Annotated in this window: 35 protein-coding genes (1 of these 35 running past the window's edge); 31 read left to right on the forward strand and 4 right to left on the reverse strand. The window is 32.5% G+C overall.

What is annotated here, in order from left to right; translation table 11 throughout:
* Positions 1 to 1,465, forward strand: partial view of an Ig-like domain-containing protein gene (locus VIM70_RS07450; protein WP_331945115.1) — the 3' portion only. Its footprint begins 284 nt before the window's first position; 1,465 of the gene's 1,749 nt are visible here — the last part of the coding sequence; its start codon lies beyond the left edge, outside the window; it ends in the stop codon at positions 1,463 to 1,465.
* 136 nt (positions 1,466 to 1,601) lie between these two features.
* On the forward strand, positions 1,602 to 1,802 hold the full coding sequence (locus VIM70_RS07455) for a zinc ribbon domain-containing protein (protein ID WP_331945116.1): 201 nt from the start codon (positions 1,602 to 1,604) through the stop codon (positions 1,800 to 1,802).
* Between the two features lie 112 nt (positions 1,803 to 1,914).
* Here the strand turns inward: VIM70_RS07455 and VIM70_RS07460 are convergent, their stop codons facing one another.
* Positions 1,915 to 2,196, reverse strand: coding sequence for a TcaA NTF2-like domain-containing protein (locus VIM70_RS07460; protein ID WP_414648682.1), 282 nt, complete (start codon positions 2,194 to 2,196; stop codon positions 1,915 to 1,917).
* A gap of 150 nt (positions 2,197 to 2,346) precedes the next feature.
* Here VIM70_RS07460 and VIM70_RS07465 point away from each other — a divergent pair, with 150 nt between their 5' ends.
* The 3 genes from VIM70_RS07465 to VIM70_RS07475 are packed head-to-tail and all read left to right on the forward strand — an operon-like array spanning position 2,347 to position 4,242.
* A complete protein-coding gene (locus tag VIM70_RS07465; RefSeq protein WP_331945118.1) occupies positions 2,347 to 3,195 on the forward strand; it encodes a DegV family protein in 849 nt (282 codons plus the stop codon).
* A gap of 15 nt (positions 3,196 to 3,210) precedes the next feature.
* Positions 3,211 to 3,657: a PadR family transcriptional regulator gene (locus VIM70_RS07470; protein ID WP_331945150.1), complete on the forward strand. Its 447-nt coding sequence runs from the start codon at positions 3,211 to 3,213 to the stop codon at positions 3,655 to 3,657.
* 15 nt (positions 3,658 to 3,672) lie between these two features.
* Positions 3,673 to 4,242, forward strand: coding sequence for a Uma2 family endonuclease (locus tag VIM70_RS07475; protein WP_331945119.1), 570 nt, complete (start codon positions 3,673 to 3,675; stop codon positions 4,240 to 4,242).
* Between the two features lie 493 nt (positions 4,243 to 4,735).
* Here VIM70_RS07475 and VIM70_RS07480 read toward each other — a convergent pair whose 3' ends face one another.
* Together VIM70_RS07480 and VIM70_RS07485 are read right to left on the reverse strand one after the other, a co-directional pair.
* Entirely contained in the window at positions 4,736 to 4,891 is a 156-nt protein-coding gene (locus tag VIM70_RS07480; RefSeq protein ID WP_331945120.1) for a hypothetical protein, read from the reverse strand.
* Between the two features lie 44 nt (positions 4,892 to 4,935).
* A complete protein-coding gene (locus VIM70_RS07485) occupies positions 4,936 to 5,079 on the reverse strand; it encodes an aspartyl-phosphate phosphatase Spo0E family protein (RefSeq protein WP_331945121.1) in 144 nt (47 codons plus the stop codon).
* A gap of 313 nt (positions 5,080 to 5,392) precedes the next feature.
* On the opposite strand from VIM70_RS07485, the gene VIM70_RS07490 reads away from it, so the two are divergent.
* Positions 5,393 to 9,688 (forward strand): 5'-nucleotidase C-terminal domain-containing protein, encoded by a 4,296-nt coding sequence (locus tag VIM70_RS07490; RefSeq protein WP_331945122.1) that lies wholly within the window; start codon positions 5,393 to 5,395, stop codon positions 9,686 to 9,688.
* A 150-nt stretch (positions 9,689 to 9,838) separates the two neighbouring features.
* Here VIM70_RS07490 and VIM70_RS07495 read toward each other — a convergent pair whose 3' ends face one another.
* The gene (locus VIM70_RS07495; protein ID WP_331945123.1) at positions 9,839 to 10,543 is read right to left on the reverse strand and encodes a DUF4397 domain-containing protein; all 705 of its coding nucleotides are present in this window, start codon (positions 10,541 to 10,543) and stop codon (positions 9,839 to 9,841) included.
* Between the two features lie 1,165 nt (positions 10,544 to 11,708).
* On the opposite strand from VIM70_RS07495, the gene VIM70_RS07500 reads away from it, so the two are divergent.
* The 25 genes from VIM70_RS07500 to VIM70_RS07620 form a co-directional block, all read left to right on the forward strand.
* The gene (locus tag VIM70_RS07500; RefSeq protein ID WP_331945124.1) at positions 11,709 to 13,511 is read left to right on the forward strand and encodes an Ig-like domain-containing protein; all 1,803 of its coding nucleotides are present in this window, start codon (positions 11,709 to 11,711) and stop codon (positions 13,509 to 13,511) included.
* A 114-nt stretch (positions 13,512 to 13,625) separates the two neighbouring features.
* Positions 13,626 to 17,648 (forward strand): beta strand repeat-containing protein, encoded by a 4,023-nt coding sequence (locus tag VIM70_RS07505; RefSeq protein ID WP_331945125.1) that lies wholly within the window; start codon positions 13,626 to 13,628, stop codon positions 17,646 to 17,648.
* A gap of 227 nt (positions 17,649 to 17,875) precedes the next feature.
* Positions 17,876 to 18,250: a hypothetical protein gene (locus VIM70_RS07510; RefSeq protein ID WP_331945126.1), complete on the forward strand. Its 375-nt coding sequence runs from the start codon at positions 17,876 to 17,878 to the stop codon at positions 18,248 to 18,250.
* A gap of 295 nt (positions 18,251 to 18,545) precedes the next feature.
* The gene (locus VIM70_RS07515; RefSeq protein ID WP_331945127.1) at positions 18,546 to 19,274 is read left to right on the forward strand and encodes a hypothetical protein; all 729 of its coding nucleotides are present in this window, start codon (positions 18,546 to 18,548) and stop codon (positions 19,272 to 19,274) included.
* A gap of 123 nt (positions 19,275 to 19,397) precedes the next feature.
* Complete coding sequence (locus VIM70_RS07520) at positions 19,398 to 20,093, forward strand: YveK family protein (protein WP_331945128.1); 696 nt, start codon at positions 19,398 to 19,400, stop codon at positions 20,091 to 20,093.
* A gap of 12 nt (positions 20,094 to 20,105) precedes the next feature.
* Positions 20,106 to 20,873, forward strand: coding sequence for a tyrosine-protein phosphatase (locus tag VIM70_RS07525; RefSeq protein ID WP_331945129.1), 768 nt, complete (start codon positions 20,106 to 20,108; stop codon positions 20,871 to 20,873).
* Between the two features lie 122 nt (positions 20,874 to 20,995).
* Positions 20,996 to 21,712 (forward strand): CpsD/CapB family tyrosine-protein kinase, encoded by a 717-nt coding sequence (locus tag VIM70_RS07530; RefSeq protein ID WP_331945130.1) that lies wholly within the window; start codon positions 20,996 to 20,998, stop codon positions 21,710 to 21,712.
* Between the two features lie 476 nt (positions 21,713 to 22,188).
* Positions 22,189 to 24,054, forward strand: coding sequence for a nucleoside-diphosphate sugar epimerase/dehydratase (locus VIM70_RS07535; RefSeq protein WP_331945131.1), 1,866 nt, complete (start codon positions 22,189 to 22,191; stop codon positions 24,052 to 24,054).
* A gap of 81 nt (positions 24,055 to 24,135) precedes the next feature.
* Positions 24,136 to 24,804 carry a sugar transferase gene (locus VIM70_RS07540; RefSeq protein WP_331945132.1) on the forward strand — a complete coding sequence of 223 codons (669 nt, stop codon included), beginning with the start codon at positions 24,136 to 24,138 and terminating at the stop codon, positions 24,802 to 24,804.
* A gap of 39 nt (positions 24,805 to 24,843) precedes the next feature.
* On the forward strand, positions 24,844 to 25,893 hold the full coding sequence (locus tag VIM70_RS07545; protein ID WP_331945133.1) for a mannose-1-phosphate guanylyltransferase: 1,050 nt from the start codon (positions 24,844 to 24,846) through the stop codon (positions 25,891 to 25,893).
* A gap of 20 nt (positions 25,894 to 25,913) precedes the next feature.
* Positions 25,914 to 26,996: a GDP-mannose 4,6-dehydratase gene (gmd, locus tag VIM70_RS07550; protein ID WP_331945134.1), complete on the forward strand. Its 1,083-nt coding sequence runs from the start codon at positions 25,914 to 25,916 to the stop codon at positions 26,994 to 26,996.
* Between the two features lie 35 nt (positions 26,997 to 27,031).
* The gene (locus VIM70_RS07555) at positions 27,032 to 27,961 is read left to right on the forward strand and encodes a GDP-L-fucose synthase (RefSeq protein ID WP_331945135.1); all 930 of its coding nucleotides are present in this window, start codon (positions 27,032 to 27,034) and stop codon (positions 27,959 to 27,961) included.
* Between the two features lie 37 nt (positions 27,962 to 27,998).
* Positions 27,999 to 29,345, forward strand: coding sequence for a UDP-glucose/GDP-mannose dehydrogenase family protein (locus VIM70_RS07560; RefSeq protein WP_331945136.1), 1,347 nt, complete (start codon positions 27,999 to 28,001; stop codon positions 29,343 to 29,345).
* A 52-nt stretch (positions 29,346 to 29,397) separates the two neighbouring features.
* Positions 29,398 to 30,645, forward strand: coding sequence for a glycosyltransferase family 4 protein (locus VIM70_RS07565; RefSeq protein WP_331945137.1), 1,248 nt, complete (start codon positions 29,398 to 29,400; stop codon positions 30,643 to 30,645).
* A 51-nt stretch (positions 30,646 to 30,696) separates the two neighbouring features.
* On the forward strand, positions 30,697 to 31,251 hold the full coding sequence (locus VIM70_RS07570) for an acyltransferase (RefSeq protein WP_331945138.1): 555 nt from the start codon (positions 30,697 to 30,699) through the stop codon (positions 31,249 to 31,251).
* A 161-nt stretch (positions 31,252 to 31,412) separates the two neighbouring features.
* The gene (locus tag VIM70_RS07575) at positions 31,413 to 33,452 is read left to right on the forward strand and encodes a hypothetical protein (RefSeq protein ID WP_331945139.1); all 2,040 of its coding nucleotides are present in this window, start codon (positions 31,413 to 31,415) and stop codon (positions 33,450 to 33,452) included.
* A complete protein-coding gene (locus tag VIM70_RS07580; protein ID WP_331945140.1) occupies positions 33,452 to 34,642 on the forward strand; it encodes a glycosyltransferase family 4 protein in 1,191 nt (396 codons plus the stop codon). Before VIM70_RS07575 ends, VIM70_RS07580 begins: the two co-directional genes overlap by 1 nt.
* The gene (locus tag VIM70_RS07585) at positions 34,614 to 35,402 is read left to right on the forward strand and encodes a glycosyltransferase family 2 protein (protein WP_331945151.1); all 789 of its coding nucleotides are present in this window, start codon (positions 34,614 to 34,616) and stop codon (positions 35,400 to 35,402) included. The genes VIM70_RS07580 and VIM70_RS07585 overlap by 29 nt, the downstream gene beginning before the upstream one ends.
* A 9-nt stretch (positions 35,403 to 35,411) precedes the next feature.
* Positions 35,412 to 36,701, forward strand: a complete 1,290-nt coding sequence (locus VIM70_RS07590) for an O-antigen polymerase (RefSeq protein WP_331945141.1) — start codon at positions 35,412 to 35,414, stop codon at positions 36,699 to 36,701.
* 40 nt (positions 36,702 to 36,741) lie between these two features.
* Positions 36,742 to 37,269, forward strand: coding sequence for an acyltransferase (locus tag VIM70_RS07595; protein WP_331945142.1), 528 nt, complete (start codon positions 36,742 to 36,744; stop codon positions 37,267 to 37,269).
* A 77-nt stretch (positions 37,270 to 37,346) separates the two neighbouring features.
* Positions 37,347 to 37,946: a CatB-related O-acetyltransferase gene (locus VIM70_RS07600; protein ID WP_331945143.1), complete on the forward strand. Its 600-nt coding sequence runs from the start codon at positions 37,347 to 37,349 to the stop codon at positions 37,944 to 37,946.
* Positions 37,936 to 38,760: a glycosyltransferase family 2 protein gene (locus tag VIM70_RS07605; RefSeq protein WP_331945144.1), complete on the forward strand. Its 825-nt coding sequence runs from the start codon at positions 37,936 to 37,938 to the stop codon at positions 38,758 to 38,760. Before VIM70_RS07600 ends, VIM70_RS07605 begins: the two co-directional genes overlap by 11 nt.
* A gap of 38 nt (positions 38,761 to 38,798) precedes the next feature.
* Positions 38,799 to 40,163 (forward strand): lipopolysaccharide biosynthesis protein, encoded by a 1,365-nt coding sequence (locus VIM70_RS07610; RefSeq protein ID WP_331945145.1) that lies wholly within the window; start codon positions 38,799 to 38,801, stop codon positions 40,161 to 40,163.
* Positions 40,164 to 40,186: 23 nt separating this feature from the next.
* Positions 40,187 to 41,131, forward strand: a complete 945-nt coding sequence (locus tag VIM70_RS07615) for a hypothetical protein (protein WP_331945146.1) — start codon at positions 40,187 to 40,189, stop codon at positions 41,129 to 41,131.
* A 994-nt stretch (positions 41,132 to 42,125) separates the two neighbouring features.
* On the forward strand, positions 42,126 to 42,367 hold a 242-nt coding region (locus VIM70_RS07620), incomplete at its 3' end, for a PD-(D/E)XK nuclease family transposase (protein ID WP_331945147.1).

Below are 42,367 nucleotides of genomic sequence, written 5' to 3' on the forward strand. Positions count from 1 at the left end.
TGAAACAACTAACTTTGCTGCACAAGATAAAGATGTTGTTAGTGAAGCTTTAAAAGTAACATCAGTAAGTGATATTAATATTTCAAAGAATACAGGTGATATTTATACATTACCAAAAACTGTGACAGTAACTTTAGCTGATCAATCAACTAAAGAACTAGCTGTAACATGGGACAAGGTAGCAGATACAAAAGTAGCTGGAACATTTACATACATTGGTACATTAACAATGGTGGATGGAGTAGTAAATACAGGTAACGTAACAGTAACAGCTAAATTAATTGTTGTAGATAACATAATAAAAGTGGCATCTGTAAGTTTAAATAAAACTATAGATACATTAACAGTGGGAGATGTTGATACTCTAATTACAACAATAGCTCCAATTAATGCAGCAAACAAGGATGTAACATGGACAACCTCAAATTCAAAAGTGGCAACTGTAGCTAATGGAGTTGTAACGGCATTAGCTGCGGGAACAACAAACATTACAGCAACAACTGTAGAGGGAAGTAAAATAGCAAATTGCAGCGTTACCGTAAATAATAAATTAGGATATGTGAATAATAATTTGCTTGGCTACGATCTAAGTGTAAGATCAACGGCTGATATAAATCCCAATAATGTGTTAGGGTATATGTTTAAATATGAAAAGATTGAAATTTTAGATACAGTAACTGGTACAGACAATAAGTTGTGGGATAAAATTATTTATAATGGTAGCATTGGCTATGTATCTGATCCATACATACAACTTTACACTTCTCCAGGAGATAATGTAGTTAATATTGCAAAAAATATTACTAAGCAATTTGAAGGAACTTCACAAATTGCGGGGAATTTTGATGGACAAGGATTATCACTAGGATACCTTCAATGGGCTATAGGACCAGACACAAAAACATTGCAGCCCCTACTAAATAGAATGGATAGAGAATATAATACTGAAACGAGAGACATTTTTGGAACAAACTATAATACAATTCATAACATTATTAATACACCAGAGGAGCAGTTTAACTGGGCTAAAGGTATTAATGATTTCTCGAATAATATTATAGAGCCTTGGCATACTCAATTTGTTAATTTAATAAATACTCAGGACTTTATAAAGATTGAAAAAGATGCAGAGGTATTTTCAATTAATCAAGCAATGAATATATGTAATAAGTACAATCTAAAAACTATAAGAGGTTTTGCTCTTGCTTTTGATATTACAGTTCAAAATGGAAGCATAAGCCCAGCAGCTACAAAAATTATTGATGATGTATTTGTGGGAACCCCTAACATCAGCGAAGAAAATCTTCTAGGTGTTATCGCAAACGCAGTAGCAAATAGCTCAGTTACTAATTCAGCAGATGTTCTCTCAAGAAAAATGGCCATAGTCAATGGACAAGGAACTGTTCACGAAATTACACTTGATTTAGATAAAAATTTTGGACTAAGTGATACTAACTGGAGATAATATATCTAAAGAAATATAAAAAATAGCTGTAGCAAAAGTTAATTTTGCTACAGCTATTTCTTTAACGACATTTCAGAAGGAAAGTCTCCCACGGTTATAAGGTGGTGTTACAAACTATAACAAAGAGAAAATTTTAGTGGGAGTACAAATCTCCTTCTGGAGTTATAGGTTCTTTGCTTCTTCAAAATTGTGTAACTATTGTGGTAGTAAGAATATTATGTTGACCTTAAGTGATAGGGAATGGACCTGCAGCGGATGTAACAAAAAACATGACAGAGATATAAATGCCTCACTAAATATACGAGGCGAAGGAATGAGACTCCTAGGTTTAGTGTAATATATACGTGAGGCACCACTTGGGACAGTGGTAAGAGCCTGTCCTCTAATTACTAGAGAAGCAAAAGTATTACTTTTGTAGGAGAACATGTTAGACCATTAACTCGCACGAGTTAAGGCTGTGTCCGATGAAACAGGAATCCTGTGACTTTAGTCATGGGTAGTTCAAAACTAGAAGTTGAATCATTAAATTGAAATTCATACACAAAAGTAAAAGCTTTATTAGATGAAGAACCATCTTTAGCTATGATCTTATAAACTTCTGAAGTAGTAATAGTTCTAGGGTTACTATCCTCACTCAGGACGTAGTCGGTAATATTAGATGAAATAATGTATTCTTGTACTCCAGCTCCATAGGTTTTTTTAACATAGTAACCGCCCCAAACATCTCCCACCTTGTCCAATAGCCATTAGCCTATTAGTTGTTAACCGTCCCACCTCTATTCCATCTATTCCCCAGCAATAAATGATTTTATGTATCACTATTGATACACATATATCATTATGCTATAATAATGATATTACTAAATGTAGGAGGAGTTAATTTGGATAAAATAGCGCTGATAACGGACACTACAAGTGATTTAAGAAGTGAAGCCATAGGTAAATATAATATAAATGTATTGCCTTTTAGGATTATCTATTCTGATAGAGAATATCAGGATAACATAGATATTACGCCGCAAGAGGTTTATGATAATATGAAAAAAGAAGTACCTACATCCTCATTGCCATCAATGAAGGATATGGAGGAATTGTTTTTAAGATTAGAAGAAGAAGGATACACTCATGCTATAGCAGTAACGCTGTCTACTGGGTTATCGGGTATATTTAATGCAATGAAACTCACAAGTGAAAATCATCCAGGTATTATTACCCACGTATGTGATTCACAGTCCATTGCTCTTGGTGAAGGATTAATAGTAACAGAATGTGGAAAGTTAATACAAGAAGGAAAAAGTTTTGATGAGGTTGTTGCAGCTATTCCTTCTATTAAAAAGAGAATACATCTTTATTTTGTAGTAGGTACTTTAGAGTACTTGAAAAAAGGTGGAAGGATAGGGAAAGTTGCTGGCACAATAGCAGAGCTTTTAAACATAAAACCTATAATCTCAATAGATACAGACGGCAAGTATATCACAGCTGAAAAGGTAAGAGGTAGAAAACAATCTCTTAATAAACTTATTGAACTTACAAATAACATTTTAGATAAAAAAAAGTGTAAGGTTTATATAATGCATGGTGACGCATTAGAAGAATCTAAGAAAGTAATGGAAAAAATAGGGGAACATCCAAACGTTATCTCCATAGAATTTGGAGGATATATAAGTCCTGTATCAGGAGTTCATAGTGGACCCGGTTTAGTAGGAATGATTTGTATAGAGGAACCTTAGATAAAAGTGGCTGATATATTAAATAAAGAAAGTGAGATAGACATTAGGGCGCAGGAAAAAATACTGTACGTTGAATACAAGAAAAAACTTTTGGAACTTAGAAAAGTTAAAAAGGAAAAAGAGGCAGTGGGGCAAGTATTCACAAAAGGGTTACTACCTTTGTACGTGTTATTTATTTTAAGTTTAGGTGAAACTAATGGGAATGATATATCTCATAAAATTGGTGATCGAACAAATGGTCTTTGGATTCCTAGTACAGGCGGGATATATCCTCTTTTGAAAAGATTAGAAAAGGAAAAATTGGTTATTGGAGAATGGAATGATTCTAAGAAAGCACAAAAAATTTATAAAATAACTGATGAAGGTAGAGAGCAGCTAGAAAATAAAAAATACTTACTACAAGATAAGATTGAAGAAGCTTTAGAAGTATTTAAAATAATTTATAATGACTTATATAATTGAAAGAGGTGAAGGCATATGCCATTACCACAAGAAAATAAGAACTACACTTATGAAGATTATTTAAATTGGACAGAAGATGAAAGATGCGAATTAATTGAAGGAATAAAACATAGGCAAGAAGCACCAGTATGGCAGCACCAAGCAATTACTTTTGAGTTAGGCAGGCAATTCGGAAATTATTTGATAGGGAAATCTTGCAGAGCATTTACCGCCCCCTTTGATTTAATAATATCTGATGATGTAATTGAAGAAGCTAAGTCAAAAAATGTAGTTCAGCCAGATCTTTTAGTTATTTGTAATAAAAGTGGATTAAAAGGTACTGGATATTTTGGTGTGCCAGATTTAATTATTGAAGTATGCTCACCATCTACAATGAGAAATGACAAAGTTTTAAAGTTTGATAAATATGAAAAGATCGGGGTAAAAGAATATTGGATAATTGAGCCAGAAGGTAAATTTATAAGTATATTTACCTTACAGGAAAATAAAAGATATGGAAGACCTGAAATATATACAGAAGTTGATAACGTAAAGGTAGGTATTTTCGAAAATTTTATAGTTGATTTGAAATTGGGTTTTGGTTAATATCAAGTAGAGAATAGATAATGATTTATATAATTAAAGACTAAACATAAAAAGCTACTGGTGAATTCACCTGTAGCTTTTTATGTTATTTGTTATTGGAAACACATACTTCCTATATTAAAATGCTGATAAACGGATTATTATTTAGTTTTTTTATAATATCTTCAGGCATTTCCATTTTTTTAACTTGCATAAGAGGCAGAAGCGGATATAATCCATATAATTTCTTATTAATGATTAGGTCCTTCTTGAGCTCCCATACTTTAATATAGTAAGCCATTTCTAAACATGCAGGCTACCGCCTTAAACATATTTGGAAGTAAGTATAATCTAAATTAAAAGGAATGAAATTTTGGATTATGAGAAAACAAAAGGCTCATATAATACGTTCACGTATATATAGAAGTCTCTTACCGAGTCTAAAGAAATTAATTCGAATAAATTCTAAAACTTTTTTAAATCCTGACAAGTTCATCTTAAGAACTGCCCCCTGTCAAATTTGACAGGGGGCAGTTTTAATTACCATAGTTAAAGTATCTAGTGGACCCATAAATATTCTATTGATTGCATAGGGATTATCTATTCTTGAAGTAAATCCTGGATCTGTAGTTATTCCTAAATTATATCCTGCTGCATGTGTTGCTGACATTGTAGCAGAATTGTATGAACCCCTTAAATATGTTTACCTTTATATTATTCCAACTTACACAAATAATATTGAAAAATAAGCCTATCTAATTCTTGACTTAGAGAAACGACATCATTATCAACAAGACTTTCGGTAACTGCTACTAATTTTTCCAATTTATTTCTAAGCAATTCTATTTGTATACTCATAATTTCACCCTTTTCTTTTATTACATAAATATGATTTTAATACATAATAAACCAACATGCAATATATAATATAAAATAAATTGAATTCTAAATGAACAAATGGTTATGCTATATTTATTAACAAAAATTAACATAAAATTTGAATATAAATCAGAATATTTAAAATAATGTGATATAATTTACATAGTAATATAATAATATAATATTGGTCATAAGCTTGAGGAGGTTTTGTGACACTCAAAGTATTATTAAAAAATTAAAAGGATTAAGAAAAAAGTTTAAAAGAAAAAATATTAAATGGGGGGATAATTAAATGGTTAAAGTAAAAGGTGAAAAAATTCTTAGTTGGATAATGACATTAACTTTAATATTATTTAATTTTAGTGGTGTTATTGGAGTTAAAAGTGTAAAGGCAGCTGAAAGTGTTACCGCTACCGGAGTGTCCTTAGACAAGGCTACGCTTGGATTAGGTATTGGACAAGCTTCTACATTAATAGCGACAATATCTCCAGCTAATACTACTAATAAAGCTGTTACTTGGTCATCAAGTAATAATGCAGTAGCAACAGTATCTAATGGAGTAGTTACAGCAGTATCTTTAGGAACTGCAAGCATATCAGCTACAACAAATGATGGAAATATAAAATCATCATTATGTGTTGTTACAGTTACTGCAAACGCACCACCCGCAAATAAAACTTTTGACATAATAGGAATTACAGATTTTCATGGTCAACTTTTGGACTCAACAAATACAAAACCTATCGGAGCAGCGCTCTCGAAAGTAGTTAAAGATTTAAAAGCTACAAATCCAGATAGAACTCTCATCATTGGTGGAGGAGATTTATATCAAGGAACACCAGTATCTAATGTATTACGTGGAGTTCCAGTTCAACAAGTATTATCAAATATGGGTATGGAAGTTACAGCCCTAGGAAATCATGAATTTGATTGGGGTCTTGATGTAATTAATAATACTACCATGACTGGTGCAAACTATAGTATTGTTTGTGCTAACATGTACAAAAAAGGTACAAACGAAAGACCATATCAACCTTACAAAATAATTACAAAAGATGGCGTAAGGATAGCAGTTGTTGGAGCTATACTTAAAGATGCGCCAACTATAATTATGCCAGCTTTAGTATCTCCTTTTGATTTTAGAGATCCAGCTACAGAAATTAATGCATCTGTAAAAGAAATCAGAGATGGAAATCTAGCTGATATAGTAATAGCTGATGTTCACGATGGTGGAGACTCACTTAATGCAATAGTAGGAAAATTACATGGAGTAGATGCTGTGTTTGGTGGACATACACATACTATTGCAGATCTTGTAAATAAGGATGCAGATGGTAAGGATGTTCCCACAGTAATAGCAAATTCAACAGGTAAGGGTTATGTAGATTTAAAAATCACAGTTGATGCTGCTACTAAGGCACTTACTTTCTCAGCTAAAGGTCAAAATTATAAAGCACTTACAACCACAGTAACTTCAGCAACAGATCCTGAAGCTAAGAAAATTGTTGATGATGCTGGTGCAGATTTACTTCCAATATTTAATGAGGTAATTGGAAATGATGCGGTTGCTTATACAAGTGTACAAGTAGATGCACCTTATGGCGAATCTCAACTTGGAAATTGGATGGCAGACGTTGTAAAAAATTATCCAGGATCACCTGCAGAAGTAGGAATGGTTAATAACGGAGGTATTAGATTAAGTCCAATTCCAGCTGGAAATGTAACTGTTGGAACAATATTTAACATTATGCCTTTTGATAATATCATTAATACTACAACCATGACAGGCGCACAGCTAAAAATGATTTTTGAACAAGCTGTTCAAACAGATGGTAAAGGAATTCAAATTTCAGGAGTTAAATTCACATATGATTCTACAAAAATATCATATAAAGCAGCCGTAGTAGCAACAGATGGAACAATTACAACCCCAGAAGTACAAGGTAAAAGAGTAATTAGCATAATAAGAGAAAGCAATGGTACAGTTGTAAAAGATACAGATGTACTAAAAGTAAATGCACCAGATTTTGTTGCTACTGGTGGTGACGGCTTTACAGGATTTACGGCCGCATCCATAAAAAGTAGTTTATTAGATACACATTACACTGTACGAGATGCTTTAAATGACGATGTTAGAGCTAATAAGAAAATAACAGTTCAAATGAATAACAGAGTAGATAATCAAATGGTAGTTGTAGATCCTGTAGTTATGAGTATAGCAGAAGCTAGAACTACAACTAAAATAGCAGTTACACTTACAGGAACTGTTACATCTGTTAGTGGTAAAAATGTTTGGATGCAAGATAAAGGTATTAACCCAACAGCAGGAATCTGTGTATATAATTCTGCTGGATTTACTGCTAAAAAAGGTGATGTAATAACAGCAACAGGAAATTTATCAGTATATAGTGGATTATTAGAAATAACACCAACATCTGCAACTGCTGTAGTAACAGTAAGTAGTAATAATGTGGTTACGCCTAAGGAAGTTTTAGTAGGCTCTATTAATGACACTTTGCAAGGACAATTAATCAAAATTAAAAATGTAACTTTCACAAGCATAGACAATGCAGGTGCTTCTATGGCACAAGATTCAACAGGAAGCGTAAATGTATATGCAATGCCTGTCATAGCTGGACTCACTGTAGGAGATATTGCTGATGTAACTGCGGTTGTATCTAGATATAGTACTACACTAGAATTAGCAGTTGCTAGTGCAGCGGATGTAGTTAAAGTGGGAACACCACCACAACCAGCCGCTAAGATATCGATAATAGGAACATCAGACATACATGGAGCAATATTCCCACTAGATTACAACACTGGACTTGCAGCAAATGTAGGACTTGCAAAAGTCTCCACATATGTAAATAGTGTAAGAGCAACAAATCCAAATACAATGTTAATAGATAATGGAGATACAATTCAAGGAACGCCTCTATCATATTACTTTGACATGATAGATAAAACATCAGAATATCCAATGATGAAGGTAATGGGAGCCATGAAATATGACACATGGACACTTGGTAACCATGAATTTAATTATGGATTAGATACATTAAACAGAATTATAGGTGATGCTACTAAAGAAAATATCTCAGTATTATCAGCTAATACTTATAAATCTGATAATTCAAATCTTGTTAAGCCATATATAATGAAGTCATTCACTGTAAATGGTAAAACAACCAAAGTTGGAATACTTGGACTTACAACTAAAACTATACCAAGTTGGGAAGATCCAGCACATTATGCAGATTTACATTTTAATGATTTAGTACTTGAGGCACAAAAATGGGTTCCAATAATGAAAGCAGCTGGAGCAGATGTTATAGTAGCATCAATTCATAGTGGAATAGCGACTGCTAGCGATACAATTCCAGAAAACCAAGCTGATGCAGTAGCAAAACAAGTGTCAGGAATTGACGCAATTCTTTGTGGGCATGCACATACTGGTAAAACTTATTCATATACAAATCCAGCAGGAAAAGTTGTACCAGTAGTAGAACCAAAAAATGGTGATGGAATATTCTCTCAGATAGATCTTAATATCGATGCTGACGGAAATTATGTGGGAGTAACAGCATATAATGTTACATTACCTGCTACTACAGTTGCAGATCCTGCTATACTTGCTATTGCAAAACCATATCAGGATGCAACTCTTGCTTATACAAATACAGTAATAGGAAAATCAACAGCCATTTTTGAAGGAGCAAAGCAATTAGTACAGCCTTCAAGTATAATGGAACTTGTGAATAAAGTGCAAGCGAATGCTGCAGGAACAACGCTTTCAATAGCAGCTCCACTTAGCCCTACAGCAAAAGTACCACAAGGTGATGTTAAGAGACAAGATATTATGGGAGTTTATGTATATGAAAACTTCTTATATGGATTAAAAATGACTGGCAGTCAACTTAAAAATTGGCTTGAATGGTCAGTAAGATACTACGCACAAGTAGCAAATTCAACTGATCCAATAGTTAAGGATTCAGTACTAAATATTGCAGATTATAACCTTGACCAGTTATATGGAGCAACATATGATGTTGACTTAACTCAGCCGGCTTGCACAGTAGACTCTAAAGGAAAAGTAATCACCGGAAACAGAATAAAGAATTTAAAAATTAATGGCATACCTGTAGAGAACACAGAAATATTAAAGATAGCTATTAACAATTACAGATACAATGGTGGTGGTGGATTTATGGCTGCAGCGGGATTTGTACCTGGAAGTCAAGCAGTAATAAACGCTACTTTCTATGATTCAGCAAAAACTCTTGGAGATGATGGACAGGTTAGAAACATGATGTTCAAATATGTACAAGATAATGGAACCATTACTCCAACAAACAGTGAAAATTGGAAAATATCTACTATAGAAATTCCTAAAACTGTTTATGATCTTATGGTTAATGGAACCATATTAATAGGAACTAAACAATTTACTTTAGATTATGTTAATAATCCATTGCATGCTCAAGAAATCACTAGTGCAATAGCCGGTGGTGCAGCAATCTATATTAAGAATTTTGCAGGTACTTGGATAAACAATCTTACAGGATTACCATCAATGCCAATGTAGTAATCTGCAAAATCATAATTATAGACAGTAAAAAGTATAGACAATAAAAAACTACAGGTGAATTTAATTCACCTGTAGTTTTTTATTGCTATTTCTAAACATTAGGTTACACCCTTAAACATGCCACTTGCCACGTGGGTGGCACTGCTCTTAATCCTCACGAAAATCTAAATAAGAACTACCGTCTAGAGGAATTAAAGCTTGAAGTCCTGGTTTATCATTAACTAGGCCTATTGCATAAACCGTATAAAAACGCTGAGATTTTAGTGTTATATTAGGAACGTATAGAGCAGTAGTTGTGGTTCCAGTAGGTCTAGCTTCTATAGTATAGGTTCCAGGAGGAACTTGTATATAGTCAGTAGATTCTTTGTATTTAACATTCTTAAATAAAATTTTACCATCTGGTAATGTTATATCCACAGCGCCAGCATTGGGTGATAAATGAGTAAATTTGACATAAGCCATATTACTAGGGTTTTTTACTTTAGGTTCAAGCACAAGTAATAGATTAATGTTAGGCAACAATCCAATAGCAGCAACGGTATAAATTTTTTCAGGTGGAATAAAAAAATTTTTATTAAGTACAGGTGAGGTTTTAGTACCCGCAGCATATAATTTTATATTATAATTACCAGTCATAACCTCTACATAATCTGTAAAAACACCATAGGTAAGGTTTTTAAATTTTAACATATCATTAATATACACATCAACGGCTGGGGATTTAGGTGAAGCATGCAGAACTCTAAAATAAGAATTCATAGGTCCCACCCTATACATAGGGTTAACTCTGTACATATCATTAACTCTATACATTGGGTAAGGATCAATATAATTTTTTGGACAATAGAACATAAAAGGCTCCCTTCAAATATTTCTACTATATTAATATATGAAAAACAATCATAGAACGTTACTGAAATTAGAAAGTAGATTGTTTCCATTTTTATTTTTATTTAAGAAAATGTTTGAAAAGGTGCAACTATATTAGAAGCAAAACAGTTATATAATAGGATAAGTAGAAAAAATATCAATTACAGGATATTTTAGAAAATGTGTAAAAGTTAGAAAGCTCGGTCGTGGCTCCCACACGACGACCTCCTGGATGTGAAAATTTCCAATGTCAAAATGTGAACGAGTAAAGGCAGTTAAATAAAAGTGAAAGAGAAGAATAGCTGAGAGAACCTATTTTTCTCTTTTTTTATTCCACAGATTAATTAACTAACTAAATTAGTTATAACTAATTTAGTTGTAATAATTTATGAATCCCATAATAAACATAGAAGGGTAGAAAAATAAACTGAGCCTATATTTATTTTTTATTTTATTGATAATAAAAACTAAAAAAGTGCAACTATAATATAATCATAACCGTTATATAAATGTAAAATGAAAAAGGTATGAAATGTTTACAGTTTTAGATAATTTTTAGTAATTAATATATTGAAAAACATTTTAAAAAGGTGCAACTAAAATATGACTATAAACGTTATATAAATATAAAATAAGAAAACATGAGAAATGTTGGAAATTGAATGGAAAATCAGTTATTATTATTTTAAAAAATATCTTAAAAGTGCAACTAAAATTTAACCATAACCGTTATATAAGTGTAAGTTAAGAAAATAAATGTAATACATAAAAACATATGAAATATATGAAAATTAATGTAATACAGTTAAATTTTCTTAACATATTGAGATTTAACCAAAAGTGTTATATAATATAAATAACGTGAACTTTGTGTAAATAGGGTGAAATCGTCAGAATATTATAAAAAAAATGAAAATCTGGTAGAAGAATGAAATGATTTTAACAGAGATCATAAACACATTGAAGTCTTTAATTACTATGTTACTACAAAACTTAATTTAGTTTTATAGTAACAAAAAAATGGCTCTCTAGGGGGTGTAGTTAAAGAAAAATAAATTGTATTCTTTGAAAGAAGAAGACGATCACAATTAGGTTTTTATTTTCAAAAAATAAAAAACATATACCAATATGGGAGGGGACAAAACACATGATACAAATCAAAAAAACACTAAGCATATTTATGGCAGCGGTATTTGTAATGGCCGGATTATTAGGTAACATTACAGCAAACGCAGCTGCACTGGCTATTCCAACAATTAATTTCGTTGGATTAGATCATACACCACTAGTTGCTGGGGATAAAGAAGCATTAACAGTAACTGCAGTTAATTATGTGGGAAATGTACAATACGCAGCATATATTAAAGTTGCTAATGTATGGACTAAATTAAGTGGATATGGCGTACCTGTAGATTCAAAAACACCATATGTGTTACCAAAAACAAAAGCACTTTTAGCTGGAAAATACCCAGTTACAGTTTATGTAAGAAAAGCTAATGTAGTAGGTGCTAAATCAAGCGTATTTGCTGATTATGATACTACTTATTCATTAGCACTTAATTGTGTAGCTAAAAATACTAGCAGCATATACGTTGCTGGAAATGCAGAATGCCCAGTTGAAGGATTGAAATTAAATTTCAACGGAATTGATAACATAGGTGGAAAGGTTGGACCATACCTTTATCAACTATTCTCTATGAATACAGCAACAGGAGTATGGTCAACAGTATCAAGCGATTATTCTGCAAGTCCTTCATATACATTCGCAGCAGCAGGAAATTATATCGTTGTAGCACATGTTAAAACAGCAACTTCAACAAAAGCTTATGAAGCAGTAAAAGTATTTAACGTAACTGTTAAAGACGATGTACCTGCAACAGTAGGTGTAACTTCAGTAATTTTAAATAAAACAACAGATGCTTTAAAAGTAGGTGCAACAGATACTTTAGTAGCTACTGTTAATCCAGCAGCTGCAACAAACAAAGCTGTAACTTACAAATCTTCAGATGCTACAGTAGCATCAGTAGATGCTACAGGAAAAGTAACAGCATTAAAAGCTGGAATTGCAACAATCACAGTTACAACAGTAGACGGAAGCAAAATTGCAATATGCGCTGTTACTGTAACTACTCCAGTAGTAGTAGTACCAGTAACTGGAGTAACTTTAAATAAAACTACAGGTGATTTAACAGTAGCTGGAACAGAAAGTTTAGTAGCTACAGTGAATCCAACAACTGCAACAAACAAAGCTGTAACATATGCATCATCAGACGTTACAGTAGCAACAGTAGATGCTACAGGAAAAGTAACAGCAGTAAAAGCTGGAACTGCAACAATTACTGTTACAACAACAGACGCAAGCAAAACTGCAACATACGTTGTTACTGTTAAAGCTGCAGGAACAGTAGTAAATGTATTTACTACTACAGTTTTACACGCTACATTTGGAGCAACAGTAAACTTAACATTATCAGCTGATGGAGTTACAAACTTCCCAACAGCTACACAATACCAAATATTTGATGGTGTAAAACCATTATCAAATCCAACTGTCGTAGGAACTAGTACAACAGTTTGGCCAGAAAAAATTGCAGGAGATTTAGTAACTGTTAAATTAACTAATGCAGCTGGAACAGTAGTTGCAACAATAGATGCTAAATTAGGAGCAACAGGAACAATCGTAGTTGCACCTCCAGTAGAAGTAGTAATTAATGCAACAGTAAAAGCTGCTACATTTGGAGCAAACTTAACTGTTACTTCACCACTAGTTGGAGCAACTCAATATCAAGTATTTGATGGCACAACTGCAATAACAGCTATAACTGACTTAGGAAAAGTTAGAACAATTTTCCCAGTAAAAGCTGCTGGAGACATAGTTACAGTTAAATTATTAGATGCAACTGGAACAGTAGTTGCAACAAAATTAGTAACTTTAGTAGCTGGTCTTTAGAAAAAAAGTTTTTAAAGAACTTTAAGGCCTAATTAGTATTTAATTGTTAAGTTTAATTAGGTCAATTAATTATAAATTAAAAAAATAAACAAAAATTTATGGAGGTAAATATATATGAATAAGAAAATTACAAGTTCAGTTCTTGCTGCTTTAATGGTTGCAGGATCAACATCTTTCACAGCATTTGCAGCAATGCCTAATGGTACTGTTGTAATAGGTAGCAAAGCTTTTGACTTAGTGTATGCAAATGATCCAGCAAATGCTTCTGTTATAGGAGCTGCATTACTTGCAGGTGGAGAAGTTTATGTTAAAGATTTCGGAGGACAATGGATTGACAATGCTACTGGCTTAGCAATAGCAGCAACTATTATCCCAGCAGTAACTTATACTAATGCTGCAGGAACTACAAACTATAACCCTGGTGATGCTAATGTAACAGCAACAGTTGGAACAATAGCAGCTATTCCTGCTGTAACAGCAGCTGTTGGTACAACAGCTAATAATTTAGGATTACCTACAACTGTAGGTGTTACATTAAGTGATGCTACAACTGATTTCGCAAGCATTACTTGGGATACAACAGCATTTGATGGTACAAAAGTTGGAACAGTAATAGTAAATGGTACATTATCAGTACCAGCAGGAAAGACTTGGACATTAACTGCAGCTCAAAAAGCAGTAAGTGTAGCAGTTACAGTTGGCGCAGCTAAAATAACAGCAGCTTCAGTAAGTGCAATTAACAATTCAACAGTACAGATATCTGGAATACCTACTTCAGTAACTGAAGCTAGTATAGCAGCGAAGAAAATCACTTTAACTTCAGGAGATGTAACATTAACGGGAACATATGTTCTTGCAAGTTTAACTTCTACTGGAAAAGCTAACTTCTTATTAGATGCAAGCAAAAAGTTAACTGATGCTAGTACTTATGTTGTAAGTTCAGATTGGGCAGAATTTACTACAAATAGTTTTGTAGCTAAAGTTGTATCAGCTTATACAAATACATTTGATAAGATAACTACTAGCGTATCAGCTGGAACAACATCAAGTCTTTATTTTACCGCTAAGAATCAGTACAACGAAGTTATTAATACCGCTAATTTAGCAAATGTAAAAACAACTGTTACCGTAAATGGAATGCCATTAACGGCAACTACAGAATACACAGTATCAGCTTCAGGTGAAAAGGTTGTAGTAGCCATTTTAAGATTAACAAAAGAAAATGATATAGTATCTGTTAAATTTGATACTTATGATCAAGCACCATTGGCTACTGATGCTAAAGTTATTGCAACTTCATCAGCAACTTACACAGTTTTAAAAGCATCTACTACTGGAGCAGTTCCAACTACTATAACAAGTGTTGCTGGAACATATGCAAATGCAGTAAATGATCATAAATTAGGAGATCCTGCAACAGAAGTATTACCAACAGATAGTATTAAGTTAACTGCTGATGTTAGAGACCAGTACAACAATCCTGTAACAAGCGTTTCAACAGGTAATTTAATACGTTGGGTAGTAACTTCAGGAAGCGATTGTTTAGTAGCAGATATTACAGGTGACACAAATGTGAATACTGTACTATTTACAGCTGCAAAGGCTGGAATTGTTACAATTGATGCTTATAATATAGCAAATGGTACTAAGTCAACATATACAGTAACAATAGGAGCTTCAAAGCTTTCAGCTATAACTGCAGTTTCAGAAAGTGCATCAACTACTTATAATCAAGAGGATATAATTGCACAAAGAATATCTGCTAATAGTGGAGCAGTATTAGCTCCAGAAATGATAAAATATAATGTTGTTTCTAAAACAACTGGAGTTGTAGCAAGCGATGTTACTATAACAACTTCTGTAAGAGCTAAGGATGATACAACTGATTCATCTAAGAAAAAGGGAGATGTATTAGTAACTGTTAATAGTCTTAAATCTGGTACATTTGAAATTACTCCTTTTGTTGGAACATCATTTACAGATACTAATGCTATAAAAGCTGGTATGTTTACAGTTGCAACTACAGCTAATCCTAAAGTAACTTCTGTAGATCCAATTGCTGTCCCAGCATTAAAAGTTGCAACAACAACAAAAGTTGGAGTTGTAGCAAGAAATACTCATGGTGAAGTAGTTACATTAGCTTCAAGTGCAGTAAATGTTCAAATATATAAAGATGGTGCAGTTTCATCTGCTCTTACTGTATCCCAACTTGATTCTCTAGGTGCAGCAACTACAACTAATGTTAAACAATTAGGACTTTTAGCTTCAGCTGCTGGCAACTATGTTGTTAGAGTATCATTAGTTGGTTCAACAACATTCTATGATATTCCAGTTGTAGCAGAGAAAACTGTTCTTACTACAATAGATGCAGGTGTTGACATAACAAGTGGAGTAATAGCTGGTCAAATAAATGGTGTCAATGCTGACGCAACATATAAAGTGGTTGCAGTAAAAGACAATAAAGGAGACTTAATAACTCCTGATCTTGGTACAGCAAAAGGCCAATTATCAGCAACTATTGCTAAACAAAGTGGAGATGTAGATACTTTCGTTTTACCAACTGTAGGTTTAGTTTATTATAAGACTGTAAGTGGTAAATTGACAGAAACAACTGTTAAGGCTGATGCTGAGGGTATAGCATTAAAAATTGATGCTAATCTTGCTACAACACCAGTAAATGTTGATAAGAATGTTGCTGTAACTATAACAAATAATGGTTTAACTTCAGATGCAACTTTAGTAACTGGTTCATTAAATGTTATTGTAAAACAAGCAAGAGTATTAAAAGTTCTTGATGCTAAGGAAACTGCATTATATGTTGGGCTTAATGGTACAGCTACTGTTGATGTATCTACTAAAGATCAATATGGTGATTTCTTTGCTGTGAATCCAACTACAGATTTAACATTTGTAAGCAGTGATGCTTCAATAGCTAATGAATCAGCTTATGTAGGAATGGTTGATATTAAAGGTGTTGCTACAACAGATGTTACTAAGGCTGTTGCATACAGATTTAATGTAGCTGGATATAAATCAGGTACAGTAAATCTAGATGTTAAATCAGGTACAACACTAAAAGATACAGTTTCAGTAAATGTTGCACCGGCTTCATCATTAGTATCATCAATTCAATTAGTAAATAGCAAGTTAAATGCAGATGGTACTTATGGATATAAAGTTCCAAATAATAGTGCAAATGCTGCTACATTTACTGTGAAGGCATTAAATGCAAGTGGAAATGTAGTTTCAATTAATTCAGCAGACATTGTGTGGACATCAAGTAATAGTACAGTTGCTACAGTTGTAAATGGTGTAGTATCAACAGTAACATCAAGAACAGCTACTGCTGATACTAATGTTACTATAACAGCAGACGTATTTGGAGTTAAACAGTCAGTAGTATTAAATGTTGCTAAGGACGCTGCAGCTTTAGTTGATGGAACAACTGCTTTAACAAAAGCAGGTACAGTTACAGATTTAACTAAAATAGATGCAGATGCTACAACAGCTGGTATTCAAATAGCTCTTGATGGTAAAGTTACTGATGGAGAAAATGCAGATGGAACAATAACTCTTACATTTGCTGGTAAAGATCAGTTTGGAAATGCTACTTCTATAACAGCATTACCTGATGCTGCTATATCATACAATACTGAGGTTGCAAAAGTTGGACTAAGTGGAGATACAATAACAATTACTCCAGTATCTGTAGGTGCTACAAAGGTAAGACTTACAGTAGGAACTCAAGACATAACTGTTGATGTAAATATAGCTGATAAAGCAGTTGTTGAACAAGCAGCAAAAAATATTGCAGCAATTTCATCAATTGCAGCAGTAGTTGATGTAACAACTGATGGTTCAACAATAACATCTACTATAAAAACAGGACTAGGTGAAACTACTTTAGATAGTATCGCAACTATATCTAATTTAGTATCTGCTAATCTAGTTCCAACAAGTGTAACAATAAATGGTGTTCAATACACAGATGTATTGAATAACGTTAATGAGATAAAAGCTGCTATAGTTACTTTAACTGGTGCTACTGATTTTGCACATGTAACTTTATCACAACTTGTTAATAAGCCAATATCTATTACTGCTAATGGAACAACAATAAACTTAGCAGTAAAATAGTAAAAGTTCAACAATTTAGGATAATGAGTAATTAAATAATTAAAAGTCATCATATCTTTTGATATGGTGGCTTTTTTAGTTGCAGAAATAGTGGTAATTAAGTGGTGGTGAAAGAATGGAATAACATTGCTTCGTTATCACATATAAGCTATAATTTACACGTTATATTATATTATATTTTATAGGGTTATAGGTTGTAGAGTCAGTTGCATAGGAGGAATAATAAAATGAAAAACAAAAAAATTATAACTGGTATTTTAGCTTTGATTATAATAGTGATAGCAACAGTAGTAATAATATTAAATTTATCTAAGGTAACATATACTAAAGAGTTTAGATATCTTCCTAAATATAAGAATATGTTAGTAAATAAATTTGAGCCATCAAAGGGTGAACAACTTGGTAATGCTGTTTATTATGTATCAAATGGAGATTATGAAAAATACTTAACTAAATATCAAAAGGTCTTAGAAAAAGATGGTTGGAAGATAACGGTGGATAAAAAGCCAGTAAGCATAAAGACGACTAAGGAAAAGCATATAGCAACAATTAATGTAGTTAATGCAGATAAAAAACTCATGATACTTATATGGACTAAATAAAGTAAAAATAAATTTCCAGGTATTGAGAGAAGAGAGAACCGTCGTAATGGCGGTTCTCTCTTATTTTTTAATAATAGTGAAAATATGTGCTAAAAACATACATGAATGGAGATTTAAACATAAAATTTTTATAAAAGTGCAACTAAATTGCGGTGATTGTCGTTATATAAGTGTAAAATATGAAAATCTATCTACAAAATTATAATTTTTAAAGAAATAAAATCTTAATTAATATTTAATTAAGGGATCTAATAATAAATATCATAATCAAACCAAAAAAATGGAGGAATAAATAATGAATAAGAAATTTATAAGCACAGTTCTCGCTGCTTTAATGATAGCAGGATCAACATCTTTTACAACTTTTGCTGCAATGAATAAAGGTACAGTGGTAATAGGTAACAAAGCATTTGACTTAGGGTATGCTAATGACCCATTAAATGCAAACGAAATTACTAATGCACTAGTTACAGGTGGAGATGTTTATGTTAAAGATTTTAGTGGAGAATGGATAGACAATAATAACGGAGAAACTGTTGCTGCAAGTCTTATACCAGCTGTGGTTTACAAGAGTGCTACTGGGACAGTTATCTTTGATGCACATGATACAGACACAGGTTCGACAGTGCCAGATATAATTGCACCAGTTCTTAACAAAGTGTCGTTCACTATTGGACAACCTATTATAGCTAATAAAGATGCTAATGGTGATTATAAGGTGTCCCTAGCTGGTTTAAACAGTACTGATATGTTTACTACATTAACCTTAAATGCTAGTGAGAAAACTACTATAGAAATTAACTTTATGGGAGTGTCTCAAGCTGTTACAACAAATGATTCTGGTGAAGTTACTATTAATGTTGCTGATCTACTTGGAACATATGATCCTCAAAAAAATGGCATCTCAGTAGCAACTTTAAAAAATATTCTTGCATCTGTTGGGGGAACTGCCAAAGTAAATGGAACACTTACAGATACCTCAGGAAACATAAAAACAATAATAATCACTATTTCTGCTAACTAAATTCGTAAGGAAAAATTAAGAAAATATTGTAGAATAACATCATTTTGTAATAAACATTATTTACCTCAGAAGTAAATAATGATATAATATGGACATATGATTTTTTACTAGGAGGAACAGCAGATGAATGAAGAAATAGAGGTCAGTTTTGAAGATTATCTTACAATAATAAAAGAAAGGATATGGTTAATAGTTTCAATAACGCTTGCAGCTGTAATAATAGCAGGGATATTAAGTTTTTTTGTTATAAAACCAACCTATCAAGCAAGCACAAGTATAATAGTGGGTAAACCACAGATCACAGACAAACAAGACTCACAATTAAATAGTGATGTAACGATGTATCAAAATTTACTTGTAACCTATAGTGAAATTGCTAAATCCGATTTAGTAGCACAAGGTGCTTTGAATAGTTTAAAAAGTAATCTAACAATGGATCAGATCAAAAGTAGTATTACGGTTACTCCTAAAACTGGAACTCAAATTCTAATAATTACAGCTAAAAGTAAAAATCCAGAAGAGGTATTTAATATTGTAAATGCTATTTCAACCTCCTTTATAGAATCTTCAAAAAAGGTTTATCCTACCGGTGGAGATATACAAGTAATGGATAAGGCTGTTATTCCAGTGAATCCTATTAGCCCTAATAAGATATTAAACCTAGCAATTGCCTTTTTCCTGGGATTAATGATTTCGCTTGGAGTTGTGTTTCTCCTCGAATACTTGGATGACACTATAAAAACTGAAAGTGATGTAGAAAAATACTTAGGATTACCAGTTTTAGGAGTAATACCTAAAATGGTAGAAGATAAAAAATAAGAAGGTGTCAGGATGATTGATATACATAGTCATATACTTCCAGGCATTGATGATGGCTCAAAGGATATGGAAATGAGCATTAAAATGTTAAAGCTGGCAGAGGAAAAAGGTACTAAAACCATAGTAGCTACACCTCATTATATAAGGGGTATATACGAAAATTATTATGATGAAATTTTGACCTTGCTTCAGGAATTAAAACTTCAAGCAAAAACCTCAGGAATAGATATAGAAATACTTTTAGGACAAGAAGTAATGTTGGACAAACATTCCTTAAAGTTGTGCAGAGAAAAAAAACTGAGAGGGATAAATGGGGAAAGCTATATGCTTATTGAATTTCCCATGGATAAATTGCCTAAGGATGCCCTAGATTTAATTTATGAGCTAAGGCTTCTAAATATTAAACCTATAATTGCACATCCAGAAAGGTATGAATATATATATGAAACACCCACTGCTATAAATGGGTTTATTGAAGAAGGATGTTTGTTTCAAATTAATACGGGAAGCCTACAAGGTTTATTTGGAAAGAAAGTTCAAAGCTGTGCCAAGCTATTGGTGCGAGAAGGTCTGGTAAACTTTATAGCTTCTGACGCTCATTCTCTAAATAGAAGATGCCCAGGTCTTATAGAAGGATTTAGTCAAGCAAAAGAGTTAGATAATCAAATAGAAAAAAAGGTATCAGAAAATTTAGAACTATTGCTCTTAGATAAAGATATAGAAACAAATATGGAAAAAATAAAGAAAAAGAAAAACATATTTCAGTTTTTCAAACGTTGATATTATGGTATAGAATACATGAATTGATTGGTCACTTATAAATAATTGTTCACTTATAAATGAATTGTTCACTTACAAGTAATTGTTCACTTAAAAAATAATTGGTAAAGGTAGTGAATCAAATGACAGGTTTAGATTTAATAACATTTAAAGAACCTAATTCACCAATTTCGGAGACATATAGAACCCTTAGGACCAATATCCAATTTTCTTCCTTTGATAAAAAGATTAAGACCCTATTGGTAACAAGTTCAGGACCAGGAGAGGGTAAAACTACTACCTCTTCAAATTTAGCTATGGTTATGGCCCAAAGTGGAAACAAGACTTTATTAATAGATTGCGATCAAAGAAAACCACAGGTACATAAGGTTTTTGGATTTTCTAACGAAAAGGGATTGTCTAATATTTTGGTAAATGAAAATGAAATAGATACAAATATAGGTATTCATGAAACGATACAACCAAATCTTTTCGTTTTATCTTCAGGCACAAGGCCTCCAAATCCAGCTGAGCTATTAGGCTCCACAAAAATGAAAAATTTTATTGAGGAATTAAAGAAAAGCTATGATTTTATAATTCTAGATACTCCTCCTATAGTAATGGTTACGGATGCACAAATTCTTGCCCAGTATACGGATGGCTGCCTTTTAGTTATTTGTTCAGGGGAGGCAGAACGTGATTTAGTTATTAAAGCTAAAGGACTCCTTGAGAAGGTAAATGCGAAAATATTAGGGACTGTACTTAATAAAGTTGATTCTAAAAAGAAAGGTTATTATCATTATCAATATGAGTATGGTGAAACCAGTAAAGGGAATAGTGGCAGAAAGAAAGCAAAATAATAAAATTCTTTTAAACCATAATTTTTATCTGAAACTGGATAAGTAATTATGGTTATCATTTTGTTTAAGACTATTCATGGAAAAATTTTATAAATATAACGAACTCCATAAATATTTAGTGAAAACAAAATTATATGTATAAAATACATTGAATTTATTATTGAATAGAATTTTGAATTACTTAAAATATAAAAAATAAAATCATTATGTTTCATTATATATAAAGTAAAGTAACCACAAAAAAAACATTTTATGACGACAGATGTAGAACCATGAAGTCGTAATATACATCGTTTAAATGTTAACAAAGTATTAAGAAAAGAATTTTCAAAATGTAAGATAATGAGCATTTTAAAGTATTTTGGAGCAAATGGTTAATAATACGATAAACTGGTAACTGGAAAATTTGCCATAAAATTGTCGAACTTGTATAATAAAGTTAAAGAAATATACACATTTAAAAAGCGGGGGATAAAATGAAAGCTTTAGGAAAATGGAAAAAAGCAATATTAATATTAAGTGATGTTGTATTAATAAACTTAGCATATATATTAGCTTTCTATTTTAGATATAATTATAAAAGTTTCAAGTTTTATTCAAATGACTACAAAGAAATAGCGATAATTGTAACAGTTATCTATATAACTTGTTTTTATCTCTTCAAGCTTTATGAAAGCCTTTGGAGTTATGCAAGTGTAGATGAATTTATGTTAGTTATTGGTGCATGTCTAACTGCTAATATTGCTATGATTGGTTTTGTTAGAATTATTGGACATCCCTTCGCTTATGGAGTAAGTATAATAGCCTGTACTTTTTCAATTATTTTTATAGTTGGTGTTAGAATGTCCTTTAGAATTTATGGTAGATTTGAAAGTATGGTAAATTGTAATGCCAGTACAATTATTCAATCAAGGGTAATGATAATTGGTGCAGGGTCAGCGGCAGCTATGGTTATAAAAGAAATGAAAAGAAGTAGCCAAAGTAAGTATTTACCGATAGTTGTAATTGATGATGAAGTTTATAAAAAAGGAAACAATATTGTGGGAGTAAAGATACTTGGAGATCGACATGATATTCCAAAAATTGCAAAAGAAAAAAATATTCAAACAATACTTATAGCTATACCAACAATAAGTGACGAGGATAAAAAACAAATACTTGAAATATGTAAAAAAACTAATTGTAAAATAGAAATTATCCCAGGTATGTATGAAATTATAAACGGGAAAGTTTCCTTAAATCAAATTAGAAAAGTTGAAATTGAAGATTTATTAGGACGTGAAGCAGTATTACTAGATATGAAAGGCATCGAAAGTTATATTCATAATAAAACTATATTGGTTACAGGGGGCGGTGGGTCTATTGGTTCAGAGCTTTGTCGTCAAATTTTAAAATTCGAGCCAAAACAATTAATTGTTTTTGACATATATGAAAACAATGCTTATGATCTGCAAATGGAACTCCAGTATAAATATCCAAAATTAGATTTAAAAGTATTAATAGGTTCTGTTAGAGATAAACAGAGATTAGAAAAAGTATTTGAAAAGTATTCACCAAATATAGTTTTCCATGCCGCTGCACATAAACATGTTCCATTAATGGAAGATAGCCCAATGGAAGCTATAAAAAACAATGTATTTGGTACATATAATGTGGCAGATTGTGCACATAGATTTAATGTTGAAAGATTCGTTATGATATCTACAGATAAAGCAGTAAACCCAACTAATGTTATGGGTGCAACTAAGAGAATGTGTGAAATGATTATACAATCTATGGATAAAATAAGTAAAACACATTTTGTAGCAGTGAGATTTGGAAATGTACTAGGAAGTAATGGTTCAGTTATACCACTATTTAAAAAGCAAATAGCTCATGGTGGACCAGTTACACTTACTAATAAATATATAACAAGATTTTTTATGACAATACCCGAAGCTGCACAATTAGTGCTTCAATCTGGTGCTTATGCCCAGGGTGGAGAAATATTCGTGCTTGATATGGGACAACCTGTCAAGATATATGATTTAGCTTGGGACTTAATAAAACTTTCAGGGTTTAAGCCTAATAAAGATATTAAAATAGAAATCACAGGACTTCGACCGGGAGAAAAACTTTATGAAGAACTATTGATGAGTGAAGAAGGACTTATTAATACTAAACATGAAAAGATATTTGTTGGGAGACCGACGTTTAGTGATTTAGGTGAGATCAAGGAGAAGATGAGGGAACTTGAAGGAATTATTAATAGAAATGATGTTGGAGCATTAATTAGTAAAATTACGGAGATTGTGCCAACATATCAGAGAAGTATAAGGGAGGAAGTAGCAGTAAGCTCTTAAAGTTAAGTTAAGGTTAATAGAAAAATGAAATTAAATATTGGGATATAAATTTGATTGCTATTTAATAGGGGGGAACTATAAATGCAACAATTAGAAAGGAATTCAGCAGTGACACCATTGGAAATTGTCAGAGAGTATGAGAAAAACATAGGTTATTTTATGATCAAAAGGATAATTGATATTATTGGTGCTTTATGTGGGATTTTATTTCTAAGCCCAGTGCTAATTGTTGTTGGTATTTGGATTAAGCACGATTCAAAGGGACCCGTTTTTTTTACCCAAGATAGAATTGGACAAGATGGCCTACAATTTAGAATGTATAAATTTAGATCTATGTGTACAAACGCAGAATGTCTTTTGGACAAGCTAAGAGAAAGAAATGAAATGTCAGGACCTATGTTTAAATTAAAAGAAGATCCAAGAGTGACTAAAATAGGAAAGTTTATAAGAAAGACAAGTATAGATGAATTACCTCAACTTATTAATATATTAAAGGGAGAAATGTCCTTAGTAGGACCAAGACCAAGTCTACCAAAAGAAGTAGCAGAGTTTACATCTTTCCAGAAACAAAGGCTAATTGCGAAACCAGGTTTAACGTGTTATTGGCAGGTTCGGGGTAGAAGTGAGATTGGTTTTGAAGAGTGGATGGAAATGGATGTTGAGTATATAGAAGAAAGAAATACATTTATAGATATAAGGCTTATATTCAAAACGTTTAAAGTACTGTTTGGTGATAAAGGGGCAAGGTAGAATTCGAGTAATTACGAAATGGTATTGGGGGGGACAATTATGTTATGCGCTTTAATAATGGCAGGTGGAAAGGGAACTAGATTTTGGCCTTTATCTACGGAGGAAAAACCAAAACAGTTTTTAAAGCTTGTTAGTGAAGATACAATGATTCAAATGAGTGTGAAAAGATTAGAAAAACTTATTCCTATAGAAAGAATATTTATAGTAACAGGTATGAGATATATGGACTTAGTTAAGGAACAGTTACCTAATTTGCCTCATCAAAACATTATCACAGAGCCAGTAGGGAAGAATACAGCTCCTTGCATAGCACTTTCGGCTTTTCATATTAACAAGATATATGAAGATGCTACAATAGCTGTATTGCCATCAGACCATCTTATTAAAGATGAAGATAATTTCTTGGAAATATTAAATTCAGCTGATGAATTTGTGGAAAATAATTGCGAGGCAATAGTAACTATAGGTATGAAACCTGATAGACCAGAAATAGGTTATGGATATATAAACTACGGCAATATAAATTGCGATATAAATGGAAACGAGGTACTTGAAGTTAATAGGTTTGTAGAAAAGCCAGATATATATAAGGCCGAAGAATATTTAAAAGATGGAAAATACCTTTGGAATGGTGGTATGTTTATCTGGAAGGCTACCAACATTTTAAAACTTACAGAGCGGTATCTAATAAATACTTTTGAAGTATTAAGTGAAATAGCGGCTACATGCGAAGAAGATTATAGTAGAGTATTAAAAGAAAAATATAATAATGTAGATAGTATATCTGTTGATTTTGGAATTATGGAGAAAGCAAAAAACATATACGTTATTCCAGGGGATTTTGGATGGGATGATGTAGGAAGCTGGGAAGCTGTTGGAAGATATAGGGAGAAAGACAGCTTTAACAATGTTTCTATGGGAAATGTAAAAAACTTTGATTGTAGCAATAATATTATTATTAGTAATGGTAAACCTATAGTTATTTCAGGCCTTAAAGATATATATGTAGTTGAATCAGATGACATGATATTTGTGGGTAAGAAAGATGGTATTGAGAGTATAAGGGAGCTTAAGAATAGAATTAGTTAACATAAAGGGGAGTATTACACATGAAAAAAGCATTAATAACAGGCATAACAGGACAAGATGGATCTTATTTAACAGAATTATTACTAGAAAAAGGGTATGAAGTACACGGTATAATTAGAAGAGCTAGCTCTTTTAATACAAAAAGAATAGATCATTTATTTGAAGATCCTAAAATAGGGAATGTATCGTTATTTCTTCATCATGGAGATTTAACAGATTCAAGTAATTTAAATAGAATAATAGAAAAAGTTAGACCAGATGAAATATACAATTTGGGTGCCCAAAGTCATGTTCAGGTTTCCTTTGAAGTGCCTGAATATACTGCAGATACAGATGGTATGGGAACTCTTAGATTATTAGATGCCATAAAAGAAAGCGGATTAAAATGTAAATTTTATCAAGCATCAACCTCTGAACTTTTTGGAGGATTACCTGGCACAGCACCACAAAGTGAAAAAACACCTTTTTATCCAAAAAGCCCTTATGGAGTAGCAAAGTTATACTCTTATTGGATAACTGTAAACTACAGAGAATCCTATGACTTATTTGCATGTAATGGAATATTATTTAATCATGAATCTCCAAGGCGTGGAGAAACTTTTGTTACTAGAAAAGTAACTAGAGCAGTTGCTAGCATTATGGCAGGAAAACAAGGAAAATTATCACTTGGTAATATGGATGCAAAAAGAGATTGGGGCTATGCCGGTGATTATGTAGAAGCTATGTGGTTATTACTTCAACAAGATAAACCAAAAGATTGTGTTATTGCAACAAATGAGACCCATACTGTTAGAGAATTTGTAGAGTTAGCGTTTAAAGAAATTCAAATAGATATAGAGTGGAAAGGCACAGGAGTAGAAGAAAAAGGATACGATAAGGCAACAGGAAATCTTTACGTTGATATAAATCCAAGATATTTCAGACCAGCAGAAGTTGAACTACTTTGGGGAGATTGTACAAAGGCTGAAACAGAACTTGGATGGGAAAGAAAAGTTAGTTTTAAAGAACTTGTTAAGATGATGGTAGATGCTGATATGAGAGAAATAGCTGGGATTAGTTCAGCTGAATTTATAGCTAAGAAAGAAGCAGCCGTAACTAGATAGCGAAAGCCGCTATAACTAAATAAGGAAGTGCTAGTATGAATAAAGATAGTAAAATTTATGTAGCTGGTCATAGAGGACTCGTAGGTTCAGCTATAGTTCGTAATCTTAAAGAAAAAGGATATACAAACATAATAGGGAAAACACATAATGAATTAGATTTAATGAATCAGCAGGAGGTTAGAAACTTTTTTGAAAAAGAAAAACCGGAATATGTTTTTCAGGCTGCTGCAAAAGTTGGTGGAATAGGAGCTAACAGTACATATCCAGCTGATTTTATATATGAGAATATGGAAATGCAAAATAATATTATTAAAGCAGCACATGATTCCAAGGTTACAAAACTTTTGTTTTTAGGAAGTTCTTGTATATATCCCAAGAATTGTCCTCAACCAATTAAAGAGGAATATTTACTTTCAGGATATCTTGAACCAACAAATGAAGGATACGCAATAGCTAAAATTGCAGGACTTAAAATGTGTCAATTTTTCAAAAGAGAGTATGGTGATAATTTTATAAGCTGTATGCCAACTAATCTTTATGGACCTAATGATAATTACGACTTGAATAATTCACATGTTATGCCTGCACTTATTAGAAAATTTCATGAAGCTAAAGTTAATAACGAGCCAGTAGTTGAAGTATGGGGAACTGGAAATCCACTTAGAGAGTTTTTATATGTAGATGATATGGCAGATGCTTGTGTGTATTTGATGGAAAATTATGATGGTGAAGAGCATGTAAATGTAGGTACTGGAAAAGAACTTACTATAGGACAATTGGCTGAGATGGTAAAGGACATTGTTGGATTTAACGGTGAGCTTAAGTTTAATATTGAGAAGCCGGATGGCACTAAGAGAAAGTTATTAGATGTTAGTAAGCTTGAGGGGACTGGATGGAAGTATAAGGTTGATCTTGAAGATGGGGTTAAGATGAGTTATGAGTGGTTTAGGGAGAATTATAAATAGTTAATTTGTATGAATTAGTGAAAGTGGTGAAATATAAATGGAAATAGTTGTAGCTGGTACAGGATATGTAGGTCTAGTAACAGGTGTTTGTTTATCAGAGGTTGGACATAAAGTTACTTGTGTAGATATAGATGAAAATAAGGTTAACATGATGAAAAAAGGAATTTCACCTATATATGAACCTGGTTTAGAAGAATTATTAAAAAAGAATTATGAAGCTAAAAAATTAGATTTCACTACTGATTATGAAAAGGCTTATAAAGATGTAGATGTAATTTTTATAGGAGTTGGAACACCAGAAAGAATTGATGGATCAGCAAATTTAGATTATGTATTTGCTGTAGTTAAGCAAATAGCTGAAAACGTAGAAAAAGACTGTTTAGTTGTATTAAAATCTACAGTGCCAATTGGAACTAATGATAGAATTGAAGAAATTATAAAAGAAAATTTAGTGAATGATGTAAATGTTGAAGTGGCTTCAAATCCTGAATTTTTGTCACAAGGCACTGCGGTTAAAGATACCCTACATGCTAGTAGAATTGTAATTGGTGTGGAAACAGAAAATGCTCAGAATATATTGACTCAAATTTATGAACCTTTTAATCAACCACTAGTTATAACAAAAAGAAGAAGTGCTGAAATGATAAAATATGCATCAAACGATTTCTTAGCACTTAAAATATCTTACATGAATGAAATAGCTAATTTTTGTGAAATTGTTGGTGCAGATGTAGAAGATGTTGCCAAAGGAATGAGTTATGACCCTAGAATAGGAGATAAGTTTTTGAATGCTGGGATAGGTTATGGTGGTTCATGTTTTCCAAAAGATACAAAAGCACTTCATTGGTTAGCTAATGATCATGGTTATGAAATTAAAACTATAAAAGCTGCTATTGAGGTTAATCAAAATCAGAAATACAAGTTGTTTAGAAAAGCTAAACAAAGATTTGGTAGTTTAAGAGGAATGAAGGTAGCTATTCTTGGTTTAACATTTAAGCCTGGAACTGATGATTTAAGAGAAGCTCCTTCTATACCAAATGTAAGAAGGTTATTAGATGAAGGGACAGAAATAATAGCCTATGATCCTATAGGTATAAACAATTTTAAAAAATTGTACCCAACAGGAATAAATTATGTGAACAATCCACAAGACGCATTAAAAGATGCAGATATTGCATTTATATTTACTGAGTGGAAAGAGATAACATCAATTGCTTTAGCTGATTATAAACGTCTTATGAAAACACCTATAATATATGATGGAAGAAATTGTTACTCTATAGAAGCGGCGGAAAAATATCAGGTAGATTATTACTCTGTGGGAAGAAAAGAAGTTTTGAATATTGTTGATATGGCTATAGGAGAAGTGGCTGCTAGTAAATAAAAGATTATTAGGTTAATGTATAAAAACTTAACTTTGAGAAAAGGAATGAAATATGAAAAACAAAAAGAAATTATTAGTTTATGCTCATTACTTTTATCCAGATGTAGCATCTACAGGACAGATTTTAACTGAGTTATGTGAGGGGTTGCAAGATGAATTTGATATAACTGTTATATGTGTGGTTCCTAGTTACAATGGCAAAGTAGATGAAAAGTATAAGAAAAATAAGATATTTATAGAGAGATATGCTAATATAAAAGTTATAAGAGTTAGAGTGCCAGAGTTTGATAAGAAGAACAAAATAAGTAGGATTAAAAACATATTAGCTTATTTTTTCAATGCTATTTATGCTACTTTTAAAGTTGGGGAACAGGATATAATATTTAGTGTTTCTCAGCCTCCAATTTTAGGTGGAGTTCTCGGGGTAATTGGAAAGATTGTAAAGAGAGCAAAGTTTATTTATAACATTCAGGATTTTAATCCTGAGCAGACTATGGCAGTTGGATATAGTAAAAATAAAATTATACTTAATGTTGCTATGGCGGTAGATAAGTTTTCTTGCAAGAGAGCTGATAAGGTGATTCTTGTGGGAAGAGATATGCAGGAAACCTTAAGGAATAGGTTTAAAAATAAAAAAGTGCCTAAGAATGTTTTTATAAATAACTGGATTGATGAAAAAGAGATTTATTCTTTATCGGATAATAATGAAAAAGTATTAGTTTTTAAAAAGAAATATGGTTTGGAAAATAAAACTGTAATTATGTATTCTGGAAACATAGGGTTATATTATGATTTAGAAAACTTAATAAAGGTTATTGCTAGGTTTAGTGGTAGAGATGATGTAGCCTTCGCTTTCATAGGAGCTGGAAGTGTAAAGCAGGATATAGAAAATTATGTAAATGAAAATAAACTAGATAATGTTAAATTCATACCTTATCAAGATAAAGCAAATTTAATTTATTCTTTAAATGCAGGAGATGTACATTTAGTAGTTAATGCTAAAGGGATAAAGGGAGTATCAGTACCTAGTAAACTTTATGGAGTAATGGCTGCTGGTAAAACTGTATTTGGAGTTTTGGATGAAGGTTCAGAAGCTAGGTTAATTATAGAAGAATGCGGATGCGGAGTATGTATTGAACCAGGGAAGTACAATTTAATTTATGATGAACTAAAGAAAATTATTGATAATATTGATGAATATAAGACACTTGGAATTCAAGGTAAAGAATATGTTGATAAGTACATAAAGAAGGATGTTGCAATAGTGAAGTATAGTAGGGAAATTCTTTGTGAAGATTAGGTAGTAATACATATGAAAATTAATAAAAAGTAAGTATTTAGGGGAGTAGTAATGTTTAAAAGTAATTATTATAAAATATTTATGAAATTAAATAAGGTAAGTTTTGGTAAAAATTTAAATTTATTTGGAGTGCCAGTAATATTTAAGAAAAAGGGATCAGTGTTAAAGATTGGAGAAAATTGCAGTATAAAAAGCAGTTTTCTTTCTAATTTAATAGGGATAAACCATAGAACTATAATTGTTACAAGAACAGAAGAGGCAAAGATACATATAGGAAATAATGTAGGTATTTCTGGAGTTACAATATATGCTAGAAAAGGTATAACTATAGGAGATAATACTTTGATTGGTGGGAATGTGAAGATATTAGATAATGATTTTCATCCTTTAGAGGTTGAGGCAAGGAATAGGGACGATAAGAATATGATAAGAAGCAAGGAAATCTTTATTGGAAGAAATTGTTTTATTGGATGTAATACACTGATACTTAAGGGAAGTAAAATTGGGGATGGATGTGTAGTTGGAGCGGGTGCAGTAGTTTGTGGTAAGTTTGAAGGAAATAGTGTCGTTGCTGGAAATCCGGCTAGAGTAATAAAGAGACTGTGAGACAGATAAAATATGTTAAATAATAAATATGTTTTGTTTATAATTTCAACCACCGATTCATGGGTTATAAAGAATATTAACACATATATAACTCTACTATAGCAGAAAATTTTAGTTTGAAAAGCTGAGCTCACAAATAATGTAAAATGAGGGTGATTGATTTGAATACAAATAGAATTTTAGAAACTATAGAGAAGATGAAAGCTACTGTAATCGCATTTGATATATTTGATACAGTAATTCATAGGGAAGTATCTCCAGATCATGTTGTTAGAATGTGGGCAAAGCGGCTAATAGATTATTATGATTTAAATATGAGTATTAGTCACTTGGTATTACTGAAACTAAATGCAAGACGCTTTGCAAAATTGGATAATGTGAGAAAAGGGCTTGATAAGGAATGTAGATATGATCAAATGACAATGAGAATATATAAATTCATGGGTATACAGGATTCATATGAGGAATTTAATGCCAGGTGTATTGATTTTGAATTGGAGGTAGAAAAAAAAGTTGGATATATTGATGAGAAATTTCTGCAATTATATCTTAAATTACTTTGTATGGATATGCAAATTGTTTTTATTTCAGATTTCTATCTGAATGGAAGTGTTTTGTGTAAATTGTTTATAGCAAAAGGATTAGATATTAAAGAAAATCAGATATTTTCTTCCAGTGATTTCTGTAAAACAAAGATTACTGGCAATTTGTATCAATGCGTTTTAGAAAAATTAAAAATTATACCAGATAAAGTATTAATGATTGGAGACTCAAAGACAAGCGATTATAAAAATGCAAGACTCAAAGGTTTGAATTCTTATTATGTTGATAGTTCTCAGTATCATGAAAGATATAAAGCTTTTGAGGAAGAGTTTCAGAAAAACAGAATAATTTTAGATTTGCTTTTAAAAGAAGAGTGGGTGCAAAAAAGAAAAATACCTTTTTCTCATGTTGCCTTTTGTATGTTCTCTTTTGTTGATAATTTATATAAGCAGTTGCTTAGAGAAAATAGAAAAGATGTATTTTTTTTATCAAGGGAAGGAGAGCTATTTAAACGATTATTTGATGTATATCAAGAAATTGTTATTACGAATGGGCAGGAAAAAATTAATACATATTATCTTAAAGTTTCGAGACATTCAACATTAATTGCATCAATCTTTGATATTAAAGAGGATAGCTTTCGGGAAATATATAAGAATTATCCTGATATCACATTAGAGGCTTTCTTGAAAAATTTAGGGCTAGAAGAAAATGACGTAATAGTTGCGGAATTTCAAGACATTCTTATATCGAAAGAGGTGATTAGCGATTTCAAAAACAGTAGTATATATGATGAAGTATTAGAATCAGAAGTTTTTCAGAAGGAATGTACGCTACGTGCAAAGCAACAACGAAAATTATTCATTAAGTATCTTGATAGCTTTAACGTAGATTATCGGTCAAAAGGGCTTTGTATTGTTGATGTTGGTTATAGCGGAACAGCACAAGAGAATATAAAGAGAATTCTTTCTAATGAAGTCGCAATACATGGTTATTATATGTTTTCGTATGCCAACCCTAAAACAATGAATTCTACGAATAAAAAGATTGGAGTTTTATACGATAAAAATAATAGTAATAGAAAAAAAAACTATTTTGCCTATAATTCTGCAGTTCTTGAAATGATATCATTGGCATCACATGGTTCCATAAATGACTATATTATGGAAGGTGAAGTTGTAGTCCCAACGTATACGTCTATAGCAAGTGAGGAAAAGGCATATAGAGAGGTTACATTGCCAATTCGGCAGAATATAGAAGATGCAATGAGGGAAATATGTGGTGCTTATTCTCAAACAATGTTTGTTAAAAAAGATTATTATAAGCTATTTTTAAAACAATATCGAAGATTTATTTTTAATCCTACATTGGAAGAAATGTCTATGTATGTCCAAATCCCTTTTGTTGATAATTTTGCTGCTTACGTATCGTATGATAGTCCTGACGTAAAGAAACGATCAGTTTTACTTAATTTTTCAAAGTTGATTTTAAGCTGTGGTAGATTGATTAGAAAGCAAAATACCCATTGGGTCGCTGTAGCTTTAAATCGACTTGGACTAAAAGTATTCAATTCCTTGTTATATACTTTTGCACCGATATCCTTATTTATTTTTGACATACTAGAATTAATAGAAAAAAAGAAGAAAGGGGTGACATAATGAAAGTTGTTCACATTTGTTTATCTGGAGTGGTAACTGATAACTTTTCTTATCAGGATAATTTGTTGTCTAAATATCATGTAAAATTAGGATATCATGTGACGTTTATTGCTTCTCAATGGGAATACAATACAAAAGGTATTTTAAAACCTTTTGAAAAAAATGATTATGTCAATGATGACGGTGTAAAAATGATTCGATTGAAAATGCGTGGAAAAGACGATTTCAATAAAAAATATAAACGGTTTTATGGTTTAAGAGAGGCGTTGGAGGTAGAGCATCCTGGTATTATATTTATACATGGTTGTCAATTCCCTGATATTGATAAAGTAGTTAATTATTTAAAAAAAAATATTGAAGTAAAAGTCTATATAGATAATCATGCGGATTTCTCTAATAGTGCTACAAATTGGTTGTCTAAAAATATATTACATAAAATTTTGTGGAAGCGTTGTGCACAGTTAATTGAACCATATACAATAAAATTTTATGGAGTACTTCCTGCAAGGGTTGATTTCCTTAAAAATATTTATAAACTTCCAGCTGAGAAATGTGAATTATTAGTTATGGGAAGTGATGATGAGAGAGTACTACAGGCTAAAAGACTAGAAGTAAGAAAAAAAATTAGAACTAGTTTTAATATATGTGATAATGATTTTCTTATCATTACAGGTGGGAAAATAGACTTATTTAAAATACAGACACTTTTATTAATGCAAGCTGTAAAGAATATTCAAAATGAAAGGGTCAAATTAATTGTATTTGGTTCGGTAGTACCAGAACTTAAGGACAAGATTAATGTGTTATCTGATAAAACTAAAGTACAATATATTGGTTGGATACAATCAAATGACTCTTATGATTATTTTGCAGCAGCAGACCTTGCAGTGTTTCCCGGTAGGCACTCGGTATTTTGGGAACAGGTTGTTGGGCAAGGTATTCCAATGATTTGTAAATACTGGGAGGGTACAACTCATGTAGATTTGGGTGGCAATGTTGAATTCTTGAAGGAAGATAGTGTAAAAGAAATTAAAAAGAAATTAGAGCAAATTATAAACAATCCTCAACAATATAATCGAATGAAGTCTATAGCTCAAGAAAAAGGAATGAAAGTGTTTTCATATAAAGAAATTGCAAGAAGGAGTATAGGAGGTGCTGAGGATGATTCATGTAATTACAGCGGTACATAATAGATATAGCATAACTGAAAAGTTAATTGATCAACTTTTAAGGCAGACATATAAAGATATTCATCTGATTTTGGTGGACGATGGTTCTACTGATGGTACAGCTGATATGGTGAATACCAGATTCCCAAATTCGACGATTATCACAGGTAATGGCAATTTGTGGTGGGGTGGTGCCTTACACAAAGCATACAAATGGATAGATGCTAGTTGTAATGACAAGGAAGAATATGTATTGATTTCCAATGACGATGTTGAATTTGAGAGCGATTATATTGAAAAAGGCGTGAAGTATCTTAAGACGTCTAATAAAACTTTAATTAGTGGTGTAGGAATTGGAAACATAACACATAAAGTAGTTGATTTGCCAATTATATGGGATTTTCCAAAATTTAAGGGTAACCCTGTTCTGGATTTGTCACTAAGTGGAAACTGTGTTTCCACGCGGAGCCTTTTCTGCAGGACAACAGATATAATTAAAATAGGTGGATTTCATCCAATACTCCTACCACACTATCTTTCAGACTACGAATGGACAATGAGAGCCTCAAAAAAAGGATATAGTATTAGGGCATTTAATGATCTTACTTATATTGTAAAAGAAGATACTACTGGTTTACGTGTACGAAAACAAATGACCGGTAAGCAACTGATGAGTAAGAAGTCAAATGCGAATCCAATTTACAGGTTATCATTTTTATTAATGGCTACACCGGTAAACTATTGGCTTTCGGCAATGAAAAGTCAATTCGAAAGGATGTGATATATTAGAATGTCAGTTATAGTGGTAATTTGTGCGGCTTTTTTAGCGTTGCTATGCTATTTAAGATATCATACTTTTTATAATCCAGGTTTTCTGTTTTGCGCATTTTGGACTATTATAATCGGATTAGGTTCTTTGAGACTATATGGTGAAATCGAGGCTTCAAATCATGTGTATTTTATATTTCTAGTTGGAATTATATGTTATGCATTTGGAGCTATTTTAATAGGAGAGAAGACAATTAAAATTCGCAAAAACGGTAATGCAAAATCTTCATATATCCTAAATCGGAACGATTTGCAAGAAAAGTTATTTAGTGTATTAGCAATCATAAGTATTGTTTTGTGCACTAGAAATCTGATTAAGGCTCTTCCTCAATTAATGAGTGGGGCTAGTTTGGGAGAACTTCGCGCGTCATATTGGACCGTAGGTGAGGGAGTTATTTCGAATGCAAAAGACTATTTTATTCAGAATGTTATCAATGAGACACTAATTACCACTCTTATACCAATTGGAGTTATTGAATTTGTAAAAAACAAAAAGAAAAAATTCCCATTGTTTGTCTCGATTTATTTGTTGCTTTCACAGTGGATTATAAATGGAGGTAGAATTAAATTTGTAGATTTTATTCTTTACTTTAGTATTAGCATGATGCTGATGTCAAAAAAAATACATGTGACAAAAAAACAGAAGAAAGTCTTCGCTGTTATTATAATAGCTGTTATTAGTACACTAGTTTATACAACAAATCAGCGTCAAGGACATCAAGGTTTCTGGTATGCTTTATATAATGATTATACTTGCAGCATCCCGTTGATGGAAATTACTACGAAATTGGCCGAAAATAGTGGCGATATTACATATGGCATAATTGGACTTCGGGGTTTCATAGAGCCAATCACAACGGTTTTACAGAGCATTGGACATATCGATTCTATTCCGCAATTTTTAACCCTGGCAAAATATACAAACGTATTTTTTTCTATTGGCGATGGCCAGCGTAACAATGCTTATGTTTCTTCGTTCTTCTATTTCTACTTGGATTGGCGTATGCTTGGCGTAATATTTGGAAATTTAATCTATGGAGTTTTGAGCCAAAATGCATATAATTTAGCAAAAAGAAGGACCGACAGTTGTAGTATGGCAATTTATTTGCTATTTGTCAGCACCATATTTACATCAAATATAAGATTCAATTTTTCAACACCAGCTTATGCCTATGGTGTGGTCTTAATATATATATTGTATCATTTCAAACTAAAGAATAAGAAGGTTCAATATGAAAGAGCTGTTGTATAGTATTTATAATGTCTTTCTAAATTTATGGAATTGTCTTCTGTTGAAACGCAAAAAAGTGCGCTATGGGAAGACTTTGAAAATCAATGGTAGATTGCGTTTGCATGGAAATGGAACGATGACAATTGGAGATAATGTACGTATCAATTCTTGTGAAAGTGCAAATCCTATTGGTGGAATGGAGCATACTGTAATATCTATGCGGAATAATGCTCCATTAACAATAGGCCATAATGTCGGTATGTCTAACGTTGCAATATTTTGCCATAAAAGAATAACCATTGAAGACAACGTTTTTCTTGGAGGTGGGGTTAAAATCTACGATACAGATTTTCATTCGTTAGATTATTCTCTTCGAGGAAAAGGGATAGATATTGATGTTCCAGTAAGCAAATCTATTGTGATCAAGAGCAATGCATTTATTGGTGCACATTCACTTATCCTAAAGGGAGTAACGATTGGAAAATATTCAATTATAGGTGCTGGTTCTGTTGTGACCAAAAATATTCCTGACAATGAAATTTGGGCAGGAAATCCGGCGCATTTTATTAGAAAAGGAGACGTAAAATGAAGGAGTGGCTGTTCAAATTCGCTTCGATAAAGCGAGTATACGATTATAAAAAAAAGGGTGTGTTGATTGAACGACATGTGACAATCGGAAGTGGATGTACATTTTATGGTGCCAACCGTTTAGCGAGTGGGACAAATATAAGAAAATTATCTTTTGGTTATGCTTCTTACTGTGGAGAGGAAACTTATGTTCATAACGCATTAATAGGTAAATATACATGCATTGGGCCCAGAACTCGTACAATTGATGGCAAACATCCAACCAAAGATTTTGTGTCTATCCATCCGGCTTTTTATTCAACCAGAAAGCAAGCAGGTTTTACATATGTAAACAACAATAAATTCGAAGAATTACCTCATCCCAAATATGATGGCTATTCAATTAAAATTGGCAACGATGTTTGGATTGGTGCGGATGTAAGAATTTTGGATGGCGTTGAAATAGGCGATGGAGCAATTGTTGCCACGGGCGCTGTTGTGTCAAATGATATTCCTTCATATGCGATTGTTGGCGGGGTTCCGGCAAAAATAATAAGATATCGCTTTTCAGAGGACGACATTAAGTTTTTGCAGCAACTTCAATGGTGGGACAAAGATGAAAAATGGATCAAGGCACACGTGGATCAATTTGGAGATATAAAGATTTTAATACAAGAGGTAAAAAAAGATGGAGAATGATAAGATATCAATTATTATTCCGAACTACAATAAAGTTGATTTTTTGGAACAATGCGTCATGAGTGCGATAGAACAAACTTATGAAAATAAAGAAGTAATTGTTGTGGATGACTATTCTACGGATTCTTCTACAAATATCATTAGAAGTTTGGCAGAGCATTATGATGTTGTCAAACCAATTTTGTTACAAAAAAATGGGGGCGTATCCAACGCGAGAAATATTGGCATTTCACAAGCATTAGGTAAATATGTGACATTTTTGGATGCTGATGACTATTATTATAACCCAGCGAAAATAGAGAACGAAATATCTCTATTGAAACAGTACGCTGAAAGAGGAGCGGATATAGTCGCCTACTCAAAAGTTGTTAGGGTAAATTATACTAATACTCAAAAAAAATTACCTGTAACGAATAGACGGAAATATGTAAACGGGGATGCCAAAGTTGATTTTGTCTCAAATAACAAAGCAAGTAATATTCCTCGTGACTACTGCATTAAAAAGGAAATTATCGAAAAGTGTGGATTGTATTGTTACGAGGTGGATTTCTACGAAGATTTAGATTTGCTGTTACGGCTTTCATTTATTGTTCCATTCTATTGCACATTTGAATATGGGACGGCCTATCGCAATACACCTGATGGCCTTTCCAAACGAACACATCAAGAAAGCAAAGCTACTGTTTCGGCAATATGCCAAATGTATTATAAGCAGCTAACAGCTAGTGAAAAAGTACAGGTTAAGCTTAAAAGTGTTCTGGTTTTGGCTGGAAAGATTCGAGGAAAATTGAAATCAGTTGTTTCGAAACAATAAGATGTAAGTTGTTTTCAATCGATATTTGAAGGGGGGAGATGAAAATAAAGGGAAAATTCACTTCGATTATTAGAAAATTGAAAACTTCGAATTTTATTAAGAATATTTCGAAAATGTTGACAGGAACAATAGCAGGACAAGCAATCTCTGTATTACTTGTACCGGTTTCGACCAGAATTTATGGTGTCACTGAGTATGGCAATCTAGCACTTTTCATATCAACAGCTACTCTGGTTGTTGGCTTTATGGGATTTGGTTTACAATCTGCAATCATGGTTGCGGATACAGATGATGAAGCGAAGGATCTATACAAAATAGCGATACATGGTTCTGGTGTAATCTTGTCGATTGTTTATGGGGTATGTGCAATTTCTGCACCATGGTTTAAAATTTGCAATGTGGAAATGAATTATTATTTGTTACTGTTTCTCTTATTTATTCATTCCTATGTGCTTAATGCAACCAATATGACATATGCATGGCTGAATCGGTTGGGAAAGTATAATGTACTATTGGTAAATCCAATTCTTACGCCACTTATAAATAACGGGCTTTTAATTATTCTTGGCTTGAATGGCTATAAGAATGCCGGGCTTTACGTGGGTACGATAATAAGTCAGGTGTTGACACTTTTGCATATGCAGCGTCATAAAGGTTCTATGAAGACGCATATGACGGTTCAATCAAGCAAGGATTTGCTGAAAAAGAACCGTGACTTTATAGTTTTTCAATATCCCTCATCTTTGATGAATAGTATCGCAAACCAGTTGCCGGTACAAATTCTTTCCATGTTTTTTGGAAAATCAGTGGTTGGTTATTATTCAATGACACAAAGGTTGTTGAATATACCGATATCACTAATTGGTGGATCCATTACCAGGGTGTATTTCAAAGATGCTGCCGAAAGACAAAGGACATCCGGAGATGCTCGAAAATTTACTTTCAAAATTGCAAAAACTATCATGTTACTTTATTGCATTCCTACAGTTATTATTATGGCGTTTGGGGATACTTTGGTTCCGCTCTTATTGGGTTCCAATTGGGAGGGTTGCGGACCTTATATTCAAATAATGATTGTTTGGAATATGTTTTTTCTGTTGGTTCATTGCTTTGGTGGGTTTCCATCAATCATTGGTATGCAAAAGAGAGATATGATGAATGCTATGGTGACGTTGGTGACGGATGCGATTGTTCTTTACGGGTTCAGCGCAGTATGGCATAATCCGCTAATTTCTCTTGTTTGTTTTGCGTTGCTACATGTCTTTATGCATATCTGGTTTTATAACGACATGTTCAGCATTGACCCCGATTTGAAAAACAGGTACGCAAAATTATCGATAGGTACGCTCGTTTCAGTTTGTGCAATATCAATTGGAATTAAATTTATAATAAGTTGGTTGTAAAAATATGAGGAGGAAAAATTAAAATGAGGATGAACCGATTCATGTATGTGCTTAAATGGAATGCTGTGAAGCTTTGTAACAAACTGAGCCATCGGAAGTATGCTTTCAAGAAATATCTTGGGCAAAGAATTTTGAGTGCAGAAGAAGGAAATGACCTATTAAAAGAAGCAATTCAAAATGGAGAACCATTTATGGCTGGACGTTTTGGTGCTACTGAGCTTAACACTATGGTGAAGTTTGAAAACAGTTCTAAGCAACATAGCCAGAAGCAAAATGCGGCTTTGCAACAGTTGGGGACATGGTCCGGGTTCTTTCCGTTAGATTATGATTCAGCACACAAATTTGTTGACATAATGGAGCAAGCCATAGAATCAATTGATTTAATAGGCGTATGGTTTAATCCTATGGAAGATTATATAATTGGACAATATGAAAAAACGATTCCAAAGACGTGTATGCTAGAAAGTTTGGAACCATATTATTTTGAACAGCCATGGACAAGTGCTTTACGTGGGAAAAAGGTTCTGGTTATTCATCCATTTGCTAAAGAAATTGAGAGTCAGTATGAAAAAAGAGAAAAGCTGTTTCCTAACAAAACGGATGTTTTGCCTGAATTTGAATTGACTACAATCAAAGCGGTTCAAACAATTGCAGGTGAAAAAGATGAACGTTTTGCAAGTTGGTTTGATGCGCTTGATTATATGTACAAGGAGGCAATGAAATGTGATTTTGACGTCGCGATTATCGGATGTGGAGCATATGGTTTTCCTTTGGCCGCGAGATTGAAACAAGCTGGAAAAATAACGGTTCATATGGGCGGTGCTCTCCAGATACTGTTCGGAATTAGAGGGAGCAGATGGGACAATATTCCGCAATTTCAGGCTCTTTTCAATGAATATTGGGTGCATCCATCTCCGGAAGATATACCTGGAAAATCAAAGACTGTGGAAAACGGTTGCTATTGGTAATATTTTTTTATTAGAAACAAATAAACGTATTCACTACGTTCATCCATATATTGGAAGACATAAATTGGCATGCGTAGGCTTGGCGAAAGTGTGACAGCAGATGCGAATTAAAGGTGAAAAAGTTAGGATGAAAAGTGAGAGATAAAGGAATCGTCAAATAGTTCAATTTTAATTTGAAAATATTAGCAAGCTCAAGCAAGGTCTCGCAACGATCACCGGGAGTTGTGAACGTTTCGTGAACAACGTATGCGGAGGCTAGGTGAAGATGGAACATCTGATGCGAGTGCGACCTTAATTACAGCATAATACCCTCGTAGTAGAGTGAACACTGCTGTGAACCTGCAATTGGTAACTAATATTTTCGAGACCAGTATAAGAGCCTAATATCTTATGGATACTGAGTCTGACTAATACTCCTGCCAGCATTGCAGTAATGTAATGTTGCGAAGCATAGGTGAAGACGGAGACACTGGCAGTAATGCTACACTTCGGGTTTAGTCACATATGGTTATAATTTCCTTGTACTTAAATTTCGTAACAGATAATCCCTATCCCTAGTTCAGATGGGAGGGTGTAAGTAGCAACACAGCTTGTCCGTTTCACTTCCAAACTCTGTAAGGGGTCAGACCCTTGGGATAAAATGGTATGCTAAGTAATGACGTTAAATGAATGATCATACAATATAATAAAGGTTATATGGAATAATAGTATTGATATATTTAAAAATTAAGTTTATATTGATTTAATTTTATTCAAGAACGTCAATATTAGCAAATAGCAAGGCGAAGAAGTTGGGAAGTAAAGTTAAGAAACTTAGAAAAGAATATAAACAAAAAACTTGGCGGTAGCCAGGGTGGAACTACTGAAATTTATATTTTGGTAGTTTTTTTGTCGTGAGGGGATGCTTTTCACGACATTAATTTAATATTTTAAAAGTAGAGTAGAATAAAATGTAATTTTCTGATAAAATAAGAATATAGGAAGGAATGATAATATGGAAAGATTAAAGCCTCTAAATGACTTCATCTTTAAGAAAACCTTCGGTGAGGAAGAAACAAAAGATAATTTAATAGCACTCCTTAATGCAATCTTAAGTAAAAAAGATAGAGATAAATTAGTAACACTTGAAATAGTTGAAAATAAAGAGCTAACACCTGAATTAATTGGAGATAAGACAGGAATAATAGATGTTAGAGCTAAAACAAAAGATGGTACACAACTTGAAATAGAAGTGCA

Origin of the sequence: Clostridium sp. (assembly GCF_036569345.1) — a bacterium.
GTDB lineage: Bacteria > Bacillota > Clostridia > Clostridiales > Clostridiaceae > Clostridium_AD.

Coding starts and splice junctions, on each gene's coding strand:
- VIM70_RS07480 (WP_331945120.1), bottom strand. CDS start 4,891: ATGTCAGCAACACATGCAGCAGGATATAATTTAGGAATAACTACAGAT.
- VIM70_RS07520 (WP_331945128.1), top strand. CDS start 19,398: ATGAATGAAGAAATAGAGGTCAGTTTTGAAGATTATCTTACAATAATA.
- VIM70_RS07500 (WP_331945124.1), top strand. CDS start 11,709: ATGATACAAATCAAAAAAACACTAAGCATATTTATGGCAGCGGTATTT.
- gmd (WP_331945134.1), top strand. CDS start 25,914: ATGAAAAAAGCATTAATAACAGGCATAACAGGACAAGATGGATCTTAT.
- VIM70_RS07475 (WP_331945119.1), top strand. CDS start 3,673: ATGCCATTACCACAAGAAAATAAGAACTACACTTATGAAGATTATTTA.
- VIM70_RS07555 (WP_331945135.1), top strand. CDS start 27,032: ATGAATAAAGATAGTAAAATTTATGTAGCTGGTCATAGAGGACTCGTA.
- VIM70_RS07580 (WP_331945140.1), top strand. CDS start 33,452: ATGAAAGTTGTTCACATTTGTTTATCTGGAGTGGTAACTGATAACTTT.
- VIM70_RS07535 (WP_331945131.1), top strand. CDS start 22,189: ATGAAAGCTTTAGGAAAATGGAAAAAAGCAATATTAATATTAAGTGAT.
- VIM70_RS07570 (WP_331945138.1), top strand. CDS start 30,697: ATGTTTAAAAGTAATTATTATAAAATATTTATGAAATTAAATAAGGTA.
- VIM70_RS07515 (WP_331945127.1), top strand. CDS start 18,546: ATGAATAAGAAATTTATAAGCACAGTTCTCGCTGCTTTAATGATAGCA.
- VIM70_RS07605 (WP_331945144.1), top strand. CDS start 37,936: ATGGAGAATGATAAGATATCAATTATTATTCCGAACTACAATAAAGTT.
- VIM70_RS07530 (WP_331945130.1), top strand. CDS start 20,996: ATGACAGGTTTAGATTTAATAACATTTAAAGAACCTAATTCACCAATT.
- VIM70_RS07545 (WP_331945133.1), top strand. CDS start 24,844: ATGTTATGCGCTTTAATAATGGCAGGTGGAAAGGGAACTAGATTTTGG.
- VIM70_RS07505 (WP_331945125.1), top strand. CDS start 13,626: ATGAATAAGAAAATTACAAGTTCAGTTCTTGCTGCTTTAATGGTTGCA.
- VIM70_RS07485 (WP_331945121.1), bottom strand. CDS start 5,079: ATGAGTATACAAATAGAATTGCTTAGAAATAAATTGGAAAAATTAGTA.
- VIM70_RS07510 (WP_331945126.1), top strand. CDS start 17,876: ATGAAAAACAAAAAAATTATAACTGGTATTTTAGCTTTGATTATAATA.
- VIM70_RS07490 (WP_331945122.1), top strand. CDS start 5,393: ATGGTTAAAGTAAAAGGTGAAAAAATTCTTAGTTGGATAATGACATTA.
- VIM70_RS07560 (WP_331945136.1), top strand. CDS start 27,999: ATGGAAATAGTTGTAGCTGGTACAGGATATGTAGGTCTAGTAACAGGT.
- VIM70_RS07590 (WP_331945141.1), top strand. CDS start 35,412: ATGTCAGTTATAGTGGTAATTTGTGCGGCTTTTTTAGCGTTGCTATGC.
- VIM70_RS07615 (WP_331945146.1), top strand. CDS start 40,187: ATGAGGATGAACCGATTCATGTATGTGCTTAAATGGAATGCTGTGAAG.
- VIM70_RS07495 (WP_331945123.1), bottom strand. CDS start 10,543: ATGTTCTATTGTCCAAAAAATTATATTGATCCTTACCCAATGTATAGA.
- VIM70_RS07540 (WP_331945132.1), top strand. CDS start 24,136: ATGCAACAATTAGAAAGGAATTCAGCAGTGACACCATTGGAAATTGTC.
- VIM70_RS07525 (WP_331945129.1), top strand. CDS start 20,106: ATGATTGATATACATAGTCATATACTTCCAGGCATTGATGATGGCTCA.
- VIM70_RS07585 (WP_331945151.1), top strand. CDS start 34,614: ATGATTCATGTAATTACAGCGGTACATAATAGATATAGCATAACTGAA.
- VIM70_RS07610 (WP_331945145.1), top strand. CDS start 38,799: ATGAAAATAAAGGGAAAATTCACTTCGATTATTAGAAAATTGAAAACT.
- VIM70_RS07565 (WP_331945137.1), top strand. CDS start 29,398: ATGAAAAACAAAAAGAAATTATTAGTTTATGCTCATTACTTTTATCCA.